General features: G+C 66.6%; 53 protein-coding genes and 1 pseudogene (1 of these 54 only partly in view). 28 read left to right on the top strand and 26 right to left on the bottom strand.

From position 1 onward, the window contains the following. Positions 1-238: 238 nt before the first annotated feature. Positions 239-1,651, bottom strand: coding sequence for a class II fumarate hydratase (locus NR101_RS05245; RefSeq protein WP_256775536.1), 1,413 nt, complete (start codon positions 1,649-1,651; stop codon positions 239-241). A gap of 288 nt (positions 1,652-1,939) precedes the next feature. On the opposite strand from NR101_RS05245, the gene NR101_RS05250 reads away from it, so the two are divergent. From NR101_RS05250 to lpdA, 7 genes are all read left to right on the top strand, one after another. Beyond that, positions 1,940-3,262, top strand: coding sequence for a hemolysin family protein (locus NR101_RS05250; protein WP_256775537.1), 1,323 nt, complete (start codon positions 1,940-1,942; stop codon positions 3,260-3,262). 36 nt (positions 3,263-3,298) lie between these two features. Beyond that, positions 3,299-4,666 (top strand): adenylosuccinate lyase, encoded by a 1,368-nt coding sequence (purB, locus tag NR101_RS05255; RefSeq protein ID WP_256775538.1) that lies wholly within the window; start codon positions 3,299-3,301, stop codon positions 4,664-4,666. Positions 4,667-5,222: 556 nt separating this feature from the next. Continuing rightward, positions 5,223-6,644: a cupin domain-containing protein gene (locus NR101_RS05260; RefSeq protein ID WP_256775539.1), complete on the top strand. Its 1,422-nt coding sequence runs from the start codon at positions 5,223-5,225 to the stop codon at positions 6,642-6,644. Between the two features lie 2 nt (positions 6,645-6,646). After that, positions 6,647-7,555 (top strand): GNAT family N-acetyltransferase, encoded by a 909-nt coding sequence (locus NR101_RS05265; RefSeq protein ID WP_256775540.1) that lies wholly within the window; start codon positions 6,647-6,649, stop codon positions 7,553-7,555. A 184-nt stretch (positions 7,556-7,739) separates the two neighbouring features. Continuing rightward, entirely contained in the window at positions 7,740-10,571 is a 2,832-nt protein-coding gene (locus tag NR101_RS05270) for a 2-oxoglutarate dehydrogenase E1 component (RefSeq protein WP_256775541.1), read from the top strand. Positions 10,572-10,614: 43 nt separating this feature from the next. Further along, complete coding sequence (gene sucB / locus NR101_RS05275) at positions 10,615-11,826, top strand: dihydrolipoyllysine-residue succinyltransferase (protein WP_256775542.1); 1,212 nt, start codon at positions 10,615-10,617, stop codon at positions 11,824-11,826. A 135-nt stretch (positions 11,827-11,961) separates the two neighbouring features. Then, entirely contained in the window at positions 11,962-13,398 is a 1,437-nt protein-coding gene (lpdA, locus tag NR101_RS05280; protein WP_256775543.1) for a dihydrolipoyl dehydrogenase, read from the top strand. Between the two features lie 424 nt (positions 13,399-13,822). Here lpdA and NR101_RS05285 read toward each other — a convergent pair whose 3' ends face one another. The 8 genes from NR101_RS05285 to NR101_RS05320 form a co-directional block, all read right to left on the bottom strand. Then, complete coding sequence (locus NR101_RS05285; protein WP_306175410.1) at positions 13,823-14,086, bottom strand: hypothetical protein; 264 nt, start codon at positions 14,084-14,086, stop codon at positions 13,823-13,825. Between the two features lie 23 nt (positions 14,087-14,109). Next, a complete protein-coding gene (locus NR101_RS05290; RefSeq protein ID WP_256775544.1) occupies positions 14,110-14,322 on the bottom strand; it encodes a hypothetical protein in 213 nt (70 codons plus the stop codon). 508 nt (positions 14,323-14,830) lie between these two features. Continuing rightward, positions 14,831-16,255, bottom strand: coding sequence for a replicative DNA helicase (locus NR101_RS05295; RefSeq protein WP_256775545.1), 1,425 nt, complete (start codon positions 16,253-16,255; stop codon positions 14,831-14,833). Between the two features lie 205 nt (positions 16,256-16,460). Continuing rightward, positions 16,461-17,021, bottom strand: a complete 561-nt coding sequence (locus NR101_RS05300) for an NADPH-dependent FMN reductase (RefSeq protein WP_256775546.1) — start codon at positions 17,019-17,021, stop codon at positions 16,461-16,463. A 311-nt stretch (positions 17,022-17,332) separates the two neighbouring features. Then, positions 17,333-19,276 (bottom strand): asparagine synthase (glutamine-hydrolyzing), encoded by a 1,944-nt coding sequence (gene asnB, locus NR101_RS05305; RefSeq protein ID WP_256775547.1) that lies wholly within the window; start codon positions 19,274-19,276, stop codon positions 17,333-17,335. A gap of 3 nt (positions 19,277-19,279) precedes the next feature. After that, positions 19,280-21,559, bottom strand: a complete 2,280-nt coding sequence (locus NR101_RS05310; RefSeq protein ID WP_256775548.1) for a thiamine pyrophosphate-dependent enzyme — start codon at positions 21,557-21,559, stop codon at positions 19,280-19,282. 92 nt (positions 21,560-21,651) lie between these two features. Beyond that, positions 21,652-22,197 carry a GNAT family N-acetyltransferase gene (locus NR101_RS05315; RefSeq protein WP_256775549.1) on the bottom strand — a complete coding sequence of 182 codons (546 nt, stop codon included), beginning with the start codon at positions 22,195-22,197 and terminating at the stop codon, positions 21,652-21,654. Between the two features lie 163 nt (positions 22,198-22,360). Beyond that, positions 22,361-23,191 carry a glycine zipper 2TM domain-containing protein gene (locus NR101_RS05320; protein WP_306175411.1) on the bottom strand — a complete coding sequence of 277 codons (831 nt, stop codon included), beginning with the start codon at positions 23,189-23,191 and terminating at the stop codon, positions 22,361-22,363. Between the two features lie 161 nt (positions 23,192-23,352). On the opposite strand from NR101_RS05320, the gene NR101_RS05325 reads away from it, so the two are divergent. After that, the gene (locus tag NR101_RS05325) at positions 23,353-23,577 is read left to right on the top strand and encodes a DUF6116 family protein (RefSeq protein WP_256775550.1); all 225 of its coding nucleotides are present in this window, start codon (positions 23,353-23,355) and stop codon (positions 23,575-23,577) included. Continuing rightward, positions 23,574-24,347 carry a TatD family hydrolase gene (locus tag NR101_RS05330; protein ID WP_256775551.1) on the top strand — a complete coding sequence of 258 codons (774 nt, stop codon included), beginning with the start codon at positions 23,574-23,576 and terminating at the stop codon, positions 24,345-24,347. Before NR101_RS05325 ends, NR101_RS05330 begins: the two co-directional genes overlap by 4 nt. Here the strand turns inward: NR101_RS05330 and NR101_RS05335 are convergent. Beyond that, the gene (locus tag NR101_RS05335) at positions 24,321-25,724 is read right to left on the bottom strand and encodes an MFS transporter (RefSeq protein WP_256775552.1); all 1,404 of its coding nucleotides are present in this window, start codon (positions 25,722-25,724) and stop codon (positions 24,321-24,323) included. The genes NR101_RS05330 and NR101_RS05335 overlap by 27 nt on opposite strands. A 97-nt stretch (positions 25,725-25,821) precedes the next feature. Between NR101_RS05335 and NR101_RS05340 the strand changes: the two genes are divergently transcribed. Further along, complete coding sequence (locus NR101_RS05340) at positions 25,822-26,694, top strand: LysR family transcriptional regulator (protein ID WP_256775553.1); 873 nt, start codon at positions 25,822-25,824, stop codon at positions 26,692-26,694. Between the two features lie 30 nt (positions 26,695-26,724). Here the strand turns inward: NR101_RS05340 and NR101_RS05345 are convergent, their stop codons facing one another. Continuing rightward, positions 26,725-27,528 carry a tRNA threonylcarbamoyladenosine dehydratase gene (locus NR101_RS05345; protein WP_256775554.1) on the bottom strand — a complete coding sequence of 268 codons (804 nt, stop codon included), beginning with the start codon at positions 27,526-27,528 and terminating at the stop codon, positions 26,725-26,727. Positions 27,529-27,619: 91 nt separating this feature from the next. Here NR101_RS05345 and NR101_RS05350 point away from each other — a divergent pair, with 91 nt between their 5' ends. Together NR101_RS05350 and NR101_RS05355 are read left to right on the top strand one after the other, a co-directional pair. Then, positions 27,620-28,057 carry a hypothetical protein gene (locus tag NR101_RS05350; RefSeq protein WP_256775555.1) on the top strand — a complete coding sequence of 146 codons (438 nt, stop codon included), beginning with the start codon at positions 27,620-27,622 and terminating at the stop codon, positions 28,055-28,057. A 118-nt stretch (positions 28,058-28,175) separates the two neighbouring features. Further along, the gene (locus tag NR101_RS05355) at positions 28,176-28,670 is read left to right on the top strand and encodes a glycine zipper 2TM domain-containing protein (RefSeq protein WP_256775556.1); all 495 of its coding nucleotides are present in this window, start codon (positions 28,176-28,178) and stop codon (positions 28,668-28,670) included. Between the two features lie 87 nt (positions 28,671-28,757). Here NR101_RS05355 and NR101_RS05360 read toward each other — a convergent pair. After that, positions 28,758-28,961: pseudogene (locus NR101_RS05360) on the bottom strand (cold-shock protein). A gap of 232 nt (positions 28,962-29,193) precedes the next feature. Here NR101_RS05360 and NR101_RS05365 point away from each other — a divergent pair. The 3 genes from NR101_RS05365 (at position 29,194) to arsC (ending at position 31,338) form a co-directional block, all read left to right on the top strand. Next, positions 29,194-29,679: a DUF456 domain-containing protein gene (locus NR101_RS05365; protein ID WP_256775557.1), complete on the top strand. Its 486-nt coding sequence runs from the start codon at positions 29,194-29,196 to the stop codon at positions 29,677-29,679. Between the two features lie 139 nt (positions 29,680-29,818). Then, positions 29,819-30,985: a phospholipase A gene (locus NR101_RS05370; protein ID WP_256775558.1), complete on the top strand. Its 1,167-nt coding sequence runs from the start codon at positions 29,819-29,821 to the stop codon at positions 30,983-30,985. After that, positions 30,985-31,338: an arsenate reductase (glutaredoxin) gene (gene arsC, locus NR101_RS05375; protein ID WP_256775559.1), complete on the top strand. Its 354-nt coding sequence runs from the start codon at positions 30,985-30,987 to the stop codon at positions 31,336-31,338. The genes NR101_RS05370 and arsC overlap by 1 nt, the downstream gene beginning before the upstream one ends. Before the next feature lie 17 nt (positions 31,339-31,355). Here arsC and NR101_RS05380 read toward each other — a convergent pair whose 3' ends face one another. Both NR101_RS05380 and NR101_RS05385 read right to left on the bottom strand, forming a co-directional pair. Next, positions 31,356-31,703: a hypothetical protein gene (locus tag NR101_RS05380; protein WP_256775560.1), complete on the bottom strand. Its 348-nt coding sequence runs from the start codon at positions 31,701-31,703 to the stop codon at positions 31,356-31,358. Positions 31,704-31,776: 73 nt separating this feature from the next. Beyond that, entirely contained in the window at positions 31,777-32,412 is a 636-nt protein-coding gene (locus NR101_RS05385; RefSeq protein WP_256775561.1) for a glutathione S-transferase family protein, read from the bottom strand. 160 nt (positions 32,413-32,572) lie between these two features. Here NR101_RS05385 and NR101_RS05390 point away from each other — a divergent pair, with 160 nt between their 5' ends. Then, a complete protein-coding gene (locus NR101_RS05390; RefSeq protein ID WP_256775562.1) occupies positions 32,573-33,208 on the top strand; it encodes a LysE family translocator in 636 nt (211 codons plus the stop codon). 69 nt (positions 33,209-33,277) lie between these two features. On the opposite strand, the gene NR101_RS05395 is transcribed toward NR101_RS05390, so the two are convergent. Beyond that, entirely contained in the window at positions 33,278-34,795 is a 1,518-nt protein-coding gene (locus tag NR101_RS05395; RefSeq protein WP_256775563.1) for a fumarate hydratase, read from the bottom strand. Between the two features lie 156 nt (positions 34,796-34,951). Here NR101_RS05395 and NR101_RS05400 point away from each other — a divergent pair, with 156 nt between their 5' ends. The 4 genes from NR101_RS05400 to NR101_RS05415 all read left to right on the top strand — a co-directional run bounded on the left by NR101_RS05400 (position 34,952) and on the right by NR101_RS05415 (position 39,421). Continuing rightward, positions 34,952-35,848, top strand: coding sequence for an RNA polymerase sigma-70 factor (locus NR101_RS05400; protein WP_256775564.1), 897 nt, complete (start codon positions 34,952-34,954; stop codon positions 35,846-35,848). A gap of 36 nt (positions 35,849-35,884) precedes the next feature. Continuing rightward, positions 35,885-36,328, top strand: coding sequence for a carboxymuconolactone decarboxylase family protein (locus tag NR101_RS05405; RefSeq protein ID WP_256775565.1), 444 nt, complete (start codon positions 35,885-35,887; stop codon positions 36,326-36,328). Between the two features lie 346 nt (positions 36,329-36,674). Beyond that, positions 36,675-38,546 carry an ABC transporter ATP-binding protein gene (locus NR101_RS05410; protein ID WP_256775566.1) on the top strand — a complete coding sequence of 624 codons (1,872 nt, stop codon included), beginning with the start codon at positions 36,675-36,677 and terminating at the stop codon, positions 38,544-38,546. 95 nt (positions 38,547-38,641) lie between these two features. Next, positions 38,642-39,421, top strand: coding sequence for a ferredoxin--NADP reductase (locus tag NR101_RS05415; protein WP_256775567.1), 780 nt, complete (start codon positions 38,642-38,644; stop codon positions 39,419-39,421). 181 nt (positions 39,422-39,602) lie between these two features. Here NR101_RS05415 and NR101_RS05420 read toward each other — a convergent pair whose 3' ends face one another. After that, complete coding sequence (locus NR101_RS05420) at positions 39,603-40,085, bottom strand: glutathione peroxidase (protein WP_256775568.1); 483 nt, start codon at positions 40,083-40,085, stop codon at positions 39,603-39,605. Positions 40,086-40,347: 262 nt separating this feature from the next. Between NR101_RS05420 and NR101_RS05425 the strand changes: the two genes are divergently transcribed. Beyond that, entirely contained in the window at positions 40,348-42,519 is a 2,172-nt protein-coding gene (locus NR101_RS05425) for a M3 family metallopeptidase (protein ID WP_256775569.1), read from the top strand. 95 nt (positions 42,520-42,614) lie between these two features. Here the strand turns inward: NR101_RS05425 and NR101_RS05430 are convergent, their stop codons facing one another. The 4 genes from NR101_RS05430 to NR101_RS05445 all read right to left on the bottom strand — a co-directional run bounded on the left by NR101_RS05430 (position 42,615) and on the right by NR101_RS05445 (position 45,605). Next, positions 42,615-43,139, bottom strand: coding sequence for a hypothetical protein (locus NR101_RS05430; protein WP_256775570.1), 525 nt, complete (start codon positions 43,137-43,139; stop codon positions 42,615-42,617). Positions 43,140-43,233: 94 nt separating this feature from the next. Then, the gene (gene cfa, locus NR101_RS05435) at positions 43,234-44,352 is read right to left on the bottom strand and encodes a cyclopropane fatty acyl phospholipid synthase (protein WP_256775571.1); all 1,119 of its coding nucleotides are present in this window, start codon (positions 44,350-44,352) and stop codon (positions 43,234-43,236) included. Positions 44,353-44,366: 14 nt separating this feature from the next. Further along, positions 44,367-45,227 (bottom strand): DUF3298 and DUF4163 domain-containing protein, encoded by an 861-nt coding sequence (locus tag NR101_RS05440; RefSeq protein WP_256775572.1) that lies wholly within the window; start codon positions 45,225-45,227, stop codon positions 44,367-44,369. A 63-nt stretch (positions 45,228-45,290) separates the two neighbouring features. Continuing rightward, on the bottom strand, positions 45,291-45,605 hold the full coding sequence (locus NR101_RS05445; RefSeq protein ID WP_256775573.1) for a GNAT family N-acetyltransferase: 315 nt from the start codon (positions 45,603-45,605) through the stop codon (positions 45,291-45,293). 306 nt (positions 45,606-45,911) lie between these two features. Between NR101_RS05445 and NR101_RS05450 the strand changes: the two genes are divergently transcribed. Continuing rightward, the gene (locus NR101_RS05450) at positions 45,912-46,088 is read left to right on the top strand and encodes a hypothetical protein (RefSeq protein ID WP_256775574.1); all 177 of its coding nucleotides are present in this window, start codon (positions 45,912-45,914) and stop codon (positions 46,086-46,088) included. A gap of 111 nt (positions 46,089-46,199) precedes the next feature. On the opposite strand, the gene NR101_RS05455 is transcribed toward NR101_RS05450, so the two are convergent. Further along, positions 46,200-46,823 carry a rhomboid family intramembrane serine protease gene (locus tag NR101_RS05455; protein WP_256777713.1) on the bottom strand — a complete coding sequence of 208 codons (624 nt, stop codon included), beginning with the start codon at positions 46,821-46,823 and terminating at the stop codon, positions 46,200-46,202. An 8-nt stretch (positions 46,824-46,831) separates the two neighbouring features. Then, the gene (locus NR101_RS05460; protein WP_256775576.1) at positions 46,832-48,394 is read right to left on the bottom strand and encodes an oligopeptide:H+ symporter; all 1,563 of its coding nucleotides are present in this window, start codon (positions 48,392-48,394) and stop codon (positions 46,832-46,834) included. Positions 48,395-48,615: 221 nt separating this feature from the next. Here NR101_RS05460 and NR101_RS05465 point away from each other — a divergent pair, with 221 nt between their 5' ends. Beyond that, the gene (locus tag NR101_RS05465; RefSeq protein ID WP_256775638.1) at positions 48,616-49,419 is read left to right on the top strand and encodes an endonuclease/exonuclease/phosphatase family protein; all 804 of its coding nucleotides are present in this window, start codon (positions 48,616-48,618) and stop codon (positions 49,417-49,419) included. Between the two features lie 76 nt (positions 49,420-49,495). Here the strand turns inward: NR101_RS05465 and NR101_RS05470 are convergent, their stop codons facing one another. After that, the gene (locus NR101_RS05470) at positions 49,496-50,107 is read right to left on the bottom strand and encodes a superoxide dismutase (protein ID WP_256775577.1); all 612 of its coding nucleotides are present in this window, start codon (positions 50,105-50,107) and stop codon (positions 49,496-49,498) included. A 247-nt stretch (positions 50,108-50,354) separates the two neighbouring features. On the opposite strand from NR101_RS05470, the gene NR101_RS05475 reads away from it, so the two are divergent. Next, entirely contained in the window at positions 50,355-50,816 is a 462-nt protein-coding gene (locus NR101_RS05475) for a ribonuclease domain-containing protein (RefSeq protein ID WP_256775578.1), read from the top strand. Then, complete coding sequence (locus tag NR101_RS05480) at positions 50,813-51,265, top strand: barstar family protein (protein ID WP_256775579.1); 453 nt, start codon at positions 50,813-50,815, stop codon at positions 51,263-51,265. The genes NR101_RS05475 and NR101_RS05480 overlap by 4 nt, the downstream gene beginning before the upstream one ends. Positions 51,266-51,584: 319 nt before the next feature. On the opposite strand, the gene NR101_RS05485 is transcribed toward NR101_RS05480, so the two are convergent. Then, a complete protein-coding gene (locus NR101_RS05485; protein WP_256775580.1) occupies positions 51,585-53,327 on the bottom strand; it encodes a hypothetical protein in 1,743 nt (580 codons plus the stop codon). 9 nt (positions 53,328-53,336) lie between these two features. Continuing rightward, positions 53,337-53,936: an NfuA family Fe-S biogenesis protein gene (locus tag NR101_RS05490; RefSeq protein WP_256775581.1), complete on the bottom strand. Its 600-nt coding sequence runs from the start codon at positions 53,934-53,936 to the stop codon at positions 53,337-53,339. Positions 53,937-54,038: 102 nt separating this feature from the next. Between NR101_RS05490 and NR101_RS05495 the strand changes: the two genes are divergently transcribed. The 3 genes from NR101_RS05495 to zupT all read left to right on the top strand — a co-directional run bounded on the left by NR101_RS05495 (position 54,039) and on the right by zupT (position 55,703). Next, a complete protein-coding gene (locus NR101_RS05495) occupies positions 54,039-54,380 on the top strand; it encodes a 4a-hydroxytetrahydrobiopterin dehydratase (RefSeq protein ID WP_256775582.1) in 342 nt (113 codons plus the stop codon). 4 nt (positions 54,381-54,384) lie between these two features. Then, the gene (locus NR101_RS05500) at positions 54,385-54,801 is read left to right on the top strand and encodes an energy transducer TonB (RefSeq protein ID WP_256775583.1); all 417 of its coding nucleotides are present in this window, start codon (positions 54,385-54,387) and stop codon (positions 54,799-54,801) included. A gap of 92 nt (positions 54,802-54,893) precedes the next feature. Further along, complete coding sequence (gene zupT / locus NR101_RS05505) at positions 54,894-55,703, top strand: zinc transporter ZupT (RefSeq protein ID WP_256775584.1); 810 nt, start codon at positions 54,894-54,896, stop codon at positions 55,701-55,703. 137 nt (positions 55,704-55,840) lie between these two features. On the opposite strand, the gene NR101_RS05510 is transcribed toward zupT, so the two are convergent. Beyond that, positions 55,841-56,361 carry the 3' portion of an RluA family pseudouridine synthase gene (locus tag NR101_RS05510; RefSeq protein ID WP_256775585.1) on the bottom strand. 418 nt of this gene lie beyond the right edge of the window, so only the last 521 of its 939 coding nucleotides appear in the window; its start codon lies beyond the right edge, outside the window; the stop codon is at positions 55,841-55,843.

The raw sequence follows: 56,361 nt of genomic DNA on the forward strand, positions 1-56,361 counted from the left end.
AAAGGAGGAGGCCGCCAGGCCGGGGGACATTTGCGCCAGGGGCCTACCGGCCGCTGCGGGGCCCTGACGCGCGCGGCACGCCCGAACGGAGACCGCCCCCGTTGCATACGTGACCCAGCCACCCCGCCACGCGCGCATCGCCGTACGCCATCTACCAGGCAACAAGACGCTGCCCTCCGTTGGCAGAAGCACAAAAAAACGGGCCTTTCGGCCCGTCTTTTTCTTCCTGACGTCCCGGTCAGCCGCCGCCGCTGCTGCCGGCGTGGATGCCGCCTGCGGTCAGTGCCGCCGGATCCAGCAGCTTGCGCAACTCGGCTTCGGACAGACCGCTGTCTTCCTTGGCCACGTCCAGCACCGGGCGCTGCTCCTTGTAGGCGCGCTTGGCGATGGCCGCCGCCTTCTCGTAGCCGATGATCGGGTTCAACGCCGTCACCAGGATCGGATTGCGGTCCAGCGCCTCGCGGACGCGGTCCTCGCGCACCTTCAGCCCCGCAATCGCCGTATCGGCCAGCAGCCGCGAAATGTTCGCCAGCAGCCCGATTCCGTCCAGCAGGTTGGCCGCGATCAGCGGCAGCGTCACATTCAACTGGAAGTTGCCCGTCTGCCCCGCCACGGTGATCGCCGTGTGGTGGCCGATCACCTGCGCGCACACCATCACCGTCGCTTCGGGAATCACCGGATTGACCTTGCCCGGCATGATCGAACTGCCCGGCTGCAACGCCGGTAGTTCGATCTCGCCCAGCCCGGCCAGCGGACCGGCATTCATCCAGCGCAGGTCATTGGCGATCTTGATCAGCGCCACCGCCAGCGCATTGAGCTGCCCGGACAGTTCCACCGCGTCATCCTGCGCGGCCAGCCCTTCGAACTTGTTCTCCGCGCTGTCGAACTTGACCCCGGTCTGCTGCTTGAGCAGCTTGGCCACGCGCTCGCCGAAGCGCGGATCGGCGTTGATCCCGGTGCCGATCGCGGTGCCGCCCAGCGGCAGCCGGCGCAGCCGCTTGAGGCTGTCTTCGATGCGCTCTTCGGCCGAGGCCAGCTGGGCCGACCATGCGCCGAATTCCTGCTCGAAGGTCAGCGGCATGGCATCCATCAGGTGCGTGCGCCCGGTCTTGACCACCTTGCGCAGCGCGCGACCGCGCTTGTCGATGGTCTTGCGCAGATGCGCCAGCGCCGGCAGCAGTTGTTCCTGCACGCCCAGCAGCGCCGACACCCGCAGTGCGGTGGGGATCACATCGTTGGAGCTCTGGCCCTGGTTGACGTGGTCATTGGGATGCACCACCACCTTGCCGGCCTTGCCCGCACGATTGGCCAGCGTGGCGATCACCTCGTTGGCATTCATGTTCGAGGACGTGCCCGAACCGGTCTGGTACACATCGATCGGGAAATGCGCGTCATGCGCACCGTCGGCGACTTCGGCCGCCGCAACTTCGATCGCCTTGCCGATGTTCTTGGGCAGATGGCCCAGCTCGACGTTGACGGATGCGGCCGCGCCTTTGACCAGGCCCAGCGCGCGGATGAACCCACGCGGCATGCGCTGCCCGGACACCGGGAAATTGTTCACCGCACGCTGCGTCTGCGCGCCCCACAACGCATCCTCGGGCACCTGCAGCTCACCCATGCTGTCGTGTTCGATCCTGAAACCCTTGCTCATTGCATCACTCCGCGTTTCTTTCGGTTTGGAAAGGGAACCTGCGGCTGGCAACGGGCCTGATTCCCTGGCTGGCGGCTCTGCGCACGATACTCCCAAGCCGCGATGAAACCCAAGACCGGGTTTGATCGGCTAGACTCAAGATTCGTGTCCATTCAGAAAGCCTGCCGCCCCCATGGGTGACGACCCCCACAGTAGTTCCTGGCGTGCCGCCGCGCATGCATCGCCGCCCGCGCTTTCGGCCGGCCTGAACGCCACTCCGCGCCTTGCAGCCACGCTGCGCGGCCGCCGATGATCGGCAACCTGCTGCTCCTGCTGCTGGCCTTCGGGCTGGTGCTGCTCAACGGCTTCTTTGTGGCCGCCGAGTTCGCGCTGGTCAAGCTGCGCCACACCCAGGCCGTGGGCCTGGCCGCCAGCCATGGCTGGCGCGGGCGCCTGCTGCTGAACGTGCATTCGCACCTGGACGCCTACCTGTCGGCCTGCCAGCTGGGCATCACCCTGTCCTCGCTGGGCCTGGGCTGGGTGGGTGAACCGGCGTTCGCGCACCTGCTGCAGCCGGTGTTCGATGCGTTGGGCCTGAGCGCGGAGGCCTCGCAGCTGACCTCCTTCATCATCGCCTTCAGCGTGATTTCGTTCCTGCACATCGTGCTGGGCGAACTGGCGCCCAAGTCGATGGCGATCCGACGCCCGGACCGCATGTCGCTGTGGACGGCGGCGCCGCTATACCTGTTCTACTGGGCGATGTACCCGGCGATCTGGCTGCTCAACAACAGCGCCAACGCGCTGCTGCGGCTGGCCGGCTGGGGCGATGTGGAACACACCTCGCACCGTTACTCGCGCGAGGAACTCAAGCTGATCGTCGGCCGCCAGCAGCCCGCCGGCAGTGCGCCGGACCACGGCCTGACGCTGATGAGCCATGCCCTGGAACTGCCCGAACTGGTCGCCGGCGACCTGATGCGCCCGCGCGACCACATGCGTTCGTTCCGCGATGGCATGGCGCTGGCCGAGGTGATGGCCGAATTCGCCGAAAGCCGCTACAGCCGCTACCCGTGGTTCGACCGTGATGGCGAAGACGTGCTGGGCATCCTGCACATGAAGGACCTGCTGGTCGAAATCGCGCGTGGCAGGCCCACCGACGACCTGCGCGCGCTGCTGCGCCCGGCCAACCTGATCGCGCTGGAAACCCCGGTCCCCAGCGTGCTCGAACGCTTCCGTACCGGCACCACGCACCTGGCGCTGTGCATGGAGGAACATGGCCGCATCCTGGGCTTCTTCACCCTGGAGGACCTGCTGGAAGTGGTGGTCGGCGATATCGAGGACGAGCATCCGCACATCGTCAAGGACGCCCCCACCCGCGGTGCCGACGGCAGCCTGCTGGTGGCCGGTTCGACCTCGATCTTCCGCCTGGAGCGCCTGCTCGGCCACGACCTGGAGGCGCCGGAGCACCTCAATTCGGTCGGCGGGCTGATCGTCCACCAGCTGCAGCGCCTGCCCGAAGAGGGCGAGCAGCTGGCGATCGACGGGCATCAGTTCACCATCAAACGCATGGCCGGCCACCGCATCCAGGCCGTTACCGTACGCATGGCACAGGCCGAGCCGACCGGGGCAGCGTAGAATGACGGCCCCCGCCGTCATAGCCCCGCGCCTGCCATGTCCGAATTCGCCCTGCTCGCCCTGTCCCCGCTCGATGGCCGCTACGCCGGCAAGGTCGACGCGCTGCGCCCGATCTTCTCCGAATACGGCCTGATCAAGGCCCGCGTCAAGGTTGAAGTGGAGTGGCTGCTGGCGCTGGCCAACGAGGCGGGCATCGTCGAGCTGGCCCCGTTCTCGGCCGCCGCCACTGCTCGCCTGCGCGCGCTGGCCGATGACTTCGCCCCGGCCCACGCCGCGCGGGTCAAGGAAATCGAGCGCACCACCAACCACGACGTCAAGGCCGTGGAGTACTTCATCAAGGAACAGCTCAAGGCCGACGACGAGCTGGGTCCGGCGCTGGAATTCGTGCATTTCGCGTGCACCAGCGAAGACATCAACAACCTCAGCTACGGCCTGATCCTCGAGCAGGCCCGTCGTGACGTGCTGCTGCCCGGCCTGGATGGCGTGACCGCCACCCTGCGCGCCCTGGCCCACGCCCAGGCCGACCAGCCGATGCTCTCGCGCACCCACGGCCAGACCGCCTCGCCCACCACCCTGGGCAAGGAAGTGGCCAATGTCGTGGCCCGTCTGGAGCGCCAGCGCCGCCAGATCGCCGCGGTCGAGCTGACCGGCAAGATCAACGGTGCGGTCGGCAACTACAACGCCCATGTCATCGCCTACCCGGCAGTGGACTGGCCAGCCTTCGCCAAGCGCTTCGTCGAAAGCCTGGGCCTGGTGTTCAACCCGTACACCACCCAGATCGAACCGCACGACAACGTCGCTGAAATCGGCGATGCCGCGCGCCGTGCCAACATCATCCTGATCGACCTGGCCCGCGACATCTGGGGCTACATCTCGCTGGGCTACTTCAAGCAGAAGCTCAAGGAAGGCGAAGTCGGCTCCTCGACCATGCCGCACAAGGTCAACCCGATCGACTTTGAAAACGCGGAAGGCAACTTCGGCATCGCCAACGCCCTGTTCGAGCATTTCAGCGCCAAGCTGCCGATCAGCCGCTGGCAGCGCGACCTCACCGACTCCACCGTGCTGCGCGCGGTCGGCACTGCGTTCGGCCACACCCAGGTCGGCCTGGATTCGCTGGCCAAGGGCCTGGGCAAGCTGACGGTCAATCCCGAACGCCTGGACGCCGACCTCAACGCGTCCTGGGAAGTGCTGGCCGAAGCGGTGCAGACCGTGATGCGCCGGTACGGCCTGCCCAACCCCTACGAACAGCTCAAGGCCCTCACCCGCGGCCAGGGCATCACCGCCGAATCGATGCAGGCCTTCGTCGAATCGCTGGACCTGCCCGAAGACGCCAAACAGGGCCTGCGCGCCCTGACCCCGGGCGGCTACACCGGCCTGGCCGCCGACCTGGCCAAGGCGATCTGACGCTCGCGCTTACCGCGTGACCCCGGGAGGGACGCTGGCACCGCCGGCGTCCCTTCTTCGTTGTGGGCGACCGAGCAGCCGGGCATGGCCCGGCTCTACCGCCGCTGCGGTCTTTGCACTGCGTTACCGGGCGTGGGCGCCCTGTCGGCAGTCGGTCGGGACCCGACCCCAGCAAGTGCATCGCCGCTCTACCGCCCGCCAACGCCGAACACTGTCCGGAGGTGGCCGGGCAGCCTTGCCCAGGACCGTGTGTTGCCATGGATGGCAACACCGAGCCCCCAGGGACGGGTTTACGGCGTGTCCTGGGCAAGGCTGCCCGGCCACCTCACGCCATGGAGAATCGAAGCGCGGCAGTTGATGCAAGCCTCCCCGCATCCAAAACCCACACCACGCGCACCGCCCCACCACTCGCACTGCCGCGCTGCCGCCCGCAATCTCCCACTCCGCGACACCCCACCGCAGGTGCACATCCGCCCCAACCAGCGGACAATAGACCCGCTCGCGCCGGCCTACGCCGCGCCCCCGCTTTCCGTCTACACGCTCCAAGGATTCCCCCATGGCTGCCCGCAAGACCAAGACCCCCGTCATCGAAATCCAGGCCCGCCCCGGCCTCCCGCTGGGCATGCCCGCGGCCACCTTCCTGCGCGACTACTGGCAGAAGCGCCCCCTGCTCATCCGCGCCGCCTTCGCCGATTTTCAGACCCCCATCCAGCCCGAAGACCTCGCCGGCCTGGCTTGCGAAGACACCGCCCTCTCCCGCCTGATCACCCACGATCGCGCCACCGATGGCTGGAGCGTGCGCACCGGACCGTTCCAGGAAGAAGAATTCCCCGGCATGCCCGACCACGACTGGACCCTGCTCGTCCAGGACGTCGACAAGTGGGATCCGGACGTGCGCGCCCTCATCGGCCATTTCGACTTCCTCCCGCGCTGGCGCATGGACGACGTCATGGTCAGCTTCGCCGCCACCGGCGGCTCGGTCGGTGCCCACGTCGACCAGTACGACGTCTTCCTCCTGCAGGCCTACGGCCACCGCCGCTGGCAGATCGACGCCAGCGAATCCACCAAGGGCAAACGCCCCCCGCTGGACTTCCGCGACGACGTCGAACTCAAGCTCCTGCGCCGCTTCAAGCCCACCCACGACTGGGTCCTGGCGCCCGGCGACATGCTCTACCTGCCGCCCAACGTCCCGCACAACGGCGTCGCCGAAGACCCGTGCCTGACCTTCTCCTTCGGCATGCGTGCGCCGGCCTCGGCCGAGCTGATCAGCGATTACCTGGACACCCTCATCGAAGGCGCCGACGAGTCCATCCGCTATCAGGACCCGGACCTCACCGTGCCCGAGGACCCGAACGAAATCGACGTCGTGGCGATGAACCGCGTGGTCGAGGCGCTCAACGCCATCCGCATGAACGATCCCGACAAGCTCGGCGACTGGTTCGGCCGCTTCATCACCACCTACCGCGCTGCCGGTGAAGTGATGCCCGGCGGTGAGCCGGTGCAGCGCGAAGAAATCGAAGCTGCGCTCGCCGCCGGCCTGGACCTGCAGCGCCATCCGTGGGCGCGCATGGCCTGGCGCCGGGCCAAGCGCGGTGCCAGCCTATACTGCAGCGGCCTGGAATTCGCCTTGCCAGTCAAAGACGCCCAGCTCCTGGCCGCGACTGAACAGCTCGGCGCCGCGCTCTACCAGAAGCTCTCGGCCAAGGGCCGCGATGCCGTCCAGGAACTGGTCTCCGGCGGCTATTACCAGCTCTTCGACGCCCTGGCCTTCGATGACGAAGACGAATTTGACGACGAAGAAGAGGACGGCACCTTCGCCGAGGACGCCATCGTCGATGGCACCGAGGCGGTCGAGGTCGACAGCGCCCAGCCCGATGTCCACGAAGTGACCATCCACGACGACGGCATCGAAGTCATCGTCGATTTCGACGACACCGACGAGAGCGACGACGCCCAGGACGACGGCAAGGCGCCCTGAACATGGGCGCGTCCGGCATCCAGGTGGCCGTGGTCGACTATCCCGCGCAGCGCGACGCGCTGCACGGAGTCCGGCACCGCGTGTTCGTGGACGAACAGCGGGTGCCGGCCGAACTGGAGATCGATGCGCTCGACCCGCTGAGCGTGCACGTGCTGGCCAGCACTGCCCAGGGCGAGCCGATCGGCGCCGGCCGGCTCACCCCGGACGGCCGTATCGGTCGCATGGCCGTGCTGGCCAACGGGCGCGGCCATGGGGTCGGTGAGGCGATGCTGCTGGCCCTGGTCGAGGCCGCCCGCGCCCGCGGCTGGCGGGAGGTGAGCCTGCACGCCCAGTTGCCGGCCCGCGTGTTCTATACCCGCCAAGGCTTCCTGCCCGAGGGCGACGTGTTCGAAGAGGCCGGTATCGCCCACCAGCACATGCGCCGCGTGCTGGACGGGGCGGTCAACATCACCGCCTTTGATGAGGCGGTGGCGATCACCACCGCCCTGGTCCACCGTGCCCGCCGCCAGCTGTGGATTCACAGCCGCCAGCTCGACCCCGGCCTGCTCGACGCCCCGCCGGTGCTGGAGGCCCTGCGCCGCTTCGGCACCGCCCGCCATGACAAACAAGCCTGGCTGATCGTTCACGACGCCCCGGCCATCGCCCAGTCTGGCTCACCGCTGCCCGGGCTGCTGCAACGCCTGCCCAGCGTCTTCCGGGTACGCCAGGTCAGCGACCCGATCGACCGCGCCCTGGCCTCGGCCTGTCTGCTCAACGATGCCGGCGACTACTACTTTCGTCTGGGTGGGCACCGCTACGACGGTGAAGCCGCCCTCGCGCTGCCAGCACGTTCGCGACCGTTGCAGGACGGTTTGCAGCGCGTATGGGAACGTTCGCGTGAATGCAGCGAATTGCGCGCCATCGGTCTGTAGCTCACGCCACAGGCTCGAACCTGTCTGGGAATGACACCGCAGTCCACCCGGGACCGCCGCGGTGCCCCTTCCTGTCTCGATGGGGGTACAATTTGGGGAGTTAGATACCGCCCGCGCAGGGCTATTCACTTTTCCCTGCCGGATCATCGAAGCCTTACCCCACAAGCGAATCCGACCCTCCATCGTGGACAATCTACTGAAGCAGTTTGCGCAGTCTTCGCAGCTCGCCGGCGGCAACGCCTCCTATATCGAGGATCTGTACGAGCAGTACCTCGTTTCTCCGGACAGTGTCGATCCCAAATGGAAGACCTACTTCGACGGCTTCAAGGGCCGCGAAGCCGGTGACATTCCGCACTCGGCCGTCATCGCCCACATCACCGACGCTGCCAAAAACGCTGTCAACAGCGGTACGGCCACCGGTGCCGGCGACGAGCGCGAGCGCAATGTCGGCCGTCTGATCACCGCCTATCGTTCGCGCGGCCACCTCGGTGCCCGTCTGGACCCGCTGGGCCTGACCCCGCCGACCAACCCGCCGGATCTGGGGCTGCCGTTCCACAGCCTGTCCGAGAGCGACCTGGGCAGCGAGTTCAGCACTGGCGGCATCGCCGGCCAGCCGCGCATGAAGCTGCGCGATCTCCTCGAGCGCCTGAAGAAGACCTACACCGGCTCCATCGGTGCGGAATTCATGCACATCTCCGAGGTCGAGCAGCGCCAGTGGCTTTATCAGCGCCTGGAGACCACGGGCGGCAACTACAGCCTGGATGCCGACACGCAGCGTCGCACCCTGGAGCGGCTGACTGCGGCCGAAGGCCTGGAGCGCTACCTGCACACCAAGTACGTCGGCCAGAAGCGCTTCTCGCTGGAAGGCGGCGACTCGCTGATCCCGATGATGGACACCATCATCCGTGACGCCGGCAAGGATGGCGTCAAGGACGTGGTCGTCGGCATGGCCCACCGTGGCCGCCTGAACGTGCTGGTCAATACGCTGGGCAAGAGCCCGCGCAAGCTGTTCGACGAGTTCGAAGGCAAGTTCGAACACGACGACCACGCCTCGGCCGGCGACGTGAAGTACCACATGGGCTTCTCGGCCGACATCGCCACCCCGGGCGGCGCGGTCCACCTGGCGCTGGCGTTCAACCCGTCGCACCTGGAAATCGCCGACCCGGTCGTGGCCGGCAGCGTGCGCTCGCGCCAGGAACGTCGTGGCGATACCGAACGCAAGCAGGTGATGCCGATCCTGATCCACGGCGACGCGGCCTTCTCCGGCCAGGGCGTGGTGATGGAGCTGTTCCAGATGTCCCAGGCCCGCGGCTTCGCCGTCGGTGGCACGGTGCACATCGTGGTCAACAACCAGGTCGGTTTCACCACCTCCAACCCGCTGGATACGCGCTCCACGCGCTATGCCACCGACGTGGCCAAGATGATCGCCGCACCGGTGCTGCACGTGAACGGCGATGATCCCGAAGCGGTCGTGTTCGCCGCCAAGCTGGCCTTCGAGTTCCGCCAGAAGTTCGCCAAGGACGTGGTCATCGATCTGATGTGCTACCGCCGTTGGGGCCACAACGAGGCCGACGAACCGGCGATCACCCAGCCGCTGATGTACCAGGTGATCCGCAAGCACCAGACCACCCGCGAGCTGTATGCCGCCCAGCTGGAAGCCGCAGGCGTCATTCCGGCCGACGGTGGCAAGGCGCTGGTCGATGCGTACCGCAACAAGCTCGATGCCGGCGAAGTCACCACCGAGCTGGCGGCGGTCGAAAAGACCCCGGCCACCAGCAAGATGTACGTCGACTGGCCCAAGCTGCTCAACGGCAAGCTCTCCGACGCGGTGTCCACCGCCGTGGGCATGGAGAAGGTCAAGCAGCTGGCACAGCTGATCAACACCGTGCCCGAGGGCGTGGAGCTGCACTCGCGCGTGGCCAAGGTCTACGACGACCGTCGCAAGATGGCCGCCGGCGAGATCCCGGGCGACTGGGGCTTTGCCGAAAATCTGGCCTACGCCACCGTGCTGGACGAAGGCAACAGCCTGCGTCTGGTCGGCCAGGACGTCGGCCGCGGTACGTTCACCCACCGCCACGCGATCCTGCACGACCAGAAGACCGACAACTACTACCTGCCGCTGCGCCAGCTGGTCGAGTCGCCGGAACAGGCCACCATCATCGATTCGCTGCTCAGCGAAGAAGCGGTGATGGCTTATGAGTACGGCTTCTCCACCACCGATCCCAACACCCTGTGCATCTGGGAAGGCCAGTTCGGCGATTTTGCCAACGGCGCCCAGGTCGTGATCGATCAGTTCATCGCCGCCGGCGAAGCCAAGTGGGGCCGCATCACCGGCCTGACCCTGCTGCTGCCGCATGGTTACGAAGGCCAGGGCCCGGAGCACAGCTCCGCGCGCCTGGAGCGTTTCCTGCAGCTGTGTGCGCTGGAGAACATGCTGGTGTGCGTGCCGTCGACCCCGGCGCAGGCGTACCACATGCTGCGTCGCCAGATGCGCATGACCACCCGCAAGCCGCTGATCGTGATGTCGCCCAAGTCGCTGCTTCGCCACAAGCTGGCCGTGTCGACCCTGGAAGAGCTGGCCAACGGCGAGTTCCAGCACCTGATCGGCGATGCCAAGGCAGAGAGCAAGAAGGTCAAGCGCGTGGTGCTGTGCTCGGGCAAGGTCTACTACGACCTGCTCGAAGACCAGACCAAGCGTGGCCAGGACGATGTCGCCATCATCCGTGTCGAACAGCTGTATCCGTTCCCGCGCGTGGCACTGGCAGCGGAGCTGAAGAAGTACGGCAAGGCGGCCGATGTGGTGTGGTGTCAGGAAGAACCGCAGAACCAGGGTGCCTGGTACCAGATCCGTCACCACCTGCAGGCGTGCCTGGCCGATGGCCAGAGCATCCATTACGCAGGTCGCGCCCGTTCGGCATCGCCGGCCGCTGGACACATGGCTGACCACATCATCGAACAGCAGAAGCTGATCGCCGATGCCCTGGTCAACCCGTTCAACGACTCGGTCGCTGAATAACTCCCTCCCTCATTCTAGAAAAGACAAATCAGGAAGCTCCCGCATGGCCACCGAAGTCAAAGCCCCGGTACTGCCCGAATCCGTCGCCGACGGCACCATCGCCACCTGGCACAAGAAGGTCGGCGATGCCGTCAAGCGCGATGAAAACCTGCTTGATCTGGAAACCGACAAGGTCGTCCTGGAAGTGCCGTCGCCCGTCGATGGCGTGCTGAAGGAGATCAAGTTCGAGGTCGGCGCCACCGTGACCTCCAGCCAGGTCGTGGCCATCATCGAAGAAGGCGCCACCGCCGCTGCTGCGCCGGCCGCCGAAGAGAAGAAGGCTGACGCCGCTCCGGCCGCTGCCGCACCGGCAGCCGCTGCCCCGGCCGCTGCTGCGGCGCCGGCACCGGCCACCAAGTCGGCTGCCGACGCCCTGCCCCCGGGCGCCCGCTTCTCGGCCATCACCGAAGGCGTGAACCCGGCCGACGTGTCCGGCACCGGCCGTCACGGTGCGGTGACCAAGGAAGACATCGTCAACTTCGCCCGCAACGGCGGCGCCGGCAAGGCCGGTGGCGCACGTCCGGAAGAACGCGTGCCGATGACCCGCATCCGCAAGCGCATCGCCGAGCGCCTGATGCAGTCCAAGAACAGCACGGCCATGCTGACCACCTTCAACGAGGTGGACCTGTCCAAGGTCTCGGCCGCGCGCAAGGATCTGCAGGACGAGTTCGTCAAGGCGCACGGCATCAAGCTGGGCTTCATGAGCTTCTTCGTGAAGGCCGCCGCCAATGCGCTGCAGCGCTTCCCGCTGGTCAATGCCTCGATCGACGGCGATGACGTCATCTATCACGGCTACTCGGATATCTCCATCGCCGTGTCGACCGACAAGGGTCTGGTGACCCCGGTGCTGCGCAACGTCGAGCGCATGTCCTTTGCCGACATCGAGAAGACCATCGCCGACTACGCCAAGAAGGCCCGTGACGGCAAGCTGAGCCTGGAAGAACTGCAGGGCGGCACCTTCACCGTGACCAACGGCGGCACCTTCGGCTCGCTGCTGTCGACTCCGATCATCAACCCGCCGCAGAGCGCCATCCTGGGCATGCACGCCATCAAGGAGCGTCCGATCGCCCAGAACGGCCAGGTCGTGATCGCGCCGATGATGTACCTGGCGCTGTCCTACGATCACCGCATCATCGACGGCAAGGACTCGGTCCAGTTCCTGGTGGACATCAAGAACCAGCTGGAAAACCCGGGCCGCATGCTGTTCGGCCTGTAAGGCCTCCCGCCCCTCCGCGCCTGCGCGGAGGGGTTCTGGTTTTACGGCAATGCACCGCACTGCCCTGCTCCCTCCCCGGCGCCTGCTCGCCACCGGCTTCAAGCGAAGCTCGGGAATGCAACAAGGACTATTTCAATGGCTGAACAATTCGACGTCGTCGTCATCGGTGCCGGTCCGGCCGGCTATCACGCCGCCATCCGCGCCGCGCAGCTGGGCCTGAAGACCGCCTGCATCGACGCGGCCCTGGGCAAGGACGGCAAGCCGGCCCTGGGTGGCACCTGCCTGCGCGTGGGCTGCATCCCGTCCAAGGCGCTGCTGGATTCTTCGCGCCAGTTCTGGAACATGGGCCACATCTTTGGCGACCACGGCATTACCTTCAAGGACGCCAAGATGGACGTCGAGGCGATGGTTGGCCGCAAGGACAAGATCGTCAAGCAGTTCACCGGCGGCATCGGCATGCTGTTCAAGGCCAACAAGGTCGCCGCCTATTACGGCTTCGGTGAGCTGCAGCCGGGCAACGTGGTCAAGGTCACCCAGCACGACGGCTCCATCGTCGAGCTCAAGGGCACCAACGTGATCATCGCCGCCGGTTCGGACTCGATCGAACTGCCGTTCGCCAAGTTCGACGGCGACACCATCGTCGACAACGTCGGCGGCCTGGACTTCACTGAAGTGCCCGCGCGCCTGGCCGTGATCGGCGCCGGCGTGATCGGCCTGGAACTGGGCAGCGTGTGGAAGCGCCTGGGTTCGGAAGTGACCATCCTGGAGGCGCTGCCGGAGTTCCTGGCTGCTGCCGATACCGAAGTGGCCAAGGCGGCCGCCAAGGAATTCAAGAAGCAGGGCCTGGATATCCGTCTGGGCGCCAAGGTTTCCAAGGCCGAAGTGACCGGCAAGGGCAAGAAGAAGGAAGTCGCCCTGACCTACGCCGATGCCGAGGGCGAGAAGACCCTGACCGTGGACAAGCTGCTGGTGGCCGTTGGCCGTCGCGCCGCCACCAAGGGCCTGCTGGCCGAAGGCACCGGCGTCAAGATCAACGAGCGCGGCCAGATCGAAGTGGATGCGCACTGCCACACCGGCGTCGATGGCGTGTGGGCGGTCGGTGACTGCGTGCGCGGCCCGATGCTCGCGCACAAGGGCTTCGAGGAAGGCATCGCCGTGGCCGAGCTGATCGCGGGCCTGCCCGGCCACGTCAACCTCGACACCATTCCGTGGGTCATCTACACCGAGCCGGAGCTGGCCTGGGTCGGCAAGACCGAGCAGCAGCTGAAGGCCGAGGGTATCCCGTACAAGGCCGGCAGCTTCCCGTTCGCCGCCAACGGCCGTGCCGTGGCCATGATCGAGCCGGCTGGCTTCGTCAAGGTGCTGGCGCACGCTGAAACCGACCGCGTGCTGGGCATGCACCTGGTCGGCGCCAACGTGTCCGAGCTGGTCCACGAAGGCGTGCTGACCATGGAGTTCAACGGCTCCTCGGACGACCTGGCGCGCATCTGCCACGCCCACCCGTCGCTGTCCGAAGCGGTGCACGATGCGGCGATGGCCGTGAACAAGCGCGCGATCCACAAGGCCAACTGAGGCCTGTAGATGGCGTAACGAAAAACCCCGCTGCGGCGGGGTTTTTTGTGGGCGCATCCGCGTCCCTGGTAGGGCCGGCCGTTGGCCGGCTGCGCTTTCTGTTGGGCCTGTGTGGAGCCGGCCAGCGGCCGGCACTACCGGTTACGGCCCGAGGCCGGCATACCGATAACGGTGGCGCCAGGCAGCTCTTTCTGTTGGGCCCGCGTGGAGCCGGCCAGCGGCCGGCACTACCGGTTACGGCCCGAGGCCGGCATACCGATAACGGTGGCGCCAGGCAGCTCTTTCTGTTGGGCCCGCGTGGAGCCGGCCAGCGGCCGGCACTACCGATAACGGGTCGGCCGCTCTTCCCGGCAAATGTGGAGCCGGCCAACGGCGACCGCTGCCGGTCGCGGCCGGCATACTGGCAACGCCGCCACAACGGCCATCAGGCGCGCTTGGCGTTCTTCTCCGGCGTCGCCGCGGCCGGCGCCTTCGGCGGATCCTTGCAGATGCGGTGCTGCGCGACCACCTCGCCCACCTTCCATTCCTTCACCACCCGGCAATGTTCCTTGGGGGTGTCCTTCGCAGGCGGTCGCTCAGCGTCTGCCTCGCTGGCCTTCTGCCGCTCCACCCAGGCCGTGGGCGGGTCAGCGGCAAGCGCCGGTGCGGCCAGCGACAGCGCGATCAGACCTGCGCACATGCGATTCATGCGATTCATGCGATCCACGCGATTCATGCGGCCACCGGGCCACCGCCCAGCAACCGCGCCGGCAGGAGAAACAGCGCGCGCAGGAACGCGAACAGCGCCGTGAAGGTAATCCCGACCAGACGCAACGGAAGGCTCACCAACCAGATGAACGGCCATGCCACCAAAGCCAGGATTGCCAGCGGCCAGCACAGCACGAACAGCAGGCACCAAACGCCAATCGCCAACAGGGTCTTCATCGTCGGTCTCCACCGCACCGGGCGTCATTGCCCACGGTTCTACACTGCGACCGCGCCGATGGCCCCGCAAGGCGCATGCGACGAACACCGACCAGCGCCGACGGACGCGGAAATACGCGGATGAAAAACAGGGAATCGGGTGAAAATCACCGGCAGCGCGCGAATGGGGCCGAGAGGTAGAGCCGAGCCATGCTCGGCTGACCATAGCCGAGAGGTAGAGCCGAGCCGTGCTCGGCTGGTCATAGGCGGGAGGTAGAGCCGAGCCATGCTCGGCTGACGCACCCGGAGCGCTGCCGGAAGAGCAGCCGAGCATGGCTCGGCTCTACCCTGCTCCGGGACAGGTGCCGAAGCGTACCTACCAACGGTCGGCACCTGCCCGGTTCGGATTCACCGGACTCACCGGACTCACCGGATTAAACGGACTCACCGAATTCACCGGATTGCCAACCCACGGCCGCCACCACCGTCACACCCGCAGCGTCACACCTGCAGCCTCACACCTGCAGCGTCACTCGAACGACCCCACCGAGTCGTGCGACAGGTTGTCAAAGCGCGTGTATTCACCGAAGAACTTGAGCTTGCACGCGCCGGTCGGGCCGCCTCGGTGCTTGCCGATGATGATCTCGGCCAAGCCCTTGTCCGGCGAGTTTTCCTTGTTGTAGTAATCGTCGCGGTAGATGAACACGATCATGTCCGCGTCCTGCTCGATAGCGCCGGATTCGCGAAGGTCGGCCATCACCGGGCGCTTGTCCGTACGCGTTTCCAGCGAGCGGTTGAGCTGGGACAGCGCGATCACCGGCACGTTGAGTTCCTTGGCCAGGCCCTTCAACGAACGCGAGATCTCCGAGATTTCGGTCGCGCGGTTTTCGCTGTTGCCCGGCACGCTCATCAGCTGCAGGTAGTCGATCACGATCAGGCCCAGGTCGTGCTCGCGCTTGAGGCGACGGCACTTGGAGCGCAGGATTTCCGGCGACACGCCCGGCGTGTCGTCGATGAAGATCTTGGTTTCCTTCAGCATGCGGATGGCGCCGGTGACCCGGCTCCAGTCCTCATCTTCCAACTGGCCGGTACGCAGGCGCTGGGCGTTGATGCGGCCGTTGGAGGAAATCAGACGCATCGCCAGCTGCGAGGCGGACATTTCCATCGAAAACACCGCCACGCCCTTCTTGGACTTGATCGCCGCGTACTCGGCGATGTTCAGGGCGAAGGTGGTCTTGCCCATCGCCGGACGCGCAGCCAGGATGATCAGGTCGGTCGGCTGCAGGCCCGAGGTCATCGCGTCGAAATCCGCGTAGCCGGTCGGCAGGCCGGTGATGTTCCCGCCGTTCTCGAAGCGGTTGCGCAGCTCTTCGAAGGCGTCCTTCAACGCCCCGGGCATCGCCACGAAATCGGTGCGGCCGCGGGCGCCCTGTTCGGCGATCGCGAACACCGACTTTTCCGCCGCCGACAGCAGCTCGCTGCTTTCGCGGCCTTCGGGCTGGAAGCCGTCGTTGACGATGTCGGTGCCGACCTGGATCAGCTGGCGCAGCACCGCCTTGTCGCGCACGATCTCGGCGTAGGCGGCAATGTTGGCCGCCGACGGCGTGGTGCTGGCCAGTTCGATCAGGTAGGCGCCATCGCCGACCAGCTCCATCCGCCCCTGCGATTCGAACCACTCGCCCAAGGTCACCGCATCGAACGGACGATCGCGCTCGGACAGCTCGCGGATCGCACGGTAGATCATCTGGTGGTCGCGACGGTAGAAATCGGTCTCGGTCAGCTGATCGTTGATGCGGTCGTAGCTTTCCGGGGCGAGCATCAGTCCGCCTAGCACCGCCTGCTCGGCCTCGATCGAATGCGGGGGCACGCGCAGCTGGTCGATCCGCGATTCATCGCGGTCGAAACGGTCACCGCGGTCTTTGCGGTCGGAACGGAAGCCAGAGCGGGCGGACATATCGAGGCGTACTTCCTGCAGTGCGGAGCATGGGGCATGGTAGGCACGGAGCGACCGCCACAGCCATGCACAACCCTGTGGATAAGCGGTGGATGAGCTGGGTATACCGGCAGTTGCCGGCAGCATCGGCCGCAGCCGTCGCATTTCGTGCGACAGGCGCCGTTGCGGCGCCCGCCGTGCCACCATTATCGCAGAAGCGCCCGGCTCAATGCTGACCGCCGTGGGTGGCGATCCAGGCCAGGAACTTGTCCACGAAGCCCTGCAGGAACGTCTTCGTGGCCTCGTTGCCGATGTTGCCCGCCTCGTCGATCAGGCCATCCTTGAAGTGCAGGAACACCTCCGGCTGGCCGAGCACCGGCACGTCGAGGTAGGCCAGCACATTGCGCAGGTGCTGCTGGGCCAGCGCGGTGCCGATCACCCCGATCGAGGCCCCGGCCACCGCCGCCGGCTTGCCGGCGAACGCGCTGTCGCCGTAGGGACGCGAGCCCAGGTCGATGGCGTTCTTGAGCACGCCGGGGATCGAGCGGTTGTACTCGGAGGTGATGAACAGCAGCGCGTCGGCGTCACGGATCTGCTTTTTCAGGCGCACGCCCTGGGCGGGGTAGTCCTTGTCGAAATCCTGGTTGTAGAGCGGCAGGTCGCCGATCTCCACGTACTCAAAACGCGCTTTGCCGGCCGCCAGTTTCTCCAGCGCATGGGCCAGCGCCTTGTTGTGCGAGCCCTTGCGCAGGCTGCCGACCAGTACCGCGATCTTCACTTCGGCCATGGGGATGTCTCCGTTTGGGGGAAACCCCGAGCCTAGGCGGGCGCACCTTCGGCGACGGTGAAGGGGGCTCGGCCAGGCGCCCACACCGCGCAGGGTGGAGCCACCCCATGGGTGGCTGCCTTTCCACCACACATCATCGGCACGTCAGCCACGCATGGCGTGGCTCTACCCTCCAGCACCCCGCAAGGTAGCGCCACCCCATGGGTGGCTGCCTTTGCACCACAGATCATCGGCACGTCAGCCACGCATGGCGTGGCCCTGCCCTCCAGCACCCCGCACGGTAGAGCCACCCCATGGGTCGCTGCGCACCCTCAACCGCGCTCGACGCCCGCGCGCACCTCGCGCCAGTGCGCCTGCCAAGCCTGGAACATCAGCACGTTCCAGAGATGCGTGTGCCATTTGCGCTCGCCCTGCTTGAACTGCTGCCACAGCGGCGCCACCGCCTCCACGTTGAACACACCCTCCGCGGCCAGCCGCGCCGGATCGAGCAGCTCGTCGGCCCAGCCGCGCAGGTCGCCCTTGAGCCACGCACTGACCGGCGCCCCGAAGCCGCGCTTGGGGCGGTGCACCATGTCCTGCGGCACATAACGGCCCAGCACGCGCTTGAGCAGGTACTTGCTGACCCCGTCGCGGTGCTTCATCGACAGCGGCAGCGACCAGGCGAACTCGGCCACCCGCCAGTCCAGCAACGGCGCGCGCGCCTCCAGGCTGACCGCCATGCTGGTGCGGTCGACCTTGCACAGCAGGTCATCGGGGAGATAGGTGTTGAAGTCGGCCAGCATCATCGCATCGGCCGGCGACCCGGCACCGTGCAGCGGGTCGGCCAGGTCGTAGAAGCTGCCCGCGCCGGACGCGCCTTTCACCGCAGCGACCGGGTCGCGCCAGCGCGAGATCCGGTTGCGGTATACATCGCCGATGCCGCGCGCGCCGGTTTCGGCCAGCAGCGCGGCCAGGCCGCCGGTCCGCGACGCCTCGCCCTGGGTATGCGAATGGGCGGCCATCCAGCGCCGCAGCGGCGCCGGCACCCTGCCCAGCATGGCCCAGTTGCGCAGCGCACGCTGGTAGCGGCCGTAGCCGAAGAACAGTTCATCGCCGCCATCGCCGGACAGCGCCACCGTCACCGAACCCCGGGCCAGCCTGGCCACCAGTGCGGTGGGCACCTGCGAGGCATCGGCAAAGGGCTCATCGAACATCGCGGGCAACTGTGGCACCACCGCCAGCGCGTCGGCGCCGCTGACATACAGCTCGGTGTGATCGGTGCCCAGGTGTTGCGCCAGCGCCTTGGCCAGCGGCGCCTCGTCGTGATCCGAATCCTGGAACCCGATGCTGAAACTGTGGATCGGCGTGGACGACTGCGACTGCATCAGCGCGGCCACCACCGATGAATCGGTGCCGCCGGAGAGGAATACGCCGACCGGCACGTCGGCCACCATCCGCAGCCCCACCGCGTCACGCAGCAGGCCGTCCAGCTGCGCCTCGGCATCGTCGTCGCTGCCGATGAACGGCAACGCCAGCGCCTGCTGCATGCGCTCGCGCGCATTCCAGAACGGCACCTGCTGCTGGTCCGGCCGGTGTGCGGCGGCACCGGCGGCAACGGTGGCCGCGTCCAGGCGCAGCACCCGCCCCGGCATCAGCTTGAAGCAGCGCGCATGGATGCAGTGCGGGGCGGGAATGTAGTCCAGCCGCAGCAGCAGGGTCAACGCGTCGCGATCGACGTCGTTGTCGAAGGCCGGGTGCTGCCACAGCGCCTTCAACTCCGATCCGAACACCAGCGCATCGCCGGCCCAGCCGTAATACAGCGGCTTCTTGCCGACCCGGTCGCGGGCCAGCCAAAGACACTGCTCGGCGTGGTCCCAGAGCGCGATGGCGAACATGCCGTTCGCACGCTGCAGGGTTTCATCCAGCCCCCACGCCACGAACGCGGCCAGCAGCACCTCGGTGTCGGAGTGCCCGCGGAAGTGGTGCCCCAAGGCCTCCAGCTCGGCACGCAGCGTGGCGAAGTTGTAGACCTCGCCGTTGTAGGCAAGCACGTAGCGCCCATCGTCGGACGCCATCGGCTGGTGGCCCAGCGGCGACAGGTCCAGGATGCTCAAGCGCCGATGCGCCAGCGCGATGCCGCGCCCGGCATCGGCCCACACCCCGCTGTCGTCCGGGCCACGATGAATCAGCGCGTCGCCCATGCGTCGCGCCAGCTCTTCCAGTGCTGCCTGCTCCGCTACCGGAGCCGGCAGCAGCATTCCTGCCAATCCACACATGCGTCAGAGATCCTGCGCCAGTACCCGGGCGGCGCTTACCAGCGCATTGTCGCTTGGAAGCACGCACATTGCTGCCCCCGCCAGCGGCGTATAGGTATCGGCACCGCTGACCCGCTGCAACGGCAGGTGGCCCAGGCCTGCTTCGACCAACGCGGTGATGACGCCCTCGCCCACCCCGGCGCTGTGCCGGCCCTCATCGACCACCAGCACACGCTGGGCGTCGGCCGCCTGTTCGGCGATGAAACCGGCATTGAGCGGCACCAGCCAGCGCAGGTCCACCACCCGCACCTGCCAGCCCAGCTCGGCCTGGATGGTGCGCGCCGCGCGCAGGCTCATCGGTACGCCGTTGCCATAGGTGAAGACCACCAGGTCGCTGGCCTCCGGCGCATATACCCGCCCCTCCCCCGGCAACATCGTCTGCTCCGGCGATGGGTAGGCGAACAGCCACTGGCCGTCGCCCGGGTCGTGCAGATCCTTGGTCATGTACAGCGCGATCGGCTCCAGGAACACCGACACCCGTCCATCGACCTGGGCCAGTGCGGCCAGCGTACGCAGCATCGTCGCCGCGTCGTCGCCCCGCGACGGGCACCCGACCACCAACCCGGGGATATCGCGCAGCGCGGCAATGGAATTGTCGTTGTGGAAGTGGCCGCCGAAGCCCTTCTGGTAGCCCAGCCCGGCAATGCGCACCAGCATCGGGTTGCGGTACTGGTCGTTGGAGAAAAACTGCAGCGAACAGGCCTCGCCACGCAGCTGGTCGGCCGCGTTGTGCAGGTAGGCCAGGTACTGGATCTCCGGGATCGGCAGCATGCCCAGGTTGGCCAGGCCCTGCGCCATGCCCAGGATCATGGTTTCGTCCAGCAGCGTGTTGAACACCCGGCGCGGACCGAACGCCTTGAGCAGGCCCTTGCTGACCGTATACACCCCGCCCTTCTGCGCCACGTCCTCGCCGAACAGCAGCGTGGACGGGTACTTGGCCATCAGTTCGTGCAGGCCCTGGTTGATCTGGATCGCCAGGTGCCGCGGCGGCTGCCGCTCGGGCAGCTGCGCCTCGCTGCCGAAGGCCGCCAGGCGCGCGTCGGCTGCGGCCACCCGGCCGGCCTCGGCCTGCACCGCCGCCGGCGAGTACGGCGCCAGCGGGGCCACGATCTGCGCCAGGCCTTCCAGCTTGGGACGTCGGTCGGCCTCGGCGGCAGCGGCAAAGCAGCGCGCGCGCATCGCCTCGTAGCGCTGCAGCAGCGTTTGACGATCCATCCACCCCGTTTCCAGCGCGATCTGCGCCGAGCGCAGCAGCGGATCGGCGGCTTCGGCCGCGCACAGTTCCGGCAACGGCCGCCACTCGATTTCGAAATCGGTGCCGGCATGGCCCATCAGCCGCGTGGTGCGCAGGTGCAGGAAGGTCGGCCGCCGCGTGCGCCGGCAGTGCTCCAGCGCGCGTTGCACCTGTGCATGGCCGCTGGCCAGGTCCAGGCCATCGGCAAAGAAGTAGTCCAGGCCCGGACGGTGGCTGAAGTTCTGCGCGATCCAGCCGTCCGGGGTTTTCACCGAGATGCCGATGCCGTTGTCTTCGCAGACGAACAGCACCGGCGCCGGCAGCCGCTGGTAAGCCGCCCAGGCGGCGGTATTGAAGGCGGTCTGCGCGGTGGCGTGGTTGGAAGACGCATCGCCGAAGGAGCAGATCACCACGCTGTCGTCGGGGATGGGCAACGCGTGCCCGATGCGCCGCCCGCTCTCGATGGCCATGGCCGTGCCCAACGCCTTGGGCAGGTGCGAGGCGATGGTGGAGGTTTGCGGCAACACCCACAGCGGCTTGCTGCCCCACACCTTGTGCCGCCCGCCACTGGCCGGGTCATCGCAACTGGCGGCAAATGACAGGGCCGCATCCAGCACGGGATCCATGTCCGGCAACTGGCGGAAGCGCTCGGCCATGAACGCGCCGGAACGGTAATGCAGGAACGCCGGATCGGTGTGCCGCGCCAGCCGCGCCACCAGCGCGTTGCCCTCGTGGCCGGACGAGCCGATGGTGTAGAAAACCTTGTTCTGCACGCGCAGTACGCGCGCCATCAGGTCCAGGTGGCGGCTGATCAGCTGCGACTCGAACAGCGCATCGAAGCCCTGCGCATCCAGCGTGCTGCCCGGCAGGATCGGCGCGTCAGGCGCAGGCCGCGGGGTCGGATCGCCCTGCCACTGCTGCACGAAGTCGATGAAGTTGGCATCGCAGATCTCGGCCCGGTTGAGGGCTTTCATGCGGGCGGGAATCGGATCGGGAACCACGGCAAACATCCATCAGCCTCCGTGACGCGCGGCCAAAGCGACCACGCCGGAAGTCTGGCCGCAACCCGCGCCGCTTGCCAAGCGCGGGTGCAGCATGGCCATCAGCCGGCGCGGCGCGCCCGCCATTGCTCGCGCGACTGGCCCCAGATTTCAATGGGCTTGCCGCCGTGCGGTGGAGGGAGTTCGCCCATGCGCAGCAACGTGCTGCCGAGCTTGCGCGCGACGACCTTGGAATTTTCGTTGGCCGCATCGATGGTGTGGATCACCTCGTCCCAGCCCAGTGTGGCAAACGCCCAGTCGATGCTGGCAACGGCCGCTTCCGGTGCATAACCCCTGCCCCAGCTTTCGCGCCGGATGCTCCAGCCGACTTCAGTGCCCGGCCAGTCCAGCGGCTGCCACGGCCCCATCCGACCGACCCAGTCGCCGCTGCTCTTTTCGATCACCGAAAACATCGAGAAGCCATACAGATGCCAGCTGCCGGCCAGGCAACTGAAGCTTCGCCAGGCCTGCGAAGGCGCCTGTACGCCACCGAGGTGCTGCATGACCTCCGGGTCGGTACAGAACCGCAGGAATGCGTCGAAGTCTTCCGCGCGCGGCGGGCGCAGGATCAGCCGTTCGGTTTCCAGCTGCAGGTCGAAAATGCTCATGCCGATGCCTGTTGATGTGCCGGCATCGATCTTGGCAGACGCGGCTCGCCCAGGCCAATGGATGTCATTGATCGGGCCTGCCCGTTGGGCTGGCGGCGGCAGCAAAACGCAACAGGCCGGACTAGGCCGGCCTGTTGCTCGCCCCATCACGCGGCGCGAAACATTACTGCTTGTTCGAATCCAGTGCAGCGGTCTGGGTGACCAGCTGGCCATCGATCACCGGCAGGCGATCGCTGCTCGGCTTGTTGTCCATCTTCACGGTCTTTTCGGCGCCATCGTAGCGGTAGGTCACGTTGTAGCCGGTGACCGCGTTGCTGGTGCCCATCGGAATGCGGTTGCCCGGCTTGCTGGCCATGCGCATGGTGCCGGTGGTGCCGTCTTCGTTGCGGTAGGTCACGTTGTAGCCGGTGACCTTGGTCGACTCGGAGGTCGCCGTTTCGGTATGGCACTGGCGCTCGGTACGGTTGACCACGCGGCCACCGACGTGACGCTTGTCGACCGTGTTGCCGATCAGGCCACCGGCCACGGCGCCTGCCGCGGTGGCGGCCTTGCGACCATTGCCGCCGCCGACCTGGTTGCCGAGCAGGCCACCGATGACCGCACCGGCGACGGTGCCGCCGACGTTGCCGTCGCGCTCGGGCAGACGCTCCTGCACGACCACGTCCTGGCAAACTTCATGCGGGGTCTGGGTGGTGGAGGTTTCGCGCACCGGCTCGGTACCGATCACGGTGGCGTAGGCCTTTTCCTTCCTGGTCAGCGGATCGACCTTGACGATATCGGCGTATTCCAGCTTGCCCGCCTTGTCCTCGACCGCGACCGCATCGGTGCGCGACCCGTCGTCGGCCAGCGGGGTGGTGTCCAGGGTGGGCCGGGTCTGCGTCGCCGTCACCGGATCGGGGGCGGACGAGCCACTCTTCATGAAGGCAGCGGTGGCGATGCCGCCGACGAGCAGCGCGCCAGCGGCGACCAAAGCAGTGGTGGTGGTACTTTTCATAACCGGCTCCCTGCGGACGATCCGCAACGTTCTTGAGCGGATTCCAGCATGCGGTGCCTGAACGGAATCTCCACAGTGCGTGCACACCACCCTTACCCATTCAGGTTCTGTGTCGCTGGGGCTCGTGATAGCGTTTACAGCATCTGTCCGAGGAGAGCGTCATGGCCAATCCCCTGCTGCTGCCGATGCTGGAATGGGCGCGTCGGTTGCGCTATCCCACCTTGTTCAAGCTCACCGCCGGCCTGTTCGCGCTGACCCTGTTCATTCCCGATCCGGTGCCGTTCGTGGACGAGATCCTGCTCGGCCTCGGCACGTTGCTGCTGGCCAACTGGAAGAACCGCAGCGCGGCCGTGCCGCCGGCCCTGCCGGGCAAGCGCCGCGCGTGATCCTGGTCGACAGTCATTGCCACCTTGATGCCGGCGAGTTCGATGCCGACCGTCCCGAGGTGATTGCGCGGGCGCGTGCGGCGGGGGTGGGCACGCAGGTCTTGCCAGCGGTGACCGCCGCCAGCTGGCCGAAGCTGCGCCAGACCTGCCAGATGGCCCAGGGACTTCATCCGGCCTACGGGCTGCACCCGATGTTCCTGGCCGAGCACCGGGCCGAACATCTTGACGAACTGCGTGGCTGGATCGAGCGTGAGCGCCCGTGCGCGGTTGGCGAATGCGGGCTGGATTTCTTTGTCGAGGGGCTGGATGCGGAGCTGCAGCAGCAGTACTTCGTGGGACAACTGCGGCTGGCGCGCGAATTCGATCTGCCGGTGATCGTGCATGCACGGCGTGCGGTGGATGCGGTGATCGCCGCGATCAGACAGGTGGGCGGGCTGCGTGGCGTCGTCCACAGTTTCCCGGGCAGTCCGGAGCAGGCCGCGCACCTGCACAAACTGGGTTTCCTGCTGGGACTGGGCGGCCCATTGACGTACGACCGTGCGCAGCGGTTGCAGCGGCTGGTGGCACAGATGCCGCTGGAACAGCTGCTGCTGGAAACCGACGCACCGGACCAGCCGGATGCGGGCATCCGTGGCGAACGCAACGAGCCTTCGCGGCTGCCGGTGATCCTGGAGGCGGTGGCGCGGCTGCGCGGGCAGCCGGCCGAGGAGATTGCCGCGCGGACCACGGCCAACGCGCGCGCGCTATTCGGCCTTGCCGATCCCCACTGAACCCTCCGACTGCTGCAGGTGTCCGCGCCCGATGCCGCACCAGCACAGCGCACCTACCAACACCAGCAGTCCTGCCGAAATGCCGATCGATGCGTGCATGCCTCGCATGAAGGCATCTGACGCGCCATTTCCTATCAAATTACCGAATATGGCGACCCCGAGCATGCCGCCGACCTGCCGCGCGCAGTTGAGCACACTGGACGCGATGCCTGCTCGCGACCCGTCAACCGAGGCGAGCGTGGCGTTGGTCATCGTCGGCACCACCAGCGCCACTCCGCTGGCCGCCAGCACCATCGGCACGATCAAGGGCGCGTACCCGGCCCCGATGCTGACCGGCATCAACAACAGGTAACCGAGCGCCGCCAGCAGCAGCCCGGTCACCATCAGGACTCTCGGCCCGACGCGTGCAATGAGACGCCCTGCCAACACATTGACCGCCATCAGCACCACCGTCATGGGAAGGAAGGCCAGCCCGGTCTGTTGTGGCGACAGATGCTGTTGTGTCTGGAAGAACAGGCTGAAGACGAAAATCAGGCCGTAGTACGCAAAATTCACCGCTACACCTGCCAGCGAGACGACGGAGAACGTACGGATACGGAACAATGTCAATGGCAGCATGGGCGAGGCGCTGCGGGCTTCGATCCGGAGAAAGGCCAGGGTCGCGAGGACGGCCAGCAGCGCGCCACCTTGCACCAGCCCATGTCGCCACCCAAGCTGGCCGGCTTCGATCAGCGCCGTGGCCATCGCTGCCAGCGCAAGGATCGCAGCCGCCTGTCCGCGCCAGTCGAGATCGCGCTGATGACGGCCGCCAGAGGGCGCCGCATGCCGCAGCGTCAGGTACATTCCGATCAAGCCGATCGGAAGATTGACAAGAAATACGCCTCGCCAGCCTGCGTGCGTCACCAGTATGCCTCCCAATACCGGCCCAGCCGCCAGAGAGGCACCACCCAGCGCGCCCCACCATCCGACCGCGCGGCTACGTGCCCGGTTGTCGGGATACGCCTGCCGCAGCATGACCAGCGAATTGGGCACCAGCAGCGCTGCGCCCACGCCTTGGATCAGTCGGGCCGCGACCAACACCGCCAGGCTGCCGGCAAGCCCGCAGGCGGCCGATGACAGCGTGAATACCGCCAGGCCGGAGAGAAACAGGCGACGCGCACCAAAGCGGTCGCCGAGCGTGCCACTGGTCAGCAGCAATGCCGCAAACGCCAGGGTATACGCGTTGACAACCCACTGCAGACCGGCCACATCGGTTGAAAATTCACGCCGCAGCGCATCCAGGGCCACGTTGACCACACTGATGTCCAGCAGGACGACGACCAATCCCAATGCCGAAGCCCAAAGCGTGCCGCGCGCGGAAGCAGCAGAAACCGTCATGAAGTACCTACCAGCGAGGGAGACGGGTCATGCTAGGCTCCGACGTTAGGCTCGAAAATTCCCCGAAACCTCACTCCAGACTTGCGAAAACGCACAGATGTTTGATTGGGAGGATATCCGTCACTTCCTTGCGGTTGCCCGCGCAGGCACCCTTTCCGGTGCCGCCAGAGCCCTGCAGGTGGACCATGCCACGGTCAGCCGTCGCGTCGCCGCGCTGGAGAGCGAGCTCCAGGTGTCGCTTGTCGAGCGCCTACCGCGCTCGTGCCGGCTCACCTCGATGGGCGTACAGATATACGAGCAGGCCAAACTGATGGAAGCCTCCGCCTTCAGCGTGGCCCGCTTGAGCCGCGCCAGCCAGGAGGCAACGGATGTCAGAGTGACCCTCAGTGCGCCGCCGGTCCTGGTCGCGCACCTTCTGGCGGAACGGTTCGTCGATTTCAGGGCAGGGCATCCCGGGATTCAGCTTTCCGTGTCGGCGCAGACCCAGCAGGTATCGCTCAGCCGCCGGGAGGCCGATGTGGCGGTGCGCCTGGTACGCCCCGTCGAAGCCAGCAGCGTCGTGCGCAAGATCGGGCGCATGCCCTTTGCCCTGTATGCCAGCGTGGGCTACGTGTCCACGCATCGTCCCGAAGACTGGACCTTCATTGCGTATGACACCCAGTTCGCAGACATGCCCCAGCAGCAGTGGTTACTGGGCGTGGCCGGCAGCCGGCGCGTGGGGTGCGAACTCAGCGACATCAGCAGTCATCGGGCCGCAGCGCTGGCCGGGGCTGGCGTAGCAGGATTGCCTTGCTTCCTTGGCGATGCAGCCCCCGGGCTGACGCGGCTGGACCATGAAGGCGCGCCATTCGCGCGCGATATCTGGCTGGTAGTACACCGCGATCTGCGGCGCTCGGCATCGGTGCGAGCCGTCATGGATTTCGTCGCGGACGCCATCGCCGCGCGACCCGGTCTTGGGATGGAAGTGTAGGCGCGCAGCGCAGCCGACCAACGGTCGGCGCTACGTGTTCGCGGTTGCCGGCGTCTTCATCAGCATTTCCAGCGCCTTGCCCACTGCCGCAAAGGCGAACGCGCCGGTGATGTGGGTGGCCGCGCCGAGGCCGGCGCCGCAGTCCAGCTTCAAGGCCGCATCCGCGCCGAGGTTCGGGCGGATGCCGCACACGCTGCCGTCGGCCTGCGGGTACTTCACGTTCTCCAGCGAATACACCGCCGGCACACCGAAGTAGCGCGACGCGTTCTTCGGGAAGTTGAAATCGCTGCGCAGCTTCTTGCGGATCAACGCCATCATCGCGTCGTGCTCGGTGCGCGATACATCGCGGATGCGCACCAGGGTCGGATCGGTGCGCCCGCCAGCCGCGCCGACGGTGAGGATCGGCAGCTTGCGGCGGCGGCACCAGGCGATGGTTTCGACCTTGACCCGGAAACTGTCGCAGGCGTCGATCACCAGATCGAAATCGCGGTCCAGCAGCTCCACCATGTTCGACACGGTCAGAAACGAAGCGATCGCATCGACCTGGATGTCCGGGTTGATCGCACGACAGCGCTCGGCCATCGCCTCGGCCTTGTTGCGGCCGTATTGGCCGGCCAGCGCCGGCAGCTGGCGGTTGGTGTTGGACACGCAGATGTCGTCGGCATCGATCAGGGTCAGGTGCCCCACCGCCGTGCGCGCCAGCGCTTCGACCACCCACGAGCCGACCCCGCCCATGCCGACCACCACCACCCGGCGGGTCGACAGCAGGTCCACGGTGCCCACTCCATACAACCGGTCGATGCCGGCAAATCGTTCGCGCAGTACGTCGTTCATGGGCGAATTTTACCCTCACCGGCCCCGTGCGTACGCCGCATGGACAGGACGCACCGTAAGATCGGCTCAGCCACCCACAAGGACGCCCGCCATGAATCAACCCGCCCCGCCCCGCCGCCCCTCCGCCGCGTATCGCTATCTGTTCGTGGGTGTGCTCGGCCTGGTGGTCGGGTTGATCGCCACGGTAATGGTCTCGCGCGCGATCCAGGCCCGCCAGGATCCGTTCCCGGACGCGCTCATGCACGTGATGAACCGGCAGGTGGAACTGCTGCAGGCCGCACAGGCGCAGAACCGCTGCACGCTGGCCGACAGCGTGCCGCGCCTGCAGACGATGCGCTCGCTGTCCAACGACATGGACGTGGCCTTCCCCGGATTGAAGGACAGCCAGGGCTTCCAGCAGCACGCCAGCGCCTTGCGCGCCACGCTCAACACCGCCCTGGCCGCCCCGCCCACCGACTGCGTGGCCATGGGCAAGGTGGTGGAAAAAATCCAGACCGACTGCAAGGCGTGCCACCAGGATTTCCGCTGATTCATCTGCCAGCCACCCTGCCAGGGTCAGATTGGCGCGCTGTTCACATAACACAGGACAGGATCTGCGGCATGCGCCCCAGACGCATTCGACCATCCCTCTGGCCAGGAGAACCACCATGAAGATCCAACTCATCGCCGCCGCTGCCATCGCCACCGTTGCATTGGCCGGCTGCGCGACCACTTCGCCCGGCTACGGTAGCAGCGGTTACAACAACGGTTACGGCAACAACAACGGTTACAACAATGGGTACAACAACGGCCGCTGTGCCGACTGCGGCATCGTGACCCGGATCAATCAGGTCGCTTCGGGCCGCACCGCCCCGACGGCGACCGGCGCCATCCTCGGCGGCCTCGTCGGCGCCGTTGCCGGCCATGAAATTTCCGACCACACCGGCGGCAGCCGCGGCAACAAGAACATCGCCGCCGCCGCAGGCGCGGTGGGTGGCGCGCTGGCCGGCAACCAGATCCAGAAGAACGTCACCAGCGATACTTTCGACATCAGCGTGCGCATGGATGACGGCCGCACCGTGGTGGTCAACCAGCGCGACCTCGGCGGCATCCGCGAAAACACCTACGTTCGCGTGGTCAACGGCAAGGTCATCCTGCGCTGATCGCACTGGCGCTGATCGCAGAATGAAGAAAGGGCCCGCGCAAGCGGGCCCTTTTGGTGTTGCTACCAGACAGAACCCGGTGGCCGCTTAGAGCGGCTTCACCTTGTCCGCCTGCAGGCCCTTCTGGCCGGTGACCACTTCGAACTCGACCGCTTGACCTTCCTTCAGGCTCTTGAAGCCCTAGGATTCGATCGCGCGGAAGTGCACGAACACGTCTTCGCCGCTCTCACGGCTGATGAAACCGAAACCCTTGGCGTCATTGAACCACTTGACGGTGCCCTTCTCTGCCATCTCTGCTACTCCCTAACAGTCTTGTTGTTGGATACGCCCTTAGAGGCGGCTGACAGCAAGGGGGAAGCGAGGTGCATCGATGCAGCGGATCTGGAAGATCTACCATCATCAGGCCACGATCCACGGTGACCTTGCCAAGCTCAGCATCTGCAACTTAACCCGAGCAAAACGAAAAATCAACTGGCAAATACTTTCGGTTGTCAACCCTATTTCCCCTACCATACGGAATAGCATGGACCCTTCATTCATCTTTAACCTGCTAGCGGTCCTGCTGGTGCTGGTCGGTATTGCAGGGATCGTGCTGCCGGCCCTGCCCGGCATCCCCCTGGTCTTCGCCGGGCTGCTGCTGGCGGCCTGGGCCGATGGCTTCGTCCACGTGGGCTGGCTGCCACTGACCCTGCTGGGGATCCTCACCCTGCTCTCCTTCGCGGTGGACATCCTCGCCACCGTGGTCGGGGCCAAACGGGTCGGGGCGAGCGGCAAGGCGTTGTGGGGCACGTTCATCGGCAGCATCGTCGGGCTGTTCTTCATGCCGATCGGGCTGCTGGCCGGGCCACTGCTCGGCGCGCTGGCCGGCGAGTACTGGCACACCCGTGAACTGGGGCGTTCGACCAAGGTGGGCTTCGCCACCTGGCTGGGCATCCTGCTCGGGGTGGCGCTGAAAATGGCGCTGGTGGTGGCCATGCTCGGGCTGTTCGCGTTCGCCTGGCTGGTCTGAACAGCCTGTTTTCACACCCTGCGCACGCCATTGCCGGGCATAACGCCCGGGGAGAACCACATCGTTGCGCTGGCAGGAACGGCCGCCAGCGGCCACACTGTCCTGCTACCCCATTCATTTTGCCACCTGGCCTGCTTTCATGACCCTCCTGCGCCCCCGCTCCGCCCTGTTCACCGCCTTGGCCCTGGCCAGCCCCAGCTTGCCGCTGGCGGCGCAGGAAGCCGCACCGACCCCGGCCTCGCCGGAAGCCTGCGCGCTGGTCGATACCGACGCGGCGCGCCTGGCCTGCTACGACACGCTGTTCGGCCACACCCGCGGCGTCACCGTGGCCGCCGACGCCGCGGCCGTGGCCGCGCAGCAGGCCCGTCGCGAGGAGCGCCAGGCCGCGCGCACCGCCGATGCCGATGCGCCGGCCACGCAGCGTGCCAAGCAGCGCCTGGGCGAACTGTTCAAAAGCGATGGCCATGAGGATGCGCTGGCCAATGCCGGCAAGGGCTCGCTGCTGGACAGCCGCTGGGAACTGGCGCAGGACTCCAAGCTGGGGGCCTTCCAGCTGCGCGCCTACAAGCCGGTCTACCTGCTGCCGGCGTTCTGGACCAGCGACAAGAACCAGACCCCGCAGTCGCCCAATCCGGCCAACACCGTCACCACCCCGCAGCTGCTGGACAGCAACGAGCTGAAGTTCCAGCTCAGCTTCAAGACCAAGGTGGTGGAAAACCTGTTCGGCGACAACGGCGACATCTGGGCAGGCTATACCCAGAGCTCGCGCTGGCAGGCCTACAACGCCGAGAATTCCCGGCCGTTCCGCGAGACCAACTACGAGCCGGAAATCATGATGATGTTCCGCAACGGCTACTCGATCGGGGGCTGGCGCGGGCGCATGAGCGGGATCAGCCTCAACCACATGTCCAACGGCCGCCCCGATCCGTTGTCGCGCAGCTGGAACCGGGTGATCGCCACGATCGGCCTGGACCGCGAAAACTGGGCGTTGGTGCTGCGTCCGTGGTACCGCCTGCCGGAAGACCGCAAGGACGACAACAATCCGGATATCGAGGATTACATGGGACGTGGCGACGCGACCCTGACCTGGAACCGCAACGGCCACGAAGTGTCACTGATGGCGCGCCACTCGCTGCGCGGCGGTGACCGTTCGCACGGCGCGGTGCAGCTGGACTACGGCTTCCCGATCAGCAACCTGCTGCGCGGCCATGTGCAGGTGTTCGATGGGTATGGCGAAAGCATGATCGACTACAACCACAAGGCGACCTACATCGGCGTGGGCGTGTCGCTGCTGGAATGGTATTGATGGCGGTGACGATCTGGCACAACCCGCGCTGCAGCAACTCGCGCGGGGCGTTGCAGATCCTGCGCGAGCATGGCATCGAACCGACGGTGATCGAATACCTGAAGGACCCGCCCGATCGGGCCACGCTGCAGGCCTTGATCGAGGCGATGGGATGCGGCGCACGCGCGCTGCTGCGGGACAAGGAAACAGCCTATGCGGCGCTCCAGTTGGCTGACCCCGCACTGGACGACGGCGCATTGATCGAGGCGATGCTGCGCCATCCCGAGCTGATCAACCGTCCGATCGTGCGTACCCCGAAAGGCGTGCGCCTGTGCCGCCCACCGGAAACGGTGCTGGACATCCTGCCCGCGTAGTACGCGGGTAGAGGCGATCAGCCGCCGCAGGCAGCCATGCAGCGGCTGCGGTTCTCGCCGCAGGCCAGCGCCGGCAGTCGGTTGCGGCAGTAATCGTTACTGGCCTCGCAGGAACGCCGTAGCTCGGGGTTGTCCAGCTTCTCGCAGCGCGCGTCGCGCTGCGTGGCCACGCCGGTACCACAGCGGTCGCCGCTGCCAAATCCCGACCGGCGGGTCATGCAGCTGTCGTGCTGGCGCTGGCATTGGTCCATGCACTGGTTGGCCGCGGTGACCTCGCGCAGGCTCGGTGCGGAATAGCTGTCGCCATCGCTGCTGCAGGCAGTCAGCAGCAGCGCCAGCGCAGCCACGTAGAGCATCCTTGGCATGGTGTCACTCCTGGTTGGAAACGTGTCACGTGCGACTTTATCAGGCCCGTGCGCGGTCCAGAACCGGGTGACATCAGCGCCAGTCGGTGATGCCTTCGCGTCGGTAGACCTCGATGAAGGCCGGGCGCGCCTTGAGCCGGTCGGCGTACGCCTTGAGCACCGGCCAGTGATCGCTCGGCGTGGGCATGTTGCGCGACCAGCGCAGCAGCATCACCAACATGAAATCGACCACGCTCAGCTGCGCTCCCAACATGTACGGACCGCCGGCCTGCAGATGGTCGGACAGCCGTTGCCAGGCCGCTTCGAGGCGTTCACGCGCGTGCTGCCGTGTGGCCTCGGCATTGTCCGCGCCGGCCATCTCGTGCGCGTAGAACCACGCGCGATACGCTGGCTGCACGGTATTGGCGCACCAGAACATCCATCGGTAGGCTTCGCCGCGCAAGGGCGTGCCCGGCACGGGCAGCAACCCGGCCTGCGGATGCAGATCGGCCAGGTGCAGTGCGATGGCCGCCGCCTCGGTCAGGACCTGATCCCCCATCACCAGCGTGGGCACTACGCCGGCCGGGTTCAGGGCGAGGTACTCGGCCGATTTCTGCTGCCGCGTGTCGAAGTCGAGCAGCACCAGTTCGTGCGGCACCTCCAGTTCCAGCAGCAGCCAATGCACCACCAGCGAGGCGGTGCTGGTCGATCCGTACAACGTAATGGCCATGCACGCCGCACCTGTCGTGGGAAGCCCCAGATTATGCACTCGCCGCCGAGCGCAGACCATGGATACAGATGCCTGGCTCCCTGCGGCGTCACTGTGGCTGTCGGACGGTGCGCTCGGGGCATAGCATGCCGCGCATCTTCATTGCGCCGAGTGCACGCCCATGGCCGATCCCGCCAACCTGCTTGCCTTCGGCCTGATCTCGCTGGGCATGGTACTGACGCCCGGGCCGAACATGATCTACCTGGTGTCACGATCGATCTGCCAGGGGCGCGTGGCGGGGCTGATCTCGCTGGGCGGGGTGGCACTCGGCTTTCTCGTCTACCTGTTGTGCGCCGCGCTGGGCATCACCGCGCTGTTGATGGCCGTTCCGCATGCCTACGACGCGCTGCGCATCGCCGGCGCGTTGTACCTGCTGTACCTGGCCTGGCAGGCTCTGCGCCCGGGCGGACGTTCGCCGTTCCAGCTTCGCGCGCTGGCATCGGACAGCCCGCGCCGCCTGTTCGCGATGGGCCTGTTCACCTCGCTGCTCAATCCGAAGATCGCGGTGATGTACCTGTCGTTGCTGCCGCAGTTCATCCAGCCGCACGGGCATGGCAGCGTGATGGCGCAATCGGTGGCGCTGGGGCTGGTGCAGATCGCCACCAGCGTCAGCGTCAATGCATTGATCGTGCTGGCCGCCGGCAGCATCGCCGCGTTCCTGGCGCGTCGTCCGCGCTGGCAGGCAGTGCAGCGTGGGCTGATGGGCACGGTGCTGGGCGCGCTGGCGGTGCGGATGCTGGTGGACGCGCGCCGGTAACGAAGAACGGCGCCTTGCGGCGCCGTCTTTTTTTGATGCGATACCGACCAGCGGTCGATATCTACCGGGTCAGGCCACCACCACCGGGATCTTGCCGATGCGGGCCTGCCATTCGCGCGGGCCGGTGATGTGCACCGATTCGCCGGTGGAATCCACCGCCACGGTCACCGGCATGTCCTGCACGGTGAACTCGTAGATGGCTTCCATGCCCAGGTCGGCAAAGCCGACCACCTTGGCGGCCTTGATCGCCTTGGATACCAGGTAGGCCGAACCACCGACCGCCATCAGGTAGGCCGATTTGTTGTCCCGGATCGCCTCGATCGCCGCCGGGCCACGCTCGGCCTTGCCGACCATGCCCAGCAGGCCGGTCTGCTCCAACACCTGGCGGGTGAACTTGTCCATGCGGGTGGCGGTGGTCGGACCGGCCGGACCCACTACTTCATCGCGCACCGGATCGACCGGGCCGACGTAGTAGATGAAACGGCCCTTGAGGTCGACCGGCAGCGGCTCGCCCTTGTTGAGCATGTCCACCATGCGCTTGTGCGCGGCGTCGCGGCCGGTCAGCAGCTTGCCGTTGAGCAGCAGGGTCTGGCCGGGTTTCCAGCTGGCGACGTCTTCCGGGGTGATGGTGTCCAGATCGACGCGGGTGCCCTTGGAGGCGTCATAGGTGATCTGCGGCCAGTCTTCCAGCGACGGCGGATCGAGCATCACCGGGCCGCTGCCGTCCAGGGTGAAGTGCGCATGGCGGGTGGCCGCGCAGTTGGGGATCATCGCCACCGGCAGGTTGGCCGCGTGGGTCGGGAAGTCTTTCACCTTGATGTCCAGCACGGTGGTCAGGCCGCCCAGGCCCTGCGCACCGATGCCCAGCGCGTTGACCTTGTCGAACAGCTCCAGGCGCAGTTCTTCGGCACGATTGGACGCGCCTCGGGCCTTCAGCTCGTTGATGTCGATCGGCTCCATCAGCGATTCCTTGGCCAGCAGCATCGCCTTTTCAGCGGTGCCGCCGATGCCGATGCCGAGCATGCCCGGCGGGCACCAGCCGGCGCCCATGGTCGGCACGGTCTTGAGCACCCAGTCCACGATCGAGTCGGACGGATTGAGCATGGCGAACTTGCTCTTGGCTTCCGACCCACCGCCCTTGGCGGCGACGATCACCTCCACGGTGTCGCCCGGCACGACCTTGACGTTGACCACGCCCGGGGTGTTGTCCTTGGTGTTGATGCGCTTGCCGGCCGGATCGGCCAGCACCGAGGCGCGCAGCTTGTTGTCCGGGTAGTTGTAGGCGCGGCGCACGCCCTCGTTGGCCATGTCTTCCACGCCCATCGTGGCATCGTCCCAACGCACGTTCATGCCGATTTCCAGGAACACGGTGACGATGCCGGTGTCCTGGCAGATCGGCCGGTGGCCTTCGGCGCACATGCGGGAATTGATCAGGATCTGGGCCATCGCTTCCTTCGCGGCCGGCGATTCCTCGCGCTCGTAGGCGGCGGCCAGGCTCTTGATGTAATCGACCGGGTGGTAGTACGAGATGTACTGCAGCGCGTCGGCGATGGACTGGATGAGGTCTTCCTGCTTGATCGATGTCACGACTTGCTCGCTTGCTGGAGGCTGGCGGGGGTTGAACCGCCGATTTTAACAACTACGGCCCGGCCGCGTTGAGAATCGCTCGCGGCCACGGCATCTGGTGCACAGTGGTCGCCCAGCCCCCTGTCACAGCGGCCCGCCCTGCGGCGTCCTCCCGGCATGACCCCGACCGATATCTTCCAGACCCACCGCCCCCGCCTGTTCGCCCTGGCCTACCGCCTGCTGGGCAGTCGCAGCGACGCCGAGGACATCGTCCAGGACGCCTGGCTGCGCTGGCAAGGCGCCGACACTGCCGCGATCCGCGACCCGGAGGGCTGGCTGGTCACCGCCACCACGCGGCTGGGGCTGGACCGGCTGCGGGCCGTACGCAATGCCCGGGTTCAGTACGTGGGGCCGTGGCTCCCCGAACCGCTGGAAATCGCGCTCGATCCCGATCCGCTGCACGACCCGGCGCAGCGGCACGCGCTGGCCGACGAGGTCTCGGTGGCCTTCCTGGCCCTGCTGGAGCAGCTGAAACCGGACGAGCGCGCCGCGTTCCTGCTCAAGGACGTGTTCGACTACGACTACCCCGAGATCGCCCCGCTGCTGGACCACAGCCCGGCCAACTGCCGCCAGCTGGTGCATCGCGCGCGCCAGCGGCTGCAGGCCGGCAAGCCGCGCTTCGATGCCTCGCCCGAGCAGCACCGCGATCTGCTGACCCGCTTCATGGATGCCTCCCAGCGTGGCGACCAGGCCGCGATCCTGTCGCTGCTGCACGCCAATGCGGCGATGGTGTCCGACGGTGGTGGTCGGGTCACCGCGGCGATCCGACCACTGCTCGGCGCCGAGCGCATCGCGCAGCTCTACTGGGCCATCGCCCGGCGCAACGGCGCGCATCCGGCACGGATCGGCTACGTCAACGGCGAGCCGGCCATCCTGCGTTTCCAGGGTGCGCAGCTGCACTCGATCACCCTGGTCAGCATCGATGGCGAGCGCATTGCGCAGGTGCTGAGCGTGCTCAATCCGGAAAAACTGACCGCGCTTGTCACAGCCGGCGATGTGGGCACGTCCTCCTGATGAAGACGGCCGATGTGGCCGTCATGGAGTCGTCCGATGTCCACTTCGCCCCGCGTTCCCTATTTCCGTCTGGCCAACGAGGCCATCAAAGGCCTGCTGGCCACCAGCAAGGCCGTGCATGACAGCTCGATCGATCCGACGCTGATGGAGCTGGTGTTCCTGCGCGTCTCGCAGATCAACGGCTGTGGTTACTGCATGGACATGCATGGCACGGCATTGCGCAAGGGCGGGATCGAGCCGCGCAAGCTCGATACGCTGCCGGCGTGGCACGAAAGCCGTTTCTTCGATGCGCGCGAACGCGCCGCGCTGGGCTGGGCCGAAGCACTGACCCGGCTGCCCGACGGCGCGCCCTCGGACGCTGCGTTCGATGCGCTGGCGCCGCACTTCGATGAAAAAGGCATCAGCGACCTGAGCGTGGGCGTGGCCGTGATCAATGCCTGGAACCGGCTGGGCGCCGGGCTGCTGCCGCCGCTGCCGTAACCCCGTAGTGCCGGCCGCTGGCCGGCTCTCCGTACACCCATCCCGCCCCGGTAGTGCCGGCCGCTGGCCGGCTCCACGAACCTCCAACCAACCCGCGGAGCCGGCCAGCGGCCGGCACTACCGTGTGATTGCCGTGCTGCGGTGTGCCGACCAACGGTCGTCACCCACCGTGTGATTGCCGTGCTGCGGTGTGCCGACCAACGGCCGGCACCTACCGTGTGATTGCCGTGCTGCGGCGTGCCGACCAACGGTCGGCACCCACCGGTTGAGATAAGTGCGCGCTTTGGTGTCGTGGCGTGCAACGCATTCATCCCTCCGCCACGGCACGGGCGCGCACAATAGCGGCATGCCCGCCTCCCCCGCTGCCGGTGCGCCCGGCCAGAAGAATCCCAGCCTGCGCGAACGCTTCCAGGCGATGCGCAACCTGCCCCCGTTCCTGCGCCAGGTGTGGCAGACCAGCCCCGGCCTGGCCAGTGCCAGCCTGGGCCTGCGCCTGATCCGTGCGTTGCTGCCGGTGGCGATGTTGTACGTGGGCAAATTGATCATCGACGCGGCGCTGCACCTGAGCCAGCACGAAGCCGGCTTCCCGCCGTTCGGCGAGGCACTGTCCAGCGGCCTGCTCAATCCACTACTCGGCCTGCTCGCACTGGAGTTCGGCCTGGCGATCGTCTCCGACCTGCTGGGCCGCGCGGTGAACTACGCCGACAGCCTGCTCTCGGAACTGTTCACCAACGTCACCAGCGTGCGGCTGATGGAGCACGCCGCCGAACTGGACCTGGAAGACTTCGAAGACCCGGACCTGCAGGACAAGCTGGACCGCGCGCGGCGCCAGACCATGGGCCGGATGAACCTGATGAGCCAGCTGTTCGGCCAGGTGCAGGACGCCATCACCGTGGCCAGCCTGGCGGTGGGCCTGCTGGTGTACGCGCCGTGGCTGATCCTGCTGCTGGCGGTGGCGCTGGTGCCGGCCTTCATCGGCGAATCGCACTTCAACGCGGCCGGCTACTCGCTCAACTTCCAGTGGACGCCCGAGCGCCGCCAGCTCGATTACCTGCGCCAGATCGGCGCCAGCGTGGAAACGGCCAAGGAGGTGAAGATCTTCAACCTGCACCGCTTCCTGATCGAGCGCTACAAGTTCCTGGCCGACAAGTTCTTCCACGCCAACCGGGCGTTGGCACGCAAGCGCGCGTTCTGGGGCACCTTGCTGGCCGCGCTCGGCACGCTGGGCTATTACACCGCGTATGCCTACATCGCGTGGCGCACCGTGCGCGGCGATTTTTCGATCGGCGACCTGACCTTCCTGGCCGGCAGCTTCCTGCGCCTGCGCCAGTTGCTGGAAGGGCTGCTGATCGGCTTCTCGCAGGTGGCCGGGCAGGCGCTGTACCTGGACGATCTGTTCTCGTTCTTCCAGATCCAGCCGGAGATCCACTCGCGCACCGATGCGGTGGCGATCCCGCAGCCGATCACTGACGGCTTCGTGTTCGAGAACGTCGGCTTTCGTTACCCCGATGCGGAAAACTGGGCGGTGCGCCACCTGGATTTCGAACTGCGCGCCGGCGAAGTGCTGGCGCTGGTCGGCGAGAACGGCGCCGGCAAGACCACGCTGGTGAAGCTGCTGGCACGCCTGTATGACCCGGACGAAGGCCGCATCCTGCTCGACGGGCGCGACCTGCGCGACTACGACCTGGATGACCTGCGCGCCAACATGGGCGTGATCTTCCAGGACTTCGTGCGCTACAACCTGAGCGCGGGCGAGAACATCGGCGTCGGCCTGGTCGAAGCAATGACCGACGATGCGCGCATCCGCGACGCCGCCCGCCGCGGCATGGCCGATGAGGTGATCAACGCGCTGCCAAACGGCTACGACCAGCTGATCGGCCGACGCTTCAAGCAGGGCGTGGACCTGTCCGGCGGGCAATGGCAGAAGATCGCCATCGCCCGCGCCTACATGCGCGATGCACAGGTCATGATCCTCGATGAGCCAACCGCCGCACTGGACGCGCGCAGCGAATTCGAGGTGTTCCAGCGCTTCAAGGAACTGTCCGACCAGCGCACCGCCGTACTGATCTCGCACCGCTTCTCCTCGGTACGCATGGCCGACCGCATTCTGGTGCTGGCCGGCGGCCGGATCGAGGCCAGCGGTACCCATGCCGAACTGATGACCCAGGGGGGCCGTTACGCCGAATTGTTCGAGCTGCAAGCGGCCGGGTACCGTTGAAACCCCCACTCCACAAGCCTTTCCGGCCAGTCAATGAGAATTTATCTCATTTGAGATAAACTGGACGGGACAAAACAGATCAGACCCCCACCCCCATGTCTTCCGCTTTCGGCGCCGAAACGGTGCTTGAGGTCCGTCACTGGACCGACGCCTACTTCAGCTTCACCACGACCCGCGACAGCGGCTTCCGCTTCGATAACGGCCAGTTCGTGATGATCGGCCTGGAAACCGAGGCACGCCCGTTGCTGCGCGCGTATTCCATTGCCAGCGCCAACTGGGAAGAGAACCTGGAGTTCTTCAGCATCAAGGTCCAGGACGGCCCGCTGACCTCGCGCCTGCAGCACATCAAGCCGGGCGACAAGGTCCTGGTCGGCAAGAAGCCCACCGGCACCCTGCTGATCAGCGACCTGCACCCGGGCAAGCACCTGTACCTGCTGGGCACCGGCACCGGCCTGGCGCCGTGGCTGTCGGTGATCAAGGACCCGGAAACCTACGAGCGCTTCGACAAGGTGATCCTCACCCACGGCGTGCGTTACGAAAAGGACCTGGCTTACCGCGACCTGTTCGAGAAGGAACTGCGCGAGCACGAATTCCTCGGCGAGATGATCGGCGACAAGCTGCTGTACTACCCGGCCGTCACCCGTGAGGCGTTCCCCAACCAGGGTCGCCTGACCTCGTTGATGGAAAGCGGTGAAATGCAGAAGACCCTCGGCCTGCCGCCGCTGGATCCGGAAAACGACCGCGCCATGATCTGCGGCAGCCCGCAGATGCTGGCCGACCTGCGCACCGTGCTGGACAGCCGCGGCTTCCAGACCTCCCCGCGCATCGGCACCCCGGGCCACTACGTCTTCGAGCGCGCGTTCGTCGAGAAGTAAGCGCGAATGGCGCACCGAAGGTAGAGCCACGCCACGCGTGGCTGAAGCCTTCCACGCACCCATTCGCCACCCGGTAGAGCCACGCCATGCGTGGCTGAAGCCTTCCACGATCCATGTCTGCGAGGAGCCGGCCAGCGGCCGGCACTACCTTGCCGCGATCAGGCGGGGGCGAGTGCCCGTATCACCCCAGCGCCGCCTCGATATCCCCGCGCAGCGATTCCGGCTTGTCGGTCGGCGCATAGCGTTCCAGCACCTGCCCATCGCGCCCGACCAGGAACTTGCTGAAGTTCCACTTGATCCCGCGCGTGCCCAGCAGCCCGGACTTCTCCGCCTTGAGCCACTGCCACAGCGGATGCGCGCCCTCGCCGTTGACGTCCACCTTGTCCGACAGCGGGAAATCGACCGCGTAGGTCAACGAGCAGAAATTGCGGATCTCGTCGGCGTTGCCCGGCTCCTGGTGCCCGAACTGATCGCACGGGAACCCGATCACCACCAGCCCGCGTGCCGCGTACTCCCGCCACAACGCCTCCAGCCCCTCGTACTGCGGGGTGAAGCCGCACTTGCTGGCCACGTTGACCACCAGCAGCACCTTGCCCCGGTACTGCTCCAGCGGCTGTGGCTGGCCGGTGAGGTCCACGAACGAGAAATCGAATGCGCTGGTCATGGGAAAGGCTCCGGTGGAAGGGGATCATCTTAGCGCCGTGGGGGTGTGGGGCTGCTGCCGAGAGCAGCCACCCATGGGGTGGCTCTACCGATTCGGGTTCATGCGGAGGAGGCCAGCGGGCGGCACCTGCGGTTCCAACACAGCAATCGGACGTCAAGCGATTCGACGCCTGCTCCAACCCGCAATCCCATGCCTTTCGACACAAGCCCCACGCCATCGCGCCGGGGTAACCTCGTGCACTTGTCTGACCGGAGAATTCCCCTTGACCACCCGCCTTGCCCTTGCCGTCGCCGTGACCCTCGGCCTTGCCCTGCCCGCCTATTCCGCCGTCGCCGCCGCCCCCGTGGCCGCCAACGCCCAGCAGGCCAACCCGTTCTTCGCCGACAGCCCCCTGCCCCTGCACTACCCGCAGTTCGACAAGATCAAGGACAGCGACTTCGCGCCCGCCTTCGACGCCGGCATGGCCCAGCAGCTGAAGGAAGTGGAGGCAATCGCCAACAACAAGGCCAAGCCGACCTTCGACAACACCCTCATTGCCCTGGAAAAGAGCGGTGACACCCTCGACCGCGCCACCACCGTCTTCTTCAGCCTGGTCGGCGCCGACACCAACGACGCCCGCAAGAAGCTGCAGGCCGACTACTCGGCCAAGTTCGCCGCCCACAGCGACGCCATCGCCCTCAACGGCAAGCTGTTCGCCCGCATCCAGGCCCTGTACGACACCCGCACCCAGCTCGGCCTCGACGCCGAAGGCGTGCGCCTGGTCGAGAAGTACTACGACAGCTACGTCCGCGCCGGCGCCAAGCTCAATGATGCCGACAAGACCAAGCTCAAGGCGATGAACGCCGAGCTGGCCAACCTGGGCACGAAGTTCAGCCAGAACGTGCAGAACGAAGTGAATGCCTCGGCCGTTGTGGTGGACGACGTCAAGCAGCTCGACGGCCTGTCCGCCGAGCAGATCGCTGCCGCCGCCGAAGCCGCCAAGGCCCGCAAGCTGGATGGCAAGTACGTCATCGCCCTGCTCAACACCACCGGCCAGCCGCCGTTGACCAACCTGCGCAACCGCGAGCTGCGCCAGAAGATCTACGAAGCGTCCGTCACCCGCGGCAGCCGCGGCGGTGAGTTCGACAACACCGCGCTGGTCTCGCGCATCATGCAGCTGCGCGCCGACAAGGCCAAGCTGATGGGCTTTGCCAACTTCGCCGCGTACAACCTGACCAACCAGACCGCCAAGACCCCCGAAGCGGTCAACGCCATGCTCGGCCAGCTCGCCCCGGCTGCGGTGGCCAACGCCAAGCGCGAAGCCGCCGACCTGCAGGCCATGATCGACAAGGAACAGAAGGCTGCCGGCAAGCCTACCTTCCAGCTCGAAGCGTGGGACTGGGCCTTCTACAGCGAGAAGGTGCGCCAGGCCAAGTACAACTTCGACGAGTCCCAGCTCAAGCCGTACTTTGAACTGAAGAACGTACTGGAAAACGGCGTGTTCTTCGCCGCCAACCAGGAATACGGCCTGACCTTCAAGCAGCGCACCGACCTGCCGGTCTACCACGACGACGTCACCGTCTATGACGTGTTCGATGCCGACGGCAGCCAGCTGGCGATCTTCATCTTCGACCCGTATGCACGCGCCTCCAAGCGCGGCGGCGCCTGGATGAACTCCTATGTGTCCCAGTCCGAGTTGACCGGCTTCAAGCCGGTGGTGGCCAACCACCTCAACATCCCCAAGCCGCCGGCCGGCCAGCCCTCGCTGCTGACCTGGGATGAAGTGACCACCACCTTCCACGAGTTCGGCCACGCCCTGCACGGCATGTTCTCCAACGTGAAGTACCCGTACTTCTCCGGCACGGCCGTGCCGCGCGACTTCGTCGAGTTCCCCTCGCAGGTCAATGAAATGTGGTCGGACAACCCGGCCATCCTGAAGAACTACGCCAAGCACTACCAGAACGGCACCGCGATGCCGCAGGCACTGCTGGACAAGGTGATCGCCGCGGCCAAGTTCAACCAGGGCTTTGCCACCACCGAGTACCTCGGTGCGGCCATGCTGGACCAGCGCTGGCACCAGATCGGTCCGGACCAGGTCCCGGCCGCCAAGGACGTGATGGCCTTCGAGCGCGCCGCGCTGGAGAAGGACGGCATCTACTACGCGCCGGTCCCCCCGCGCTACAAGACCCCCTACTTCAGCCACATCATGGGCGGCTACTCGGCCGGCTACTACGCCTACATCTGGTCCGAAGTGCTCGATGCCAACACCCAGAAGTGGTTCCGCGAAAACGGTGGCCTGAGCCGCAAGAACGGCGACCATTTCCGCCAGACCCTGCTGTCCAAGGGCGGCAGCGTGGATGCGATGGAACTGTTCCGCAATTTCGCCGGGCATGAGCCGCAGATCGAACCGCTGCTGGAAAAGCGTGGTTTGACCGGTGGTGATGGCAAGAAGTAAGCGTTCGATTCAACGACGCGTGTAAACAGGACCGCCCGGCAGTGCCGGGCGGTTTTTTGTTGCCGATCACGTGAGAGGATCCCGCCCCCCCCCCATCAATGGGCTTGTGGATCAAAGTACGCTTCCCACGTGCAGGACAATGCCGACAGCGCGCAGGCTCGGGTGAACGCCGTCTTCGCGCGTGCCGGCTCGCTCAGGTTGATCAACGCCACCCCCAGGTTGAAGTAGGCATTTTTGTCCCGGCTGCCCAACGCCAGCGCCCGTCGCAGCGGCGCAAGCGCCTGCTCGTGCTGACCCCGATCGCATGCAACCGCCCCCAACGCGGTAAGCAACCGCGCATCATCAGGATGGTGGCCCAGTGCATTGGCAAGAAACTCATGCGCAGACCGCAGCGCTCCCTCCGGATCGGATGCTCCTGCGAAGGCAGATTGAACCCGCTGACCAGCGGCCAGAAGGGCGTCAAGCACGGTCACGTCGTCGAAGGTCATGAACACATCGTAGTTGGCTGCCTGCTTCGGCGACAACCGACGAATCACATGGATTGAGTTCAACAGCGCGGCGTCACAGTGGCGATCAAGCTGACAGTGGCAAGAGCAATATTGAAGCCTGATATGACGCATCAACCGTGTTCTCGGATCCTGCTTTGCACAGGTCGCCGAAGCAGCCCTGATCGACCGCCAGGCCGGCAGGACTGGGGCATCTGCGCCGCCGCCATCACCGCGGCGCGATATACCCACCCGGTACGCCGTTGGGCGACAACACCAACTGCCACAACTGCGAATTCCGGCAGCGGAAGCTCGCCATCGACGCCGCCAGGTAGAACCGCCACATCCGCTTGAAGCGCGCGTCGTAGCGCTGCGGGTCAAGCCCGCCCCACGCCTGCTCGATGTTCAATCGCCATGCCTGCAGCGTGCGGTCGTAATCGGTTCCAAAACTGTGCCAGTCCTCCAGCACGAACAATCCTTCACACGCGGCGGTAATCTGCGCCGCCGAGGGCAGCATCGAATTGGGGAAAATGTAGCGGGTAATCCACGGATCGGTGCGATGCCGCGAGATATTGCTGCCGATCGAATGCAGCAGGAAAAGGCCGTGCGGGTGCAGGCAGCGCCGCGCCATTTCGAAGTAGCCGCGGTAGTTCTTGTCGCCGACATGCTCGAACATGCCGACCGAAAAAACCGCGTCGAAGGTTTCTTCGACGTCGTGGTAATCCTGCAGCCGGATCTCGATCGGCAACCCGGCGCACAGCTGGCGCGCGTAGTCGGCCTGCTCCTGGGAAATGGTGATGCCCACGCCGGACACGCCGTAGCGTTCGGCGGCGTACTTCAGGGCTTCGCCCCAACCGCAGCCGATATCGAGCACGTGCTGGCCCGGGCGCAGCCCGAGCTTGCGGCAGATCAGGTCGAGCTTGGCTTCCTGCGCCGCATCCAGGTCCATCGCATCGCGCCAATAGCCACAGCTGTAGACCAGGCGGCGGCCAAGCATCGCTTCGTAGAGGTCGTTGCCGAGGTCATAGTGGCGCTTGCCAACCTCGAAGCTGCCATTGCCGGCCTGCAGGTTGAACAGACGCGCCTTGAGCGCGTCGGCGACTTCGCGCCAGCCGTGCACGCGATCGTCCAGGTGTGCCTGCATCAGGTGATACAGGAAGTCGTCCAGCGCGGCGGCGTCCCACTGGCCGTCCATGTAGCTCTCGCCCAGGCCGAGTGAGCCGTGAGCCATGACCCGCGTGTAGAACTGCGGGTCATGGACGTGGATGTCATGCGGCCGGTCACCGTCGACGGTGATTCCCGCGTCGTGCAGCAACAGCGTCACTCGTCGTTGCAGTCCCGCGTCCACGTCGCCTCCGTCGATCAGCCCTGGGCAAACAATCCCGCATACGCCGCACCGACATGCGGCGCCAGTACGTTGGCCGGCACATCCACGGTCTGGGTGCCATCCGAATACGGCCCCACCTGGTAGGGCGGGAACACGAAGCGTACCGCGCTGATCTTGCCATCGGTGCCGGTCAGCGGCTGGAACTGGCTGAAGTTCTCCGCGCTCGGCTCGGTGCCGTCGGCGATCATCCGGCTGGCGCTGCGCAGCGATTCCTGCAGTTGGCCCGGCTCCATGTCTTCGCTGCTCAAGCGGGTGGCCACGCGCTCGCGCAGCTGGTCACCGATGTAATCGCTGACCGCCTTCCAGCCCTTGGCATCTGCCACCAGCTTGTCGGCGGTGAGCATCTGCTGCTGTTCGGGCAGCCACACGAAGCGCGCCACCAGCGGCTCGCCATGGGCACCGCCGGTGTAGCGGCTGCCATCGGCGCTCACCACCACCAGTTGCGGGGTTTCCAGCACTTTTTCGAAGCTCAGCGACAGCTCGTAGGGCATGGTCGGCTTGTCGTTGCCCAGACCATCGACGGCCTGCTGCAACTCGCCGCGCGCGGCAGTGGCGTAATCGGCCAAGGCCTTGGCCAGGCCCGGGTACTTGGCGATATCGGTCGGGTAGCTGATCCCGATGACGGCCTGCGGCGTGTTTTCGATCACGTCGCGCAGCTCAACCGGCGCTGCGGCGACAGGCGTTTCAATGTTCGCCGGCTGCGGGGCGGTCGCGCCATCGGCCGGTGCCGTGGCGGTGTCGCCCGCGTCGCGCTTGCAACCCGCCACCAGCACCAGGCCCACGGCCATGGCCAACGCGCTGGCGCGCAGCGCGCGACGGTTTACTACGATGTTCATTGCAATCCCCTTGTTGAAACCCAGCATCATGGTGTGTCGTCCCTGAAGCGAGACCGCCCGCGGTCAACCGGCGAGCAGGTCGTCGTATTCCTCGTGTCGTTGCATGAAGGCTTCGGCGTAGGCACACGCCGGCACCACTTTGTATTTGTGTTCGCGCGCATAGCGTAGCGCCACCTTGGTCAACTCCCCGGCAGTACCGCGCCCGGCGATCGGCTCAGGCACCTCGGTGTGGGTGATGACCATCCGCTTCTGTCGTTTCAGCGACGTGATCTGGTAGTCCAGCAGCGCCAGGTGCCCCTGGATCCGGGCCTGGAAACGGTGGTTGGCCAGATCGTGCTCCACCTCGTACGCCAATCCGGGCGGGGTGACCGAAGCCATGGGCGGTGTCTCCTGCGGCAACTGACGCGATAGTGCGCAGCGTAGCGCCATGATCGCGTGAAGCCTGAACAGGGGCAAGCAGCGACGCTGAGCGTCACTTCCGGACCCCGTGCCCTGCCCGGGCAGGACGGGGGCACCGGCGCCTTGCCACGCGGCCGGTCATCGCCATGCCGCCATCAAAGCGCGGTGCTGGGCGCCGCTAAAGTCTCGTTGGTTCAAGCCGATACCGGTAGCGGACAGGGCGTGAAAGCTGGCACGAGTTTTGCGACACCTGCCTGCCCGAATCCGTTTTACCAGGAGGTCCTCATGGACAACGCACCTACCTCCCCGGCCCCGGCCGATGCCGACAGCTCGCTGCTGGAAGGCCTGTTCCAGCTGGCCGTGAACGGCCAGACCAACGGCTGGGAATTCGATCAGATCGACAACGAGGTCTACGCCCGCCTGCTCAGCGCGTACGGCACCGACGGCAAGAAAGTAGCGTAACGCGTCGTTTGCAGGGGGCACGACCCACGGTCGCGCCCTTCCGCCGGCTGCTGCCGGCGTTCCTGGACCCGGCAGGTGCCGACCGTGGATCGGTACGGCGGTATCCCGGCATCACCCCAGCGGACGGAAGCTCGGGTTGCTCAGCTCGCGCAGGAAGTGCTCGAAAATCGCCGGGCGCATCGCCAGCATGAAGATCACCCCGAACGCGGCACCGGCCAGGTGCGCGCTGTGGTTGATGCGGTCGCCGCCACGGCGGTCCATCCAGATGCTGTAGCCCACATAGAACGCCGCGTAGATGATCGCCGGCGCCGGGATGAAGAACACGAAGATCACGCTCCACGGGCTGAGCAGGATGAAGGCGAACAACACCGCCGACACCGCGCCCGACGCGCCCAGGCTGAGGTAGTTCGGGTTCTTCTGGTTCTTCAGGTAGCTGGGCAGGATCGACATCACCAGCGCGCCGAGATAGAACGCCGGATACGTCAGGTAGCTGCCGGTCAGCTGGATCATCACCGACTCGATCTGGCCGCCGAAGAAGAACAGCGTGATCATGTTGAACGCCAGGTGCGCCAGATCCGCGTGGATGAACCCGTAGGTCACCAGGCGGTCGTACTGGCGGAGGCGGTCCACCGCCGGCGGCCACAGGATCAGGCGGTCGCCGAGCTTGCGATTCTTGAACGCCATCCACGACACGATGACGGTGATGGCGATCAGCAGCAGGTTGACGGGGGTCATGTCAGGGCTCAGGCCGTACGGTAGTTGTCGACCATACGATAGCGCCTGGCATACCAACCGAAGGCCAACGCGGCGAGGAAGGCGAAACCGGCGAAGAAGAACATCAGGAACGCGGCCTCGCTCAGGCCGGTACTGGCGATCTTGTGGGTCACCGTATCGTTGCGCACGGCAGCGTTGGACAGCAGCACCCACAGGTTGCCGATGGTGGTGGTCAGGTTCCAGAAGCTCATGACCACGCCCTTCATCGCCTGCGGCGCCTGGCTGTAGGCGAACTCCAGGCCGGTGGCCGAGACCAGCACCTCACCGAAGGTCAGCAATGCGTAGGGCAGCATCTGCCAGAAAATCGACATGACGTTGCCGCCATCCATCATCACCTGGATGCCACCGACCACGACCCAGGCCAGGCCGCTGAAGGCGATGCCCACGGTCATGCGGCGCAGCGCGGTGGGCTCGACGCCGAAGCGGCGCAGCGCCGGGTACAGCACCAGGTTGTTGAACGGGATCAGGATCATCACCAGCAGCGGGTTCAGCGCCTGCATCTGCGAGGCGGTGAACCAGCTCGGCATGGCCATCTGCTGGCCCTGCAGCACCCAGGTGGACGCCTTCTGGTCGAACAGCGAGAAGAACGGGGTGGTCAGGGCGAAGATCACCAGCACCCGCAGCACCGAACGCACGCCTTCGACCGCGTCGGCCGGGTGCACCGCGCGGGCGCGGTCGAGCTGGATCCAGGTACCGCCACCGATACCGACCAGCAGCAGCACCAGCGCGATGCACAGGCAGATCACGATGCCGAGGCTGCCGACCAGGCCCAGCGAGGCCACCGCCAGCACCGCGCCGAGGATCGCCAGGGTGCGGCCCGGACGGCCCTTGCCCGGGACCTCTGCCGACAGCGCGCTACGCACCACGTTGCCGAACGAATGCGGGTCCTTCGGCGGCAGCGGCACGAGCACGTAACGCTTGCGTCCCAGCCAGAACACGAAGGTGGCCACGAACATCAGGATGCCCGGGATGCCGAATGCCCACTGCGGGCCCAGGTTCTTCAGCGCCAGCGGGATCAGCAGCGAGGCGAACAGCGAGCCGAAGTTGATGATCCAGTAGAAGGCGTCGAACACGACCTTGGCCAGATGCTTGTTGCTCTGGTCGAACTGGTCGCCCATGAAGGAGGCCACCAGCGGCTTGATCCCGCCGGCGCCCAGCGCGATCAGGCCCAGGCCGAGGAAGAAGCCCTCCCGGCTGTCCTCGAACACGGCCAGGCAGGCGTGGCCGGCGCAGTAGATCAGGCTGAACCACAAAATGGTGTGGTACTTGCCGAAGAACTTGTCGGCCAGCCAGCCACCGAGCAGCGGGAAGAAATACACGCCGATCATGAAGCTGTGCATGATGTCCTTGGCCTCGCCCGCACGGCCTTCGGCGGTGATCTCCTGCAGCAGCAGCGAGGTGATCAGGAACTGCACCAGGATGTTGCGCATCCCGTAGAAACTGAACCGCTCGCAGGCCTCATTGCCAATGATGTACGGGATCTGGCCTGGCAACTTTCCTTTGCCGGGGCTGGCGGCTGCGATCGTGCTCATCCTATGGGGCTGTCCTGCGAATACGAAAGTGCGGGAGCTTACCGGAAGCCCCCGAGCGGCGCACGCTGCGCCCCTACGTGACAGTAGACGGCGAACATGGCAGCGGATCGCCGCAGATCGCAACGGAAGTCACGAAGCCTCGACGGCGCAAGCGTAAACTTATCGTTATGCGCATGATCTCCATTGCTGTCACGGGACGCTGGCCGGGTTGGCTGCTGCTGATGCTGTTGGCGGCATCGGCCGCGCAGGCGCATGCGCGCCAGTCCGAGGACGCACCGCGTCTGCTCAAGGTGGCCACCCTGGAACTGCCCACCCTGGGCGAGGGCCAATGGGAGCAGCGCCGCGACCAGGTGCTGCAGATGCTCGACGCGCTGCAGCCGGACGTGATCGCGGTGCAGCGCGTGCTGCAGACCCAGGGCCGCAACCCGGCCTGCTGGCTGGCCTCGCGGCTGCGCTACAGCTGCGATTTCGTCACCGCCGATCCGCCCAGCCAGGCACTGCGCCATGGCAGCGCGATGCTGACCCGGCTGCCGGTCAGCGAAGACGGCGTCACCCTGCTGCATCCGCCGGGCCAGTTCAGTGCCGCCGGCATGCTGCGGGTGAAGCTGCAGGAAGAACTCATCAACATCTATGTCGCGCGGTTGCGCCCTGACCCGGACGAGCCGCTGGTGCGCCGCCACCAGACCAGCGACCTGATGACCTGGATCGGCGCCACCGCCGAAGGCCTGCCCTCGCTGATCGCCGGCGATTTCTCGGCCGACACCGCCGAACTGGTGCGCAGCTCGCCAGGTTTCCAGCCGGCGCGCCGCAATCCCGGCGAACGGGTCGACCCGCCGTCGGCGGCCGGCAGCGCGCGCGGCCACGGGCTGGACGTGCTGTTCCAGGTCAAGCACTTCGAGGGCATCGGCCAGCAGGCGCTGAAGCTGCCGGCCAGCGAAGGCAGCGATGCCGACAAGGGCGCCCTGCGGCTGGGGGTGATGGCCACGCTGCGGCTGCAGTCACCGGTGCCGGTCAGCGCCCCCTGATCCACGGCGCGGTGCCGCAACGAAAACGGCCAGGCATCGCTGCCTGGCCGTTTTGTCATCTACCGTGCTGGATCGCTCAGGCGATCGCGGCCTGGTAACGACGTTCGACTTCGTTCCAGTCGACCACGTTGAAGAACGCGCCGATGTATTCCGGGCGACGGTTCTGGTACTTCAGGTAGTAGGCGTGCTCCCACACGTCCAGCGCCAGGATCGGCGTGTTGCCGTCCATCAGCGGGCTGTCCTGGTTGGCGCTGCTTTCCACCACCACCTTCTTGTCCGGGGTGACGCTCAGCCAGGCCCAGCCGCTGCCGAAGCGGGTCAGTGCGGCCTTGGTGAAGGCTTCCTTGAACTTCTCGAAGCCACCCAGCTGCGACTCGATGGCCTTGCCCACTTCGCCGACCGGTGCGCCGCCGCCGTTGGGCGACATCACGGTCCAGAACAGGCTGTGGTTGGCGTGGCCGCCACCGTTGTTGCGCACCGGGCCCTGCAGGTTTTCCGGCAGCGACTTGGTCTTCTTGACCAGTTCTTCGATCGGCAGGTCGGCGTATTCGGTGCCTTCCAGTGCCGCGTTGACGTTGTTGATATAGGTCTGGTGATGCTTGGTGTGATGGATTTCCATCGTGGCCGCGTCGATATGCGGCTCGAGTGCGTCGTAGGCGTAGGACAGCTTGGGGAGGGTATAGGCCATGTGGATCTCCTGGTAGCTCACTCACCCGGCAAAGACCGGGCGTTGCGCTGACGATGATGGGGATGGACGGCAAGCTTACCAAGGCCCATGTAAAGGAAATCTGGGCTCGCGCATGCAGCCTCTGCACACCATGTTACGCAACGGTGACGGCAGCGTGGCGTGGATGGGTCGTTGTTCGGCTGCGCCTCATCGCCCGGCGCACGGTTGACGGTACAGTAGTGGCCACCTTCCCTGCCCCACCCTGCCCATGCGCAAGCCCTTGCTGTTGCTGGTCGCCATCGCGCTGCTGATCGGCGGCCTGGCCACGATCAAATTCGCGCAGCGTCCCCCGGCGCCACAGTTCGCTCCATCGCTGACCCAGCCGGCGGCACCGAACGCACCACTCGCTACCGGGACGCAGGGGGTGAAGCACGATCCGTTGCCGCCGTTCCTCCCGCCCGAGGCACGCCGCACCATCGCACTGATCCAGCAGGGCGGACCGTTCCCGCATCGGCAGGACGGCAGCGTGTTCGGCAACCGCGAACAGCGCCTGCCAGAGCGGCCGCGCGGCTATTACCACGAGTACACCGTCGACACCCCCGGTGCCGGCAACCGCGGTGCGCGTCGCATCGTCACCGGCGGCAATCCGCCGACCGGCTGGTTCTACAGCGACGACCACTACGAGACCTTTCGCAGTTTCGATGTTCCACCGGCCGGGAGCTGGCAATGAACCATGATGGATTCGAGTTGGGCCTGCACGACATCAACAATGCCGGCGTGTATGCGATCGGCAATGGCGATGTGGGCCCGTTGTCGGCCGCGATGCGCGATGCCGGCCTGCGCGTGGTGCAGATCGACCTGGACGGCTGCCAGGACAAGCGGATGCTGTTGACGCGGCTGGCCGGGCGACTGGACTTCCCCACCGGCTTCGGCGGCAACTGGGATGCACTGAGCGACAACCTGCGCGACCTGGCCTGGCTGCCCGCCAACGGCTATGCCCTGTTCTTCAACGACGCCGACGCGCTGCGTGCGCAGGCCGGCGCCGACTTCGACACCCTGCTGGACGTGCTCGACGAGGCCAGCCGCAGCTGGGGCGAAACCAACGTGCCGTTCTGGGCGTTCGTGGCGTTGCAGGATGCCGACGTAAGTGTGGATGCGGACGCGGAACAGGAGCCATAACGTCCCGCCCGATCGACGGCGCCAAGCCATCCGTGGCTCGCAGGTGTCATGAACGCCCGACCGGTAAATCCACGCCATGCGTGGCTGGCAGGTGCCATGAACGCCCGACCGGTAGAGCCACGCCATGCGTGGCGTGGCTCTACCCGGGGGTCGGAACGCCTGACCGGAGAGCAGCCACGCATGGCGTGGCTCTACCCGGGGTCGGAACGCCTGACCGGAGGGCAGCCACGCATGGCGTGGCTCTACCCGGGGGTCGGAAGGCCTGACTGAAGGGCAGCCACGCATGGCGTGGCGCTACCCCCGCCGATGCGGCGGGGCCTCAGCGGCTGCCGTTGTCTTCCTGCAGCTCTTTCTTGAACGGGATGTCCGGCGGCGGACGCGCGATCGCCGGCTGGTCCTGCATGTTCGGATCGCTCAGGCCGCAGCCGCCGCCGAACTGCAGGATCGAGACGACGCAGGAGATCGACGAGCTGGTGCCCGGGATCGGAATCTCCACCGCCTTGATGCCCTTGCGGACCCATTCGGCCAGCAGCGATTCGTTGGGCGCCCAGTACTTGTCGAACGAGGTCGGGGTGTAGTCGTACGGTGGGCGCTTGAGCCAGGTGCCGGACTGGGCGATGCGCTCCTTGGTCCAGCCGTCCTTGTCACCGCCCGGTGCGCCGCGCTCGGTGGTGCCCTTGCCGTCCTGGCCAGGCACGCGCACGCTGCCGTCGGCCTTGAACAGGCTGTCGCCGTGGCTGCCGGTATCGGCGACGGCGCGGCCGTCGAGATCGCGATCCTGCGGATGGTTGGCCGCGCCCCAATCGTCGCCGCGCGTCGGCGCGGCCCAGTTGCCCGGGTTCGCCGCCGGCTTCGCGGCGGGCTGGGTGCTGGCGCGCGCGGTCGAGGGGCTGCTGCTGGTGCTCGGCGTGGTCGCCGTCGCGGTGGACGTCGCGCTCGCCGTGCGCGGCGCGGTGCTGGTCGACGCCGGTGCCGGCCGCGCGGCTGGCGTGGGCACGCTGCGTTCCCGCACTGCAACCTCGGTCGACCTGCCGCTCACGGTGACGTCCCGTTGCGGCACCGTCGCCATCGTCACCGATGGCGCCGTGACGGGCTGGACCTCGCGTTCGCGCACCTGCAGCTCGCGCTGGGGCAGCGTGGCCTCCACGCGTGGACCGGGCACGCGCACCGTGGTCGCAGGCGCCTCGACCACGCTGACCTGGCGCTCGCGCACCGTGGGCTCCGGCGTGCGCAGCTGGGGTTCGGCCGGCCGCGGCACCGCCACGCTGGTGCGCGGGGTCGGCGCCTCGACGGTAGTGACGGTGCGCTCGCGCACGGCGATGTCCTGCGGCTCACGCGGCGTCACCCGCACCTCGGTGCGCACCACGCTGGTGGGCGGCACGACAAAATCCGTGGACGCCTGCGCAACTTCGGTGGCCTGCACCGGCTGCTCGACCGGCGGCGTCACCGGGCTGGGCGGCGTCGGTTGCGGCACCTCGGGTGGCGTGGGCTCGGCACTCGGCTGCGGGGCCGATGCAGACGCCGACGCCCGCGGGCTGCTGGCCGCTGCGTCCGGTTCGCTGGCCGGTGCATTGCTCGGGGCACGTGCTGCCGCATCCGGCGTCGCTTCGCCACCGCCCTCTTCCTGCGGCGTGCCACGCCCCACCAGGGCCACCTGCACGCGGCCACTCTCGCCGCCCTGCTCGGGCTCCACCGGCGGCCGGATCAGCGCAACCCACAGCAGCAGCACGGCAAACAGCACATGCAACAAGAGGCTGATGCTGGCCGAACTCCAGCGCATCCAGCGCTGGTCGCGCGGCGCCGGGTCCCAACCCTGCCACAGCAGGCGTCGGATCGACTGCAGGAAACCCAGCTGCGGCAGACGGCCGCTGGACACCGGCAATGGCCGCTGGATCAGCTCGGCGATAACCTCACTGGCACGGAACGGCCGCGGCAGCGGGGTGAGCGCACGCAGCCACAGGCCCCACCCATACGGCAGGCCCGTGGTTTTTTCGAGGATGCGGTTGTCCGGCTGGCGTGCCAGCAGCCACTCGAGGATGTCGTCAGCCCGGCGCAGTGGCACGCAGCGGAATCAGGCGGCGGTGCCGCGCGGAATGTACGGCGCGTTGCCACTCTCGTGGTCGGTCGCGTCGCGCACCGCGGTAATCCCGGGTACCCGCCCCATCAAGGTCTTCTCGATGCCCTGCTTGAGGGTCACATCGGCCATGCCGCAGCCCTGGCAACCGCCGCCGAAGCGCAGCAGCACCACGCCATCGGCGGATACTTCCTGCACCGCGACCTTGCCGCCGTGGGAGGCGAGCTGCGGATTGACTTCGTTCTCCACCACCCAGCGCACGCGCTCGACCAGCGAGGATGCGTCGGTGGGGGCTTCGCCCTTGATCTTGGGGGCCTTGATGGTGAGCTGCTGGCCACCGGTGGCGTTGCTGACGATGTCGATGTCGGCACCGTCCAGCCAGCCCACGCTGGTGGCATCGACGTAAAGGGTGAAGCCATCGCAGTCCACCGCCCACTCATCGCCCATCAGGTCGGTGGGCTCGGCGAACTCCAGGCGGGCGTCGGCACGCGGGGTGCCAGCATCGACGGCGCTCAGGCGCACGCCCATGCCGGGCACGGCCTCACGCTCGATCAGCTTGCGGAAATAGGTCTGGGCAGTGTCGGATATCTGGATCATCGGGCTATTCTAGCCACTTACATGTTATGCGCTCATTCGGTTTATACACCGTCCGGCGCATCGTTCAGGCATCTTGCAACACGAAAGGGAGTGGAGGATTTCATGGCCGACCTGATTCCGCTGGCGCAGGCGCATTGCGTGCCGCGCAAGGGCAGCGACCACAAGCTGGGCGAGGCCCGGGTGGCCGAACTGCTGGCGCAGATTCCCGGCTGGGCACTGGCCGAGCAGGGCCAGGCGCTTACCCGCACCTTCCGCTTCGACAATTACCACGGGACCATGGCGTTCGTGAACGCGCTGGCCTGGGTGGCCCATCGCGAAGACCACCACCCCGACCTGGGCGTGCATTACGACCGGGCCGTGGTGCGCTTCTCCACCCACGATGTGGGCGGCCTGAGCGAAAACGACTTCATCTGCGCAGCCAAGGCCTCGAGCCTGACGGAGTGATTCCATGAAACTGCAGTGCCTCGTGTTGTCCAGCCTCGCCCTCGTCAGCCTGGCCGGCTGCAACAAGCCGGCCACCCCGGCCGCACCGGTCGCCGCGCCCACCGACGTGGCCGCGGTGAAGACCCCGCCGCCGCAGTACCCGATCGAACTGGCCTGCCAGGGCATCGGCGGCACCAGCACCTTCAAGGTGGTGATCGCCGCCAACGGCAAGCCCAGCCAGGTGGCGCAGGTAACCGGCAGCGGCAATGCCCAGCTGGACGAGCTGGCCAGGAAGGCGGTCGAAGGCTGGGAGTTCAAGGCGGCCACGCGCAACGGCCAGACCGTGTCGACCACGATCCAGGTGCCGGTCAGCTTCAACCCGCCGCAGCCCAAGCCGGACGAGTGCTTCGCGGTGGAAGAGCGGCTCCGCCGCGGCGGCTGAGCGCCGTCGTCCTATGAGGCCAGCCGCCGCAAGCCTCTCCTTCACGCGCCCCGCCCGGGGCGCGTTGCACTTCTACAAGGACGCTGCGGCGCATGCTCGACATTTCGGCTGAACACGTATGGGTGGCCCTCGCCGTGACCCTGGCCGCCGGCCTGGCAACCGGCATCGGCAGCTTGATGGTGGTGTTCTCGCGCCGCCCGAACCCGCGCCTGCTGGCGTTCGGGCTGGCCTTCGCCGGCGGGGCGATGGTGTTCGTGTCGCTCACCGAGATCCTCAACAAGGCGATCGACTCGTTCACCCAGGCCTACGATGCGCGCCTCGGGTTTGCCTACGGCACGGCGGCGTTCCTGGCCGGGGTGCTGCTGATCGTGGTCATCGACCACCTGATCCCCAACCCGCACGAGAGCCTGGACAAGCAGGACCCGCTGTTCCGCGACAACAACAAGGCCTACATCAAGCGGGTCGGGATGCTGACCGCGATCGCGATCACCGCACACAACTTCCCCGAGGGCCTGGCCACCTTCTTCGCCACGCTGGAGAGCCCGTCGGTGGGCATGCCGCTGGCCTTCGCCATCGCCATCCACAACATTCCCGAAGGCATCGCGATCGCGGTGCCGGTGTACTTCGCCACGCAGAACAAAGGGTACGCGGTCGGTGCCAGCCTGTTGTCCGGCCTGGCCGAGCCGGTCGGGGCGGTGATCGGCTATTTCGCGCTGTCGGGCGTGCTCAACCACGCCACCTTCGGCTGGGTGTTCGGGCTGATTTCCGGGGTGATGGTGTTCCTGGCCCTGGACGAACTGCTGCCGGCGGCAAAGCGCTACGCCAAGGGTCACGAAACGGTTTACGGGCTGGTGGCGGGCATGGGCAGCCTGGCAGTCAGCCTGGTGCTGTTCAAGTGGTGATACCCCACCCGGCCACCCCCGGCACGCACCAACGGTAGTGCCGGCCGCTGGCCGGCTGCTTTTGGTTGGGGCATGCGGGGAGCCGGCCAGCGGCCGGCACTACCGTTGGCCGTCAACCGACGGCCGGTACCTGGGGTTTATTTCAACCGGTTCAACACCTCGGCCAGCTCGTCGGCCAACGGCGCGTTGAGCAGGTACGGGGTCTTGCCGTTGTCGAGGAAAAACTCCAGCGAGGCCGCGTGCAGGAACAGGCGTTTCAGCCCGATCTGGTCACGAAGGCGCTTGTTGACGTCCGGATCGCCGTACTTGTCGTCACCGGCCACCGGATGGCCCAGATGCTGGGCGTGCACGCGGATCTGGTGGGTGCGGCCGGTTTCGATGCGCACCTCGCAGTACGAATGCCCGCCCTTGCGCTCCAGGACCTTGAAGTGGCTGATCGATTCTTTGCCGATCGGATTGACCTGGACGTGACGCTCGCCGCCCTGGCGAAGCCCCACATGCAGCGGCGCGTCCACGGTCATCGTGCCGTCGGGCATGCGCCCCACCAGCAGGGTCAGATAGTGCTTGCGGATGCCCGAGCCGTGGTCTTCACGCAGCAGCGCCTGCAGCTCGCTCAGCGCCGAGCGCTTCTTTGCCACGATCAGCAGCCCCGACGTGT

The sequence above is a fragment of the Stenotrophomonas sp. Ste86 genome (assembly GCF_024519465.1).
Taxonomy (GTDB): Bacteria; Pseudomonadota; Gammaproteobacteria; order Xanthomonadales; family Xanthomonadaceae; genus Stenotrophomonas.

Excerpts from the sequence above, each read along its gene's own strand:
- NR101_RS05415 (WP_256775567.1), top strand. The coding sequence starts at position 38,642 with ATGTCTTCCGCTTTCGGCGCCGAAACGGTGCTTGAGGTCCGTCACTGG.
- NR101_RS05260 (WP_256775539.1), top strand. The coding sequence starts at position 5,223 with ATGGCTGCCCGCAAGACCAAGACCCCCGTCATCGAAATCCAGGCCCGC.
- NR101_RS05335 (WP_256775552.1), bottom strand. The coding sequence starts at position 25,724 with ATGACGGTTTCTGCTGCTTCCGCGCGCGGCACGCTTTGGGCTTCGGCA.
- NR101_RS05495 (WP_256775582.1), top strand. The coding sequence starts at position 54,039 with ATGGCCGACCTGATTCCGCTGGCGCAGGCGCATTGCGTGCCGCGCAAG.
- NR101_RS05365 (WP_256775557.1), top strand. The coding sequence starts at position 29,194 with ATGGACCCTTCATTCATCTTTAACCTGCTAGCGGTCCTGCTGGTGCTG.
- NR101_RS05475 (WP_256775578.1), top strand. The coding sequence starts at position 50,355 with ATGCGCAAGCCCTTGCTGTTGCTGGTCGCCATCGCGCTGCTGATCGGC.
- NR101_RS05340 (WP_256775553.1), top strand. The coding sequence starts at position 25,822 with ATGTTTGATTGGGAGGATATCCGTCACTTCCTTGCGGTTGCCCGCGCA.
- NR101_RS05325 (WP_256775550.1), top strand. The coding sequence starts at position 23,353 with ATGGCCAATCCCCTGCTGCTGCCGATGCTGGAATGGGCGCGTCGGTTG.
- NR101_RS05370 (WP_256775558.1), top strand. The coding sequence starts at position 29,819 with ATGACCCTCCTGCGCCCCCGCTCCGCCCTGTTCACCGCCTTGGCCCTG.
- NR101_RS05300 (WP_256775546.1), bottom strand. The coding sequence starts at position 17,021 with ATGGCCGAAGTGAAGATCGCGGTACTGGTCGGCAGCCTGCGCAAGGGC.
- NR101_RS05400 (WP_256775564.1), top strand. The coding sequence starts at position 34,952 with ATGACCCCGACCGATATCTTCCAGACCCACCGCCCCCGCCTGTTCGCC.
- NR101_RS05455 (WP_256777713.1), bottom strand. The coding sequence starts at position 46,823 with ATGACCCCCGTCAACCTGCTGCTGATCGCCATCACCGTCATCGTGTCG.
- NR101_RS05465 (WP_256775638.1), top strand. The coding sequence starts at position 48,616 with ATGCTGTTGGCGGCATCGGCCGCGCAGGCGCATGCGCGCCAGTCCGAG.
- NR101_RS05355 (WP_256775556.1), top strand. The coding sequence starts at position 28,176 with ATGAAGATCCAACTCATCGCCGCCGCTGCCATCGCCACCGTTGCATTG.
- NR101_RS05390 (WP_256775562.1), top strand. The coding sequence starts at position 32,573 with ATGGCCGATCCCGCCAACCTGCTTGCCTTCGGCCTGATCTCGCTGGGC.
- NR101_RS05420 (WP_256775568.1), bottom strand. The coding sequence starts at position 40,085 with ATGACCAGCGCATTCGATTTCTCGTTCGTGGACCTCACCGGCCAGCCA.
- NR101_RS05315 (WP_256775549.1), bottom strand. The coding sequence starts at position 22,197 with ATGAGCATTTTCGACCTGCAGCTGGAAACCGAACGGCTGATCCTGCGC.
- NR101_RS05405 (WP_256775565.1), top strand. The coding sequence starts at position 35,885 with ATGTCCACTTCGCCCCGCGTTCCCTATTTCCGTCTGGCCAACGAGGCC.
- asnB (WP_256775547.1), bottom strand. The coding sequence starts at position 19,276 with ATGTGTGGATTGGCAGGAATGCTGCTGCCGGCTCCGGTAGCGGAGCAG.
- NR101_RS05310 (WP_256775548.1), bottom strand. The coding sequence starts at position 21,559 with ATGTTTGCCGTGGTTCCCGATCCGATTCCCGCCCGCATGAAAGCCCTC.
- arsC (WP_256775559.1), top strand. The coding sequence starts at position 30,985 with ATGGCGGTGACGATCTGGCACAACCCGCGCTGCAGCAACTCGCGCGGG.
- NR101_RS05345 (WP_256775554.1), bottom strand. The coding sequence starts at position 27,528 with ATGAACGACGTACTGCGCGAACGATTTGCCGGCATCGACCGGTTGTAT.
- NR101_RS05295 (WP_256775545.1), bottom strand. The coding sequence starts at position 16,255 with ATGTCCGCCCGCTCTGGCTTCCGTTCCGACCGCAAAGACCGCGGTGAC.
- NR101_RS05385 (WP_256775561.1), bottom strand. The coding sequence starts at position 32,412 with ATGGCCATTACGTTGTACGGATCGACCAGCACCGCCTCGCTGGTGGTG.
- purB (WP_256775538.1), top strand. The coding sequence starts at position 3,299 with ATGTCCGAATTCGCCCTGCTCGCCCTGTCCCCGCTCGATGGCCGCTAC.
- NR101_RS05350 (WP_256775555.1), top strand. The coding sequence starts at position 27,620 with ATGAATCAACCCGCCCCGCCCCGCCGCCCCTCCGCCGCGTATCGCTAT.
- NR101_RS05285 (WP_306175410.1), bottom strand. The coding sequence starts at position 14,086 with ATGAATCGCATGTGCGCAGGTCTGATCGCGCTGTCGCTGGCCGCACCG.
- zupT (WP_256775584.1), top strand. The coding sequence starts at position 54,894 with ATGCTCGACATTTCGGCTGAACACGTATGGGTGGCCCTCGCCGTGACC.
- NR101_RS05250 (WP_256775537.1), top strand. The coding sequence starts at position 1,940 with ATGATCGGCAACCTGCTGCTCCTGCTGCTGGCCTTCGGGCTGGTGCTG.
- lpdA (WP_256775543.1), top strand. The coding sequence starts at position 11,962 with ATGGCTGAACAATTCGACGTCGTCGTCATCGGTGCCGGTCCGGCCGGC.
- NR101_RS05450 (WP_256775574.1), top strand. The coding sequence starts at position 45,912 with ATGGACAACGCACCTACCTCCCCGGCCCCGGCCGATGCCGACAGCTCG.
- NR101_RS05380 (WP_256775560.1), bottom strand. The coding sequence starts at position 31,703 with ATGCCAAGGATGCTCTACGTGGCTGCGCTGGCGCTGCTGCTGACTGCC.
- NR101_RS05410 (WP_256775566.1), top strand. The coding sequence starts at position 36,675 with ATGCCCGCCTCCCCCGCTGCCGGTGCGCCCGGCCAGAAGAATCCCAGC.
- NR101_RS05320 (WP_306175411.1), bottom strand. The coding sequence starts at position 23,191 with ATGAAAAGTACCACCACCACTGCTTTGGTCGCCGCTGGCGCGCTGCTC.
- NR101_RS05500 (WP_256775583.1), top strand. The coding sequence starts at position 54,385 with ATGAAACTGCAGTGCCTCGTGTTGTCCAGCCTCGCCCTCGTCAGCCTG.
- NR101_RS05470 (WP_256775577.1), bottom strand. The coding sequence starts at position 50,107 with ATGGCCTATACCCTCCCCAAGCTGTCCTACGCCTACGACGCACTCGAG.
- NR101_RS05440 (WP_256775572.1), bottom strand. The coding sequence starts at position 45,227 with ATGAACATCGTAGTAAACCGTCGCGCGCTGCGCGCCAGCGCGTTGGCC.
- NR101_RS05480 (WP_256775579.1), top strand. The coding sequence starts at position 50,813 with ATGAACCATGATGGATTCGAGTTGGGCCTGCACGACATCAACAATGCC.
- sucB (WP_256775542.1), top strand. The coding sequence starts at position 10,615 with ATGGCCACCGAAGTCAAAGCCCCGGTACTGCCCGAATCCGTCGCCGAC.
- NR101_RS05445 (WP_256775573.1), bottom strand. The coding sequence starts at position 45,605 with ATGGCTTCGGTCACCCCGCCCGGATTGGCGTACGAGGTGGAGCACGAT.
- NR101_RS05490 (WP_256775581.1), bottom strand. The coding sequence starts at position 53,936 with ATGATCCAGATATCCGACACTGCCCAGACCTATTTCCGCAAGCTGATC.
- NR101_RS05290 (WP_256775544.1), bottom strand. The coding sequence starts at position 14,322 with ATGAAGACCCTGTTGGCGATTGGCGTTTGGTGCCTGCTGTTCGTGCTG.
- NR101_RS05265 (WP_256775540.1), top strand. The coding sequence starts at position 6,647 with ATGGGCGCGTCCGGCATCCAGGTGGCCGTGGTCGACTATCCCGCGCAG.
- NR101_RS05460 (WP_256775576.1), bottom strand. The coding sequence starts at position 48,394 with ATGAGCACGATCGCAGCCGCCAGCCCCGGCAAAGGAAAGTTGCCAGGC.
- NR101_RS05430 (WP_256775570.1), bottom strand. The coding sequence starts at position 43,139 with ATGCGTCATATCAGGCTTCAATATTGCTCTTGCCACTGTCAGCTTGAT.
- NR101_RS05245 (WP_256775536.1), bottom strand. The coding sequence starts at position 1,651 with ATGAGCAAGGGTTTCAGGATCGAACACGACAGCATGGGTGAGCTGCAG.